Raw genomic sequence first — 57,671 nt, forward strand, 5'->3', positions numbered from 1 at the left:
ATCCCGCAGACCAGAGAGCCGGGCGATCAGATCATTGAAATAACGATCGGTGATTTCCGTCATCGGCTTTACCCCGCGATCTGCTTTTCACCCGAAAGCCACGTGGCTTTCGCAAACAACCCGTCGTCAAGATGGACCGCATCCATTCGCATGCCGGGGCGGAACGTACCGCGATCATCGAGACGCAGATAGCGTGCGGGGTAGTGGCTGGCCATGCGCAGTGCCTCGGCCAGCGTCAACTCCAGTTCGGCCACGCCAAAACGGATAGCCGACGCCATGTCGAGATCGGAACCGGCAATGGTGCCATCCGCCAGCACGAGCTTGGAGCAGATGCCGCCCGGCACGCGACGAACGGCACGCCCGTTGATCTCGAAGCTTTCAGAGTCCGAGCCGACCAGGGCCATCGCATCCGTTACGAAAAACAGATGCGCGTCGCCGCGCTTTGCCCTGAGCGCAAGCCGCAGCGCCATCGGATCGACATGGTGACCATCGGCAACGATACCGCACCAGATGTCGGGATGATCAAGCGCCGCGCCCGCAAGCCCCGGCGCTCGGTGGCCGATCTGGCTCATGGCATTGAAAAGATGGGTGACGCTGCGCGCACCCGCATCGAAGCGCTTGAACGCTTCCTCGGCGGTGGTGTCGCTGTGGCCGATGCTGACGATCACCCCCGCATCGCTCAACCGCCGCACCTGATCCGGCGTAACCTGCTCGGCTGCGAGCGTAACCAGCAAGGTGCCTACCTGCTTGGCCGTATGGCTATAGAGCGCAATATCGGCATCATTGACGGGGCGCATCAGCTCCGCCAGATGCGCTCCCTTCCGCGCCGGGGCCAGATGCGGCCCCTCAAGATGCAGGCCGGCAACGCCCTTGTCGGCCTTGACTGCTTCAATCGCCGCTTCGATGGCGCGGTCGCGCACCGGCATCGTATCGGTGATGAGGGTCGGCAGAAGGCTCGTCGTTCCATATTTGCGATGCCCCTTGGCAATCGTGAACATGGTTTCAGGCGTCGGCTCGTCGTTGAGCATGCGCCCGCCGCCGCCATTGACCTGCGCATCGATGAATCCGGGCGCAAGAACGCCGCCATTCAGACGCTCAACATCATGTGCCTCGCCCAGCGAGGCTTCCGGCACAACGGCTTCGATCCGGCCATCGCTGAACACCAGCGCGCTCTGGTCGTGAAAGCGCTCGCCGTCGAAGATGCGCGCCCCGGTTATTGCTGATTTTTTCGTCATACCGTCACCGTAACCTTGTTGAGATTGCGCGGCTTGTCGGGATCAAACCCCTTGCGGCGCGTGACCGCTTCGATAACGCGGTAGTAGTTGATGAGGGAAACCAGAGGATCGAGATGGGCATTGCCTGTGCTTGCCGACGGCAGGCGGTAGCCCGGCGTCTGCGCATCGGACAGCGACACGATACTCGCCCCGAATGAATGCAGCCGCTTCAGGGCCTGCATGTTGGTGTCGAAGGCTTCGTCTTGCGGCAGGAAGGAAACAATCGGGAACCCCTCTTCCACCAGCCGCATCGGGCCGTGCATCAGTTCGGCCAGAGAGAAGGCTTCGGCGTGGATATTCGCGGTTTCCTTTGCTTTCAGAGCAGCTTCGAGTGCAATCGCAAAGGCCGTGCCCCGGCCGCCGGTATAAAGCGAACGCGCATTGAACAGAAGGTTTTCAACCGCTTCGCGGCCATCGGGCTGTGTTGCAGCAAGCGCTTCCGGCAGGCGTTGCAGCCCAGCCTGCAGGTTTGTGTCACCGCTGGCCGACGCGACCACGCCCGACAGGGCTGCGACTGCGGCAATAAACGATTTGGTCGCAGCAACGCTTTTTTCTTCACCGGCATGGAGCGCCAACACGACGTCGGCAGCGTTACCAAGCGGGCTATCGACGACGTTCACGACGGCGATTGTCGTTGCACCACCTTTTTTGGCGGCTTCCTGCGCCGCAACAATATCGGGGCTGGCACCCGATTGCGAAACGGTGAAATGCAGGCCGTTCTTGAGCTTCAGCTTGGAGCCATAGACAGACGCCACCGAAGGTCCGATGGAAGCCACCGGAATACCCATCGTAATTTCCATCAGATATTTGAAGAATGTTGCCGCATGGTCGGACGAGCCGCGCGCGGCGGTAGTGATGACGGCAGGTTCGCTTTTCTGGAAAATGCGCGCGATTTCCGCGAATGTGCCTGCCTCCTTTTCAAGCAGACCGGCGACAACGGCTGGCGATTGTTCGGTTTCCTGCAGCATCAGGGAGGAAGGGCTGTTCATGGTCATTCTCCAATTTTCAGTTCCGCGACGAAGTCATAGGCATCGGCGCGATAATGCGAACGGGTATATTCGACGATCCGGTCGTCTTCGAGATGCGAGACGCGCTCGATCAAAAGTGCAGGCGCTCCGCGATGCACGCCAAGGAGGCGGGCTATGCCGGGATCGAGTGTAACGGCTGTCAGGCGCTGCAAGGCGCGAACCGGCTTGTGGCCGCGCCGTGCCAAAGCGCCATAAAGCGAGGTTTCATCGACGCGATCCTGATCCAGAAAATGGCGAGGAACCACCGCGCGCTCAAAAGCCATCGGCACACCATCGGCAAGACGCAGACGATCCAGCCGCACCACAGTCGTATCGACACCAATCCCCAGCCGGAAGGCTTCGTCTGGCGATGGCCTATCGATTTTATTGGTGACGACACGGGCACCCGGCTCCTTGCCGCGTGACAGCATGTCCTCTGAAAACGAGGTCAGGCGCCACAAATGCTGGCTGATGCGTGCCGGTCGCTCCGCGACGAAGGTGCCGCTGCCGCGCCGCGCTTCCACCACACCCTGGGTCAGCAATTCCTTATAGGCATTGCGAACGGTGATACGGCCGACGCCAAGCTGCTCTGCCAGATCGCGCTCCGGCGGGAGTCCCACAGCGGGCGCAAGCTGTCCTTCCTCGATCAGTTCACCGAGAATCCGCGCAAGGTTCCGGTAAAGCGGCCCTGTCAGCTGCGGATCGTGCAAACCGCGCTCTTCAATGGCCGTGATCAATGTGGTTCTATTCATGACTGACATAATAGAACCTATATAGAACCAATAGCAAGTGACAATCTCATGAAAAAAGCCCGGTCGGAACCGGGCTTTTCGTCAGTGCGATTGCGGAGCTGCATGCGCCTCGGCTGGCGGCGCATCCTCGTTGTGCTCCGGCTCCTTGATCCGGAACCAGGCGACATAAAGCGCTGGCAGGAAGAGGAGCGTGATTGCCGTACCCGCAATGATACCCCCCATCATGGCATAGGCCATCGGGCCCCAGAATACTTCGCGCGCGATGGGGATGAGCGCCAGGCTTGCCGCTGCCGCCGTCAGCGCGATGGGGCGCATTCGGTGCTGGCTGGCCTGCGTCACCGCATCCCATGGGTGCATGCCCTCCGCGATATGTTCCTCAACCTGCACGATCAAGATGACCGAGTTGCGGATGAGAATGCCAACCAGCGCCAGCACGCCGAGGATCGCCACGAAACCGAGTGGTTTGCCGCTTGGCAGCAAGGCCGCCACAACGCCGATCAAGCCCAGCGGGGCCACGGCCACCACAAGGAACAGGCGTTGGAAGCTCTGGAGCTGAACCATCAGGACGGTCGCCATGACGAACAGCATCAGCGGAACCACCGCAGCAATCGGCCCCTGGCTCTTGCCGCTTTCCTCCACCGTACCTGCCGTCTGGATGGAATATCCTGCCGGTAGCTTATCGGCGAAGGTTTTGATGGCTGGCGTCAAATCCTTGACGATTGTGTCCGGCATCGTCTTGTCGATGATGCCCACAGCCACGGTAATCGTCGGAATACGCGAACGGCGATAGATGACCGGCTGTTCCAGCTCATACCGGAAATTGGCTATCGCCGCCAATGGCACCGACGTCCCGTTGCCGGTTGCGATCTGCAAGCTTTGCAGCGTGTCGATCGAGTCGCGTTCCTGTTTCTGCGCCCGCGCAATGACATTGATCAGATAGATCGAATCCCGCACCTGCGTAATCGTGATCCCGCCAACAATGCCATTGAGGGTGGTTGCAATGTCCTTGGAGGAAATACCGAGTTTTCTCGCCTTGTCCTGCATCACATCGACGCGAATGACACGGCCCGGCTCGTTCCAATTATAGTTGACGACTCCAAGTCGCTTGTCCGCACTCAATATGCCGGCGAAATCCTGCGCAACACCGCGCAGCGTCTGAATGTCCGGCCCCGAGATACGGTACTGGATCGGACGGCCGACAGGCGGTCCAAGCTCCAGATATTTCACATAGACATCGGTCCCGACGTAATCCTTGCGGAGCACCTCATTGAACTTCTGCTTGAGCCTGTCTCGCGCTTGCAGATCCTTCGCAACGACGACCATCTGCCCGAAATACGGATTTGCGGGCTGCACGTCGAAGGAGAGAATGAAGCGGATGGCACCCTGCCCGATATAGGTACTCCAATGATCGATATCCGGATTGCCTTCGAGCATTGTCGCCTCGAATTTCTCCATCTGGGCCTTGGTGTCGGTGATGGAACTGTTTTGCGGCAGCGTCCAGTCGAGCACCAGTTCGGGACGATCAGATTCCGGGAAGAACTGTCGTTCGATAAAGCCCATGCCAAAAACGGACACGAGGAAGAGCGCGATTGTCGTAGCGATCGTGATCCATTTGTGCCGCATAGATGCGAGCAGAACCTGCGAGAAGATCGTGAAGAACCGGCTGCGCTTTTCTTCATGCGCCTTCATCTTCTTGGGCAGGAAAGTAACACCCAGCAATGGCGCGAACAGAACCGCCACGATCCATGACACGATCAGGGAAACCGCAATCACCACGAACAGTGTGTAGGTGTACTCGCCGGCCTGACTGCTGTTCAATCCGATCGGGATGAAGCCAGCAATGGTCACGAGCGTACCCGTCAACATGGGAAAGGCAGTGCTCGTATAAACGTAAGTCGCCGCCTTGTGGATGGGATCGCCTGCCTCCAGCCGTGCCACCATCATTTCAACAGCAATCATCGCATCATCGACCAGAAGACCGAGCGCGATGATGAGCGCGCCCAATGACACGCGCTGCAAGGAAATATCCATCAACGACATGATCAGGAAGGTGATGGCCAACACCAGCGGTATCGACAGCGAGACAACAAAACCAGCCCGCACGCCCAGACTGACAAAGCTCACGGCCAGCACAATGATGACAGCCTCGAACAGCGCTTCCGTGAAACCAGAAACCGCATCCTTGACGACTTCAGGCTGGTCGGCAACCTTGAAAACCTTGATACCGAGCGGAAGTTCCGCCGTCACCTGGCTCATCATCTTGTCGAGTGCCGCGCCGAACTCGAGCAGGTTGCCGTTTGGCTTCATGCCTATGCCGAGGCCGATTGCATCCTGTCCCTTCACGCGGAAAATGGATGTCGGCGGGTCTATATAGCCACGTGTGATCGTTGCCACATCCGAAAGGCGGAAGAAACGGTCATTCACGCGCAGGTTTACCGCCCGCAGATCGGCTTCCGAGGTGAATTGCCCGCTGACGCGCACGCTGATGCGCTCCGGTCCGGCTTCCACGACACCGGAAGGCGTGATTGCGTTCTGATCCTGCAAGGCTTGCAGGATTGCCTGCTGATCCAGCCCGAGCGCCGCGACCTGGCGCGTGGAGAACTCCAGATAAATGGCTTCGTCCTGCGCGCCGATCAATTCAACCTTGCCCGCATTGGGCAGTGTCAGGATTTTCGTTCGCGTACTCTCGGCGTAGTCCCGCAACTGCCGCATGGAAAAACCATCCGACGTGAAGGCATAGACGTTACCGTAAACGTCACCAAACTGGTCGTTGAAATACGGTCCAAGAACGCCTTGCGGCAGCGTAGTCTGGATATCGTTCAGGAAGTGGCGCACTTCCGTCCACGACTTTTTGACCTGTTCGGCCCGCGTCGTATCTTTCAGGAATACGAACACGATCGACTTGCCTGCCGTGGTTATGCTGCGCGTATAGTCGAGCGTATCGAGTTCCTCGAGCTTCTTTTCCAGCCGATCGGTAACCTGATTCAGCGTTTCCTCAACAGACGCACCCGGCCAATTGGCCTGCACAACCATTGTCTTGATGGTGAATTCCGGGTCTTCCTCCCGTCCGAGATCGATATAGGAAATGAAGCCCGCGACAAGAAAGACGAGCATGAAGTACCAGACCAGGGACCGATGATTCAGAGCCCAGTCAGACAGATTGAATCCTTTTTTCACAGGCCCGTTCCTTTCGCGTCCAGGCGGACTTTCTGTCCCTCCTTCAACTCATTCACCCCGGCAATCGCAACATAACTGCCGATATCGACACCTCCGGCGACAAAACTGCCGCCGCGCCGTTCGATAACCTGCACATCGTGAAGGGAAACCGTCTGCTTGTGCGGGTCGATGACCCAGATGCCGGTCTTGCCGTTTTCCTCGCGCAAGGATTGGATCGGCATCGTCACAAGGTTTTGCTCAGGAGCCGCCATGGCGGCACGGATGGTCGCGCCGAGACGAAAGCCGTCAGGCGGATTGTCCAGAGCGATGCGCACGCGGCGGGTGCGCGTCTGCGCATCCGCCTGCGGAGCGACTTCACGCACTGTACCCTGCCCTGTTACGGTTGAGTCAGCCTGAAGCTGCACATTGAAGGGCGTGCCCTGCTCAAAATACTGCGTCATGCGGTCGGGAATATCGACGACTGCTTCGCGAATATCCGGGCGTGCCACCGTCATTACGGTCTGTCCGGCCGCCACCACCTGCCCCACTTCGGCATTCGTTGTGGAAATGACTCCATCATAATCCGGGCGCAGCACAGCATAGCTGCGCTGATCCTGCGCCTTCTTCAGTCCCGCCTGGGCTTTTTCAAGCCCCGCCTGAGCGCTGTCCCGCGCCTGCCTCGCCGCATCATAATCGGCCTGAGACACATTATTGCCTTTCAGCAGGATGCGCTGGCGCTCCTCGCTTGCCGAGGCATTGGCAAACTGTGCTTCGGCGCTTGCCAGATCCGCCCTTGCCGACTGAACGGCAAGGTCGAGATTCGAAGGATCGAGCATTGCAACCATCTCGTCCTTCTTCACAAGATCGCCCACCTGGACAGGCCGGTTGATGATGCGTCCGAGCACCCGGAACGCCAGATCGGTGGAGTAGCGCGGCTCGATCGTGCCGGCAAAGCCAGTCTGCGTGACGGGCTTGGGCTCGACCACCATGTAAAGAACCGGGCGCACCGCGTCCGCGTTCGCTTGCTTGTCTTCTTCCTTGCCGCAGGCAGTGAGCAGAACTGCCGCGCCGAACGCCGCGACATATCCTATCGACCGGATCGCGGGAAACTGGATTGCCGTCTTCATTGTGCAACGAGCCCTTCCTGTTCCTCGATAACCTCGGCCTCTTCGCCTGAACGCAACATCTGCGCGCCTTTCGTGACGATCAGCTCGCCTTCCTGTAGTCCGCCCTCAACGAGGACCCGGCCTTTCTCGTAAGCGAGGACGCTGATCGGAACCAGCGTTGCCACTCTGGAATCCTTCGATAGCCTCCAGACCGCGGTCCGCCCCGCATCCGAGGTAATCGCGCTCCATGGCAAAACGACAATTTTCACGCTGTCCATATGAACCGTGCCTGTCACAGTGGCGCCGAGAGCCATCTGGGGCGGCGTTTGCGCTATCGCGACCTTCACCCGTACGGTTCCTGTCTGCGCATCGACCACCGGCGAAATCTCGCGAATCTTGCCTTCCGCGCTGATCGAAGCGTCGGAAAGCAATGCAATCGTTACGCCCATGCCGATCTTGGCGTGATTGACCAGCGTCTCCTGAACGTCGAAGACCGCATCGCGTGGGCCGTCCTCGGCAATCGAGAATGCCGTCTGCGCGGCCTGCACGACCTGACCTGCCTCGACATTGCGCGCTGTAATCACGCCGGAAACAGGTGCCTGCAATTCAGTATAGGACAGCTGATCGCGAGCATCGTTCAACTGGCTTTCGGCGCTGGCAAGGGCGCTCTGCGCCGTTTGCAGGTTCTGGTTGGCCTGATCATAGGTGCTGCGTGTCGTGAAGCCTTGCGCCAGCAATGCCTTCTGTCGTGCAAAATTCGCTTGCGCCTGCACGAGCTGCGCGTGTGCAGCATCCATGGAGGCCTGCGCGACGCGCAGATTGGCCTGCTGTTCGACATCGTCGATGCTGGCCAGCGGCTGGCCTTTTTTCACGTGCTGGCCTATCTCGACCAGACGCTGCACAACCTGACCGTTCAAACGGAACGATACATTGACAAGCGATCGCGCCGCTATCGCACCGGATAAAGTCAGTTTCGGCTGATAGTCGCTCGCGACCGCTTTCACCGCCGCTACCGGGACAAGCGAACCCGCCAGAGCCGGAGATCCGGCGCCAGGCGCCAATAGCCCCAGACAAATGAATAATATGCCGTGCCTTCTGACATGGACAGCAGCGGGCTGGCTCGCAGCGCGCTTCCATCCATTTCGCAATCCGTAAATGAGTGATTTTACTGGCATCTACACGATTCTCACTGGTTACGTTCTATTGAGATGCGATTAAAGCCGCACAGAGAAAAACGACTTCGTAAAAGAAGTGAAATCATAGCTATCATGGGGTCAAAATCTTTTCGGAAACGCTTATTGAAATAGTTGGCGCTATTGGCCTGTTTACCGACGCATTGCTAAGAAGAAGTGTAATAAATGCTGAATTTTGCGGAAAACTCCAAGAATACGAACTATTATATTCGACCTTCTAACCCTTGGCCTCCTCGACAAATCTTAAACCTGCTGCATTCAATTCATAACGCGTGCGTTGCGTGCGTGAATCGCGCTGCCTGATCCGCACATAACCCTGATCCTGACCGAGCAGTGAAATCTCCCGAAGAACCAGCGCGTGAGCGACGCCAAGCAGCCGCGCGAAGGTTCGGCTGTCTGACGCGATATCCAGCGCCAGTGCTGCGATAATTCCCGCGCCAAGCCCCGAAAGACTGCTGGACGCGGTGAGGAGAGCATCGACCAACGCCATATATTCCGCCTCACCTTCATCCATCATGCGGCAACCGATTTCACGGGGCGGAACGAAACAATCACCGATTTGGAGGTCGGCGTATAGCTTTCATCACCGGAACTGGCGAGCGGCACCAGCACATTCATTTCCGGGTAATAGCCCGCGATACAACCGCGCGGAATGTCATAAGGCACAAAACGAAAATCCCGGGCGATCCGCTCCACACCATCGTCGAACTCGCCGACAATATCGGCCCGGTCGCCCGCTTCAACGCCAAGATCGGCCATGTCAGCCGCATTCATGAAGACGACCTGCCGTTCGCCATAGACCCCGCGATAGCGATCATCCATGCCATAAATGGTCGTATTGTACTGATCATGACTGCGGAAGGTCTGCAGCACATAACGCCCCGGCTTGCCGCGTGCCTGCTGATGCTCGACCGCTTCCGGCAAAGCGCCAGTCCAGAACGTCGCCTTGCCCTCTGTCGTATTCCATTCCAGTTCACGGGCAGAGTTACGCAAATGGAAACCGCGAGGAACCCGTACGCGCTTGTTGAAATCGTAGAAGTCCGGCAATACGCGAGCAATGCGGTCGCGAATGAGATCATAATCGTCGGCAAGTTCCAGCCAATTGACCGGCTGCGGTCCAAGCGTCGCCTGCGCCATGCCTGCAATGATCGCCACTTCCGAGCGCAGATGCGGGGACGCCGGCGCATTAATGCCGCCCGAACCATGCACCATGCTCATGGAATCCTCAACCGTCACGATCTGCGCAACGCCCTTGGAATTGAGGTCAATTTCAGTGCGCCCCAGGCACGGCAGAATGAAAGAATCCTGTCCGGGCACCAGATGCGAATGGTTGAGCTTGGTCGCGATATGAACCGTCAGGCGCTGGCTTGAAAGCGCTTTCGCGATAAGCGGGCTGTCGGGGGTAGCCCGCGCGAAATTGCCCCCGAGACCGATGAATGCCTGGGCCGACCCGTCGAGCATGGCGCCGATGGCACCCAGAACATTGTGCCCCGGCTCTCGTGGAACTTCGAAGCCAAACTCCTTTTCCAGCGCATCAAGAAATGCAACGGGAGGCCGTTCATTGATCCCGACGGTGCGATCACCCTGCACGTTGGAATGGCCGCGAACCGGACAAAGCCCGGCACCCGGCCTGCCGATATTGCCGCGTAGCAGCATGAAGTTTGTGATTTCGCGGATCGTAATGACCGAATGGCGGTGCTGGGTGATCCCCATCGCCCAGGTGCAGATGACCCGCTCCGATTGCATATATATCTGCGCCGCGCGTTCCAATGACTGCCGAGGCAGACCGGACTGATCCTCGATTTCTTCCCATGAGGTCGCATCGACTGCGGCGCGATAAGCCGCCAGCTCCGCCGTATGTGTTTGGAGAAAATCCCGGTCGAGGATCGATGGCTTGCCAGCGGCGATTGCCGCGTCATCCGCCGCAAAAACCGCCTTGGCCATGCCGCGGAAGGCGGCAAGATCGCCGCCAAGACGCGGCTGGAAATAGTCGCTTGCTATGGCTTCACTGCCGCCATGCAGCATTTCAAGCTTGTTCTGCGGATCGGCAAATCTTTCCAGCCCGCGCTCGCGGATCGGATTGAAAACGACGATCCGTGCGCCGCGCTCGGCTGCACGGCGCAAATCGCCCAGCATGCGCGGGTGGTTGGTGCCCGGATTCTGACCGACGACGAAAATGGCATCGGCCATTTCGAAATCTTCCAGCAGCACGGTCCCCTTGCCGACACCGACCGACTGTTTCAGTGCGACACCGCTTGCCTCGTGGCACATATTGGAACAATCGGGGAAGTTATTGGTCCCATAGGCACGCACAAACAACTGGTAGAGAAATGCGGCCTCGTTCGAAGCGCGACCTGAAGTATAGAATTCAACCCGGTTTGGACTGTCGAAACTCTTCAGAATACCGCCTATAGTTCTGAAAGCCTCGTCCCATTCGATGGCTTCATACTGATCAGTCGAAGCATTGTACCGCATGGGATGGGTCAGACGACCGGTGTTTTCCAGATCGTAATCCGTCCAGTTGCGCAGCTTCGAAACCGTATGCTCGCGGAAAAAAGCAGGCGTCGTGCGCCGGTCAGTCGCCTCCCAGGCGACCGCCTTCACACCATTCTCGCAAAATTCGAAGGAAGAACCATGTTCCGGATCACCCCAGGCGCAACCGGGACAATCAAACCCGTCGGGCTGGTTGGCCTTGAGAAGCGTGCGCGCGCCGGAGAGAGGAGCGCCGCTTGCGAGCAATTGCTTGCCGCAGCTTTTCAACGCGCCCCATCCGCCTGCTGCGGCAGATCGCTTGCCGATGAAACCGGTTTTGATGGCTTTGCTCATCCGTTACCCTCTGACCCAGTTGCAAGACCGCCTTCTTCAATTGGCACGAACTTGCCTGGGCGGGTGCCAATATCATAAGAGGAACTGCACGGTTCTTCAATTAACTGCGAGGCAATTGTTATCCGATACTTGTTCGTACTTGATTTCAGTCGCACGATCCGTCATGCGATTGGTCAAGAAAAATTACCACAAGGGGTGGGATAGATGCCCAACATCGTTGAAATCGCCGATCTGAAGCGGCTTGCCCGGCGCCGCGTCCCCAAGATGTTCTTTGATTACGCGGATTCTGGCGCCTGGACTGAGTCGACCTATCGCGCCAACGAAGACGACTTCAAGAAGATCAAATTGCGCCAGCGCGTTCTCGTCGACATGACGAACCGTTCGCTGGAAACGACGATGATCGGCGAAAAAGTGGCGATGCCGGTGGCTCTCGCCCCGACCGGCCTGACCGGCATGCAGCACGCTGACGGCGAAATGCTGGCGGCACAGGCAGCCGAAGCCTTCGGCGTTCCTTTCACCCTTTCGACCATGAGCATCTGCTCCATCGAAGACGTTGCTTCGGTCACCAAGAAGCCGTTCTGGTTCCAGCTTTACGTGATGAAAGACCGCGATTTCGTGAAGAACCTGATCGACCGCGCCAAGGCGGCGGGTTGCTCGGCGTTGGTGCTGACGCTTGATCTCCAGATTCTCGGCCAGCGCCACAAGGATATCCGCAACGGCCTTTCCGCCCCGCCGAAATTCACCCCGAAGCATATCTGGCAGATGGCGACGCGCCCCGGCTGGTGCCTTGGCATGATGGGCACCCAGCGCCGCACCTTCCGCAACATTGCCGGTCACGCAAAGAACGTCACCGACCTTTCGTCGCTTTCTTCCTGGACGGCGGAACAGTTCGACCCGCAGCTCAACTGGAACGACGTGGCCTGGATCAAGGAACAGTGGGGCGGCAAGCTTATCCTCAAGGGCATTCTCGATGTCGAGGACGCGAAGATGGCAGCCAAGTCAGGCGCCGACGCGATCATCGTGTCGAACCATGGCGGTCGCCAGCTTGACGGCGCGCCGTCTTCCATTTCCATGCTGCAGCCGATCGTTGAGGCTGTCGGCGACAAGATCGAAGTTCACGTCGACGGCGGCATTCGTTCAGGTCAGGACGTACTGAAAGCCCGCGCGCTCGGCGCGCAGGGCGTGTTCATCGGGCGCCCGTTCCTCTACGGTCTCGGCGCAATGGGCAAGGACGGCGTGACGCTGGCGCTTGAAATCATCCGCAAGGAACTGGATATCACCATGGCGCTCTGCGGCAAGCGCGATATCAACGATATCGACAAGTCGATCATCCATTCCATAAACTTTTGACGCTGTTTGGAGCCGGCCCCGTGTCGGCTCCTTACTTTAGCTATTACTTAAAAATTATCGCGCTATACGTGAGTTTCGACGGAAAACACACCGCAAAGTTACTTAATAATAACTAACTGTTAAACATATCTCTTTACCATATCCGGCAATACGGCTTTTGAGCCGTTTTTCTGTTCGGATTTGGAGTAGAAACCGATGAAGCGCATTTCCGCCATTGCCATCGTGGCTGTCAGTCTGATGGCGGGATCAAATGCGGCATTCGCCGCTGATATAATTGCAGACCCCGTCATTGAACCAATGCCGGAACCGGTCAATGCCTCCGGCTGGTATATTCGTGGCGACCTCGGTTACAATTTCAAATCCAGCACGGATGGTGAGTGGAATTTCTGGAACCAGTTCGATCCGCCTCATCGCGGCATTGACGACACACTGCGTTACAACGATTTCGACCTCAAGGCAGGCGCGACCTACGGCGTGGGTGTGGGTTACCGCTTCACCGACATGTTCCGCGCCGACGCCACGCTCGACTATTTCCGCGCGGGCATCAACGGACGCACCCCTTGTCCGAGCTATGTGAAGTCCGGGAAGGGTTTCAATCCGGTCGAAAACAACTGCAACTACGAGGATTCCTCCACCGCCAATATCTGGACAGCCATGGCCAACGCCTATGTCGACCTGCCGCGCACGGGGCCTGTGACGCCTTATCTCGGCGCCGGACTTGGCGCTGCCTATGTCAGATATGACGACTGGAAAAGCCACGAAGTCTGCGCTGGCTGCACCTATTCCAGCGAAAAGGGCGGACTGGACAGCTGGCGTTTTGCCATGGCTCTCATGGCCGGTGTCAGCTATGACCTGACCGAACAGCTCAAGCTCGATGTCGGTTATCGCTATATGCGCATCAATGGCGGCAAGGCCTATGGATATGATGCTGACGACCGCAGCACGAACCCTTACGGCAATGCCGAGGGACCGGGCGCGACCGGGACGCAGGCCAAGGACAATGGCTTCAACATGCATACGATCCGCGCCGGTCTTCGTTACGAATTCCGTTAGAGCGGTTCCTATTTGAACAGAAAAGCCCGACCGAGCCGGGCTTTTTTTCATTTCAGCCGCGTGAAGTCGGCGCTTTCGACAGCAGCACCGTCCGGATTGCGAAACTGGAGTGGATGCGCGCGACACCGGGCAGCCGCGACAGGATTTCCTTGTGGATGATTTCATAGGCCGCCGCATTTTCGGCCTCGACGCGGAGAATATAATCCGCATCACCCGTCATGAGATAGCATTCCTGCACTTCCGGGTGCCGCCGCACGGCTTCCTCGAAACGGTTCAGAAACTCCTCGGTCTGCCGGTCCAGCGTGATGCGCACGATGGCGACCAGCCGTTCATCGCCATCGGATGAACCGACAATGGCCGTATAGCCGCGGATAACGCCGCTCTCCTCCAATATCTGCACCCGCCGCAGGCAAGCGGACTGCGAAAGCCCCACTTCGCCGGCAAGTTGGCTGTTGGTCATGCGCCCATCACGGCGCAGGCAACGAATGATATTGCGGTCTATACTGTCGAGCGTTGACATGAATTATCTTCAATCCAAGAGCTAAAATATGCGCAAGATGTGCGAAAATTCGCACAATATACGACAAATAGCAAAAACATTCGAATAGTCTTCAATTAATATATGAGCAAGCTTTAGGGTGAGGAATAGCAAGGTTTCTCTCCCCGAATTTTATATGCTTCGGTCGGCAGCCAATCCACACGGACAGCGACCCTCCAAGCGTTCTCGCAGGATAGCGGCCAGTCTGGAAAGAACCGTATAAATGGTTGATATGTCGATGCAATTTTCACAAGGTGAACGCGACCTTGCTGCCGGTGGCATCCTGACCATCGATCTTTCAGCCTTGCGTCACAATTATTCGGCCATTGCCCGCCGCATCGCTCCCACCCGTGCCGCTGCCGTCGTCAAGGCGGATGCCTATGGGCTTGGCGCCTGCCGCGTCGCGCCTGCATTTTACGATGCCGGTTGCCGCGATTTCTTTGTTGCCCATCTCGGCGAAGCCGTTGCGCTCAAGCCTTTCCTGCAGCCCGATGCGACACTTTACGTTCTGAACGGTCTTCAGCCCGGAACGGAAGCTGCCTGCGCTCGCGAAGGCATTTTGCCAGTGCTCAATTCACTCGAACAGGTTGAAAACTGGGCGGCGCTCGCCGCCAGACAAGGCAGGAAGCTGCCTGCCCTGCTCCAGCTTGATACCGGCATGTCGCGTCTTGGCCTTTCGGCCAGTGAATTCGACCGCTTGACGGCCAATCCTGCGCTACTTGACGGCATTGACGTGAAATTCGTCATCAGCCATCTGGCCAGCGGCGACGAGCCGGAAAATGCGGCAAACGCGCGCCAGCTTGCCAACATGACGGCCCTGCTGGCGCGACTGCCGAAACTTCCGGTTGCCTTTGCCAATTCCGGCGGCAGCTTCCTCGACAAGACCTATCACTTCGACCTGGCCCGCCCCGGCATCGCGCTCTATGGCGTTGGTCCAGAGACTGGAGAAAACCCGATACTTCCGGTTCTCACCCTTTCGGCACGTGTCATCCAGGTACGTGACATCGATAAGGGTGCGGCGGTCGGCTATGGCGGCACCTATATCGCCAAAGGCCCGATGCGGGTCGCGACGATTGCTGTCGGTTATGCCGATGGCTGGTTCCGTTCCCTCAGCAACAAGGGGTCTGCCTTCTTCGGCGAGACGCGCCTGCCGATCATCGGACGCGTATCGATGGACTCGATCACGCTCGACGTCAGCGCATTGCCGGCGGGCACGCTGAAGCTCGGCAGCCTTGTGGAGCTGATCGGTCAGCACCAGCGTCTTGAAGACGTGGCACGCGACTGCGACACCATTCCCTATGAAATCCTGACTGCGCTCGGCAACCGTTATGCCCGTGTCTACGTGGACAGCGGCGCGGGCGACATAAAAGCATAAGACAAGAGGCGAACATGCAGATCACCATCCTCGGCAGCGGCGTCATCGGCGTTACGACCGCTTACTACCTCGCCAAGCTCGGTCATGAGGTAACCGTTGTCGACCGTGAAGAAGGCCCGGCGCTGGAAACGAGCTTCGCCAATGCGGGTCAGGTCTCGCCGGGCTATGCATCGCCCTGGGCAGCACCCGGCATTCCGTTCAAGGCCGCAAAATGGCTGTTCCAGAAGCATGCCCCGCTTGTTTTGCGCCCCACCTGCGACCCGGTTCAGTATAGCTGGCTCCTGCAGATGCTCGCCAACTGCACCGACAGCCGCTACAAGGTCAACAAGACCCGCATGGTGCGCGTGGCCGAATATGCGCGCGATTGCCTTGTCGACCTGCGCAAGGAAACCGGTATTGAATACGACCAGCGCATGCAGGGCACGCTCCAGCTGTTCCGCGAGCAGTATCAGCTTGACGGCATCGGCAAGGACATCGAGGTGCTGCGTCAGGACGGCGTGCCGTTTGAAGTGCTTGACCGCGACGGCTGCGTGAAGGTGGAGCCGGCCCTTGCCCATGCGAAGGACAAGTTCGTCGGTGGCCTGCGCCTGCCACATGACGAAACCGGCGATTGCTTTAAGTTCACCAATGCGCTTGCGAAAATCGCCGAAGGACTTGGCGTGAAATTCCGTTTCGGCGTCAACATCAAGTCGCTGCTGATGTCCGGCGGCAAGGTTTCCGGCGTCGAGACGTCCGAAGGCGTTCTGACCGCCGACCGCTATGTCGTTGCGCTTGGCAGCTATACGCCCGCGCTCGTCAAATCGCTCGGCCTCAACGCGCCGATCTATCCGGTGAAAGGCTATTCCATCACCGCGCCGATCATCGATGAAAGCCGCGCGCCGGTTTCAACCGTTCTCGATGAGAGCTACAAGATCGCCATCACCCGTCTTGGCGACCGCATCCGCGTTGGCGGCATGGCGGAAGTGTCGGGCTTCACCAAGGATCTGCCTGCCGCACGCCGCGCAACGCTCGACCTCTCGGTCACCGACCTGTTCCCCGGCGGCGACCTCAAGGCAGCGACCTTCTGGTCGGGCCTGCGTCCGATGACACCGGATTCCACCCCGATCATCGGTGCAACGCGCTACGACAACGTGTTCATCAATGCCGGTCACGGAACGCTTGGCTGGACCATGTCCTGCGGTTCCGGCAAACTGCTCGCAGACCTTATTTCCGGCAACAAGCCGGATATTCGTGCCGACGATCTTGGCATTTCCCGTTACGAATAAGAGAATGCCTGTACGCCGTCAAAAACTTGGCGGCGTACAGGCGCTGACGATTTCGCAGGGCACCGGCCCGACACAACGGAACCGGTGCGGCAGCTTGCTCGAAAAGTAATAGGCATCGCCCGGCCCCAATATGCGGCGCTCGGCTCCAACCGTCACTTCAATGCGGCCTGAAATGACGATACCTCCCTCTTCGCCCTCGTGCATCAGCAGCACTTTGCCCGTGTCTGAGCCCGGCTCGTACCGCTCCTTCAGCATCTGCAAAGCGCGCGAAAACAGGTGGTCGCCCACCTGCCGATAGGATATCGGCCCCTTGCCGATTTCCACCAGCTCCTCCGCCTGATAGAATACCTTGTGCGGCGCATCCGGTTCGAGCGCGAAAAACTCGGCCATGCCGATGGGAATACCGTCGAGAATGCGCTTCAATGCGCCGACGGACGGATTGGACTGATTGGCTTCGATAAGGGAAATGGTCGAATTGGTCACGCCTGCCCTTTTGGCAAGCTCGCGCTGCGACAGATTCTGCCGCATGCGCACATAACGAAGCCTCCCGCCGATATCGATGCTCATCAAACCTTCCCTTCCTGTTTATGATGTTCGATATAGCACAAACTTGACGATTACCCTACATGAAAACAATGACTTAATATTTTGAAGAAAAGGACTTGTTGCCCTTCGCAAAGCGTGTCCTGCTACCCCCAAATAGGAGGACACAATGCTCACCAAAACCAACGCGCCAAGCCTTGAGAATTTCTGGATGCCGTTCACCGCGAACCGGCAGTTCAAGGCGGCGCCTCGTCTGCTCGCAAGTGCTTCGGGCATGTATTACACCGACACTGACGGCAATCAGGTTCTGGACGGCACGGCAGGTCTTTGGTGCTGCAACGCCGGTCATGGCCGCAAGCGCATTACCGAAGCTGTCGAGCGCCAGATTTCCACCATGGATTTCGCGCCCACCTTCCAGATGGGCCACAATGTGGCTTTCGACTTTGCCGAAAAGCTCGCGGCCATTGCGCCCGGCGGGCCGGACGCGAAGCTCGACCGCGTGTTTTTCACCAATTCCGGCTCGGAATCGGTCGACACCGCACTGAAGATCGCCATCGCCTATCAGCGCGCCATCGGCCAGGGCACCCGCACGATGGTTCTGGGCCGCGAGAAGGGCTATCACGGCGTCGGTTTCGGCGGCATTTCTGTCGGTGGCCTTGTCAATAATCGCCGCGTCTTCCCGCAGATCCCCGCCGATCATATGCGTCATACGCTCGACATTGAAAAGAACGCCTTCTCCAAGGGCCTGCCCGCACATGGCATTGAGCTTGCCGACGATCTGGAACGCCTCGTCCAGCTGCATGGCGCAGAAAAGATCGCCGCCGTCATCGTTGAACCCATGTCCGGTTCGGCTGGCGTCGTTCTGCCGCCGAAGGGCTATCTGGAGCGCCTCCGCGCCACGGCAGACAAGCACGGCATCCTCCTGATCTTCGACGAAGTCATCACCGGTTTCGGCCGTCTCGGTACGCCGTTCGCGGTTGATTATTTCGGCGTCGTTCCTGACCTCGTGACCACCGCCAAGGGCCTGACCAACGGCGCCATCCCGATGGGCGCGGTCTTCGCCAGCCGCAAGGTGCATGACGGCCTGATGACCGGTCCGGAAAATGCCATCGAGCTGTTCCACGGCTATACCTATTCCGGCCATCCGGTTGCCTCCGCCGCCGGTCTCGCCACGCTGGAAATCTACGCCGAAGAAGGTCTCCTGACCCGCGGCGCGGGTCTTGCTGATCATTGGCAGGAGGCGTTGCACTCGCTCAAGGGCGTTTCGAACGTCATCGACATCCGCAACCTCGGTCTGGTTGGTGCCATCGAACTGTCGTCGCGCAAGGATGCACCGGGCGCCCGCGCCTATGACGTCTTCGTGGATTGCTTCAAGAAGGGCCTGCTCATCCGCGTCACCGGCGACGTGATCGCACTGTCGCCGCCGCTGATCGTGGAAAAGGAACAGATCGACACGATCGTTTCAGTCCTCGGCGACGCCATCAAACGCGCAGCCTGACCAGCACCCGGGTCACGCTGCTTTTAGGGGCAGGACCTATAATTTGACGGAAATGGCACCTTAGTAGGTCCTGACCCCAGCCGCCGCTGTTCCCCTGCGGCGGCTTTTTTCTGATGCAATTCACCCACGGCTATCGGGAAATACGAAACCGCGATAATATTCAAATCGCATATTGTTTTGTTCGGGAACCTTTTGCCCTCGCATACATCCAATGGACTCCACAGGAGTTTGAACCATGCGTGCAAGAACCGCCGTACCAACCATCTCCGCGATATTTCAGGGTGATCTTGCCCTCGCGCAATGCGCAAAAATGCACGATCTGGAAGCGTTGCGCAAAATCATGCAAACCAACAACCGGCGGCTCTATCGTTTGGCCCGCGGCATTCTGCGTAATGATGCCGAAGCGGAAGATGTGGTTCAGGAGACCTATCTCCTCGCCTTCAGAAGCCTTGACCGCTTTCGCGGCCAGTCCAGCCTGACCACGTGGCTGTCGCGCATCGCAATTCACGAAGCACTCGGTCGCCTGCGCAAGACCCGGAAGGCCGAGAAACTTCTCGACACATTACCCGACACATCGTCAGACAACATCATCCCGTTCCCCTCCGCCATAAGCACGGACGATCCCGAACGCGGTTTTGCACAGCGCCAGATATTGCAACTGGTCGAACAGGCGACGGACAATCTGCCGGAAATTTTCCGCCTCGTATTCGTCGCACGGGTCATCGAAGGCCTGAGCGTGGAAGAAACCGCCGAATTATTGAACCTGCGCCCACAGACGGTGAAGACACGGCTTCACCGCGCCCGATATTTGCTGCGCAAACAACTGGACGAACAGATCGGCCCTGTCTTGCTGGATGCCTTTCCCTTCGCAGGCAAGCGCTGCGAACGGATCATAACCGGCGTTCTGGCGAGATTGGGCAAACAGGCATAATGTCAGGAACCTTTTGAATTCTCCCGCATCCAATGATCGTAGCCAGAGCATTTCCAGCAAAAGCGTGAAGCGGTTTTGCGTTGGAAAATTTGGCGGAACAAATAGTTAGAAGGAGAGTTCCATGTCTGTTCGTTCAGTTGTATCCGTTGCCGCAATTTGCATTTGCGGCAGTCTGTCTCTGGCAATCGCCCAGGACGGAAAATTAAGCGATCCGGCGATTGCCCATATTGCTTACACGACAGGCGCCATCGACGTCGCAGCTGCCAAGCAGGCGCTTGAAAAATCCAAGAACAAAACTGTGCTTGAGTTTGCCCAGACCATGATGCGCGATCATGAAGCCGTCAATCAGCAGGCGCTCGCCCTGGTCAAGAAGCTGAAGGTCACGCCCGAGGATAATGACACAAGCAAAGCCTTGTCCAAAGCGGCTACGGACGAGCTGGCCAAACTCAGCAAGCTCGATGGCGCAGCTTTCGACAAATCCTATGTCGATAACGAGGTTGCCTATCATAAGGAAGTCAACAAGGCGCTGAAAACCACGCTCATCCCCGCCGCCAGCAATGCCGAGTTGAAGAGCCTGCTTGAGACCGGCCTCAAACTGTTCCAGAGCCATGAGCAACATGCCGAACACATCGCCGCGTCTTTGAAATAGGAGCAGTCCGATGAAATATGTTCAGGCGGTCACGATACTTGCCGGGCTTCTGGTTATCAGTGTCCCGGCACAGGCCAAAACGATCCAGGTGACGGTCGAGAAACTCGCTTTCTCGCCGTCCAATATCGAAGCGAATGTGGGCGATGTGATCGAATGGAATAACAAGGACCCGATGCAGCACACCGCGACCGTAAAGGGAGGATGGGAGATTCTGCTACCACCCAAAAAGGTGACGAAGCAGGTTCTCAATTCGCCGGAAGCCGTCAACTATTACTGTCGTTTCCATCCGGATATGGTCGGAAAACTGACGGTTAAACCATAACGAAAAGCCTGGCGGTGGTCCGCAGGCTTTTCATCCTCCCTGCGACGGCGTGAAGTTCGCCACCAGCGCATGGCTGTCGCCGGGATAGGTGAAGCGCACATGCGTTACCGGCTGGTCGGCGTTCCATGTCTGGCGTTCGATCACCAGACAGGGCGAGCCCACCGGGATACCGAGCATGCCCGCATTCTCCGGCGTGGCGGCGATTGCGCGTATCGAATGTTTTGCGCTGCTCCAAGGCACGCAGGCAACCAGCCATGGCCCCGGAGAGTTTTCGGCAAAATCCGTCTGACCCGCCGCCGGAACAGCATCCAGACTGATGATGCGCTCTTCCAGGGCGAAGACGCGCTTGCCCGCAAAGTGACGGCAGACGAGTTCGACCAGCGGCGTGTGGCGCGGCATATCAATATGTCTTGCATCGGCAGGCCCGCTCAATCGTTCGCGCCGACTTGTCAGTTCGAACCGATAGGCGACGCCAAGCGCGGCCACCTCATCGCGAATATCGTGGATTTCAAGGATCGCCGCCTGCGATTGCGGAAAGGAAACAAAGCTGCCCGACCGGCGCTTGCGCTCGATCAGGCCTGCCTTGGCAAGCTGGGTCAGCGCCTTGTTCACGGTCATACGCGAACAGCCGTACTGTTCCGTCAGTTCGTGCTCGAACGGAATGCGATGACCGGGCAGCCATTCTCCTGACAGGATGCGCGATTCTATATCGTCCAGAATACGCTGATGCAGCGAAAGCACCGGTGCGTCCTTTGCGATCGAATCTTCGCCAGCCATGCCGTCTCCTGTCAGGCGAGTAATTCGCCGATCGTTTTCTGGAAAGCACGCTCGGCTTCATCGCGCAAGCGGTGACGCCCGCCTTCCACCTGTTTAACACCGCGCACCCACACATCACTCACGCGGGCGCGACCGCCGAAAATCCAGCCGTCCAGCACCGCGTCGCCTTTTGCATGCGGCAGACGCGCCGCATCAAGCGCAACAAAATCGGCTGATGCGCCAACTTTCAAGCCATCGCCTGCGCGTCCCATGGCGATATTGCCGCCCGTAACCGCGCCGTCGAACAGTGCACGTCCGGTCGATCCTTCGTTTTCGGCCAGCACATTGCGGGCGCGGTGGTGAAGACGCTGCGAATATTCGAGCTGGCGCAACTCATCGCCAATGCCGATCAGCACATTCGAATCGGAGCCCACGCCAAACTTGCCGCCAGCGGCGGCAAACACCGTCGCATTGAAAGTACCGTCGCCAAGATTGGCTTCCGTCACCGGGCAGAGACCGGCAATTGCGCCCGCCCCGGCCATGCGTTTCGTTTCGTCATCGGTCATGTGGGTTGCATGAATGAGGCACCAGCGCGAAGACAGGTCCTGATTATCCAGAAGCCATTCAACCGGGCGCTTGTCTGACCAGGCAATGCAGTCTTCCACTTCCTTTACCTGCTCGGCCACATGAATATGCACCGGCGCATCGGGCAGCAACTGCGCTACAACGGCAAGCTCATCCGGCGTCACGGCGCGCAAACTGTGCGGGGCTACTCCCAGAACCGCGCCATCAAAACCGGCCAGCGCTTTTTTGCAGCCTTCGAGCAGCAGTGCGAAGCGCTCGGGATCATTGATGAACCGGCGCTGACCGTCATTGGGAGCGGCACCGCCAAAAGTCGAATGCGCATAAAAGACCGGCAGCAGTGTCAGGCCTATGCCCGCTGCCCTCGCAGCTGCAACAATGCGGTCCGCCATTTCGGAGAGGTTGGCGTAGGGCGCGCCATCGCGGTCATGATGCAGATAATGGAACTCGCCGACACGGGTGAAACCGGCCTCCAGCATGTCGACATAGAGCCGCAGCGCCACGGCTTCCGCCTGTTCCGGCGACATGGTGAGCGCGAATTTGTACATGATCTCGCGCCAGCTCCAGAACGAGTCAGCGGACGGTCCGCGCCGCTCGGCAAGACCAGCCATCCCATATTGAAAAGCGTGGCTGTGCAGGTTCGGCATGCCCGCGACAATGACCGCATGGCGCTCGTCGTCAGGCTTCGCCGAAGCACCGGCTTCAAGCGACATGATCTTTCCAGCAGCAATGCCGATCCGCACGTTGTCGGCCCAGCCGCTCTCAAGGAGTGCCTGACCGGCATGGACAAAACGTGTTTTGAGCGGGGCATCTGACATGGATAGGCTCTCCTCGACTTTGTTCTCATGCATTTCGATACAAAGCAGTTTCCGCATTTGGATCGAAAATGCTCCGGCGCATTTTTTTCTTTGCTGTTCCGTTAATATGTATATACATTATCTCAAAACAGGGGAAGCGAGAAAACGCTCATGCTCAAGAATTCAAGCACCGTTTTCACCAACGCGCGCATCGCGACGCTGGAGGAAAATGCCGTAAATCTCGGATTGATCGAACAGGCGGCGCTCGCTGTCAAAGACGGCAGGATCGTCTATGTCGGGCCTGAAAAGGCGCTGCCGGGTGAATATGCTTCCTTCGACAGAATAGATTGCGGCAACCGGCTCATCACGCCGGGCCTGGTCGATTGCCACACGCATCTTGTCCATGCGGGCAATCGCGCACACGAGTTTGAACTGCGTCTCAACGGCGCAACCTATGAGGAAGTCGCCCGGGCCGGTGGCGGCATTGTTTCCTCGGTGAAAAACCTGCGCGCTGCCAGCGAAGACGATCTGGTGCGCCAAACCCTGCCGCGTCTCGACGCGCTGATTGCGGAGGGTGTCACCACTGTCGAAGTCAAATCCGGTTACGGTCTCGACCGCGACAGCGAAATCAAGTCGCTCAAAGCTGCCCGCCGTCTTGGCGAAGAACGCGACGTGGCAATCCGCACGACCTTCCTTGGTGCGCACGCCCTGCCGCCGGAAATGAACGGCGACAAGGCCGCCTATATCAACCGCATCATCAATGACATGCTCCCCGCCATTGCCGCTGAGGGACTGGCCGATGCGGTTGATGGTTTCTGCGAAGGCATTGCCTTCCTGCCCGATGAAATCGCCCGCGTGTTCGATGCGGCCAAGACGCATAATATCCCGGTCAAGCTTCACGCCGATCAGTTGTCCAACCTGCACGGCGCAGCACTTGCCGCTTCCTATGGCGCGCTTTCAGCCGACCATCTGGAATATACGGATGCCGATGGCGCTGCCGCCATGGCCAAGGCCGGAACTGTGGCTGTGCTGCTGCCCGGTGCCTATTACTTCATCCGCGAAACGCAAAAGCCGCCGGTCGAAGCCTTCCGCGCGGCAGGCACCAAGATGGCGCTGGCCACCGACAACAATCCCGGCACTTCGCCGCTGACTTCGCTGCTGCTGACCATGAACATGGGCGCAACGCTTTTCCGTATGACGGTAGACGAGTGCATCGCAGGCGTCACCCGCGAGGCGGCACGCGCTCTCGGTCTTCTCGATCAAACTGGCACGCTCGAAATCGGCAAGGATGCCGACCTTGCCATATGGGACGTCGAACGCCCCGCTGAACTTGTCTACCGCATCGGCTTCAATCCGCTGTGGAAGCGGGTTTTCAAGGGCCGGATCTAATTCGTCTGCAACGGAGCATTTTCATGACCATCATTCTCAAGCCCGGTTCTGTCCCGCTCGAAACGCTGGAGACTATCTATCGTAAGGCCGTTCCGGTGCGCATCGACCCGACCTTTCACGCCGGTGTCGAAAAAGCGGCAGCGCGCATTGCAGAAATTGCGGCAGGCGACGAGCCGGTCTACGGCATCAATACCGGCTTCGGAAAACTCGCCTCGATCCGCATTGCGGCAGGCGATGTCGCCACGCTCCAGCGCAATCTGATCCTGTCGCATTGCTGCGGCGTCGGCGAACCGCTGTCGGAAGACATCGTGCGTCTCATCATGGCGCTGAAACTGATCTCGCTCGGTCGCGGTGCATCCGGCGTACGGCTTGAAGTCATCACTCTCATCGAAGACATGCTGGAAAAAGGCGTGATCCCGATGATCCCGGAAAAGGGCTCTGTCGGTGCTTCGGGCGACCTTGCGCCGCTCGCCCACATGACCGCCGCCATGATCGGCGAAGGCGAAGCCTTTTATAAGGGTGAACGACTGTCCAGCGCGAAGGCGCTGGAAAAGGCCGGACTGAAACCGGTCGTGCTTGCCGCCAAGGAAGGGCTGGCGCTGATCAACGGCACCCAGACCTCCACCGCCTTGGCGCTGGCCGGTCTCTTCCGTGCCCATCGTGCGGCGCAGACGGCGCTCATCACTGGCGCGCTCTCGACCGATGCCGCCATGGGATCGGATGCGCCTTTCCACGAGGAAATCCACACTCTCCGCGGCCATAAGGGCCAGATCGATGCGGGTCGCGCACTGCGCGCCCTGCTCGAAGGTTCCGTCATCCGCCAGAGCCATCTTGAAGGCGACCAGCGCGTGCAGGACCCCTATTGCATCCGCTGCCAGCCGCAAGTCGATGGCGCTTGCCTCGATATTCTGCGGCAAGCGGCGCGCACGCTGGAAATCGAAGCCAATGCCGTCACCGACAACCCGCTCGTGCTTTCGGACGGCCGCGCCGTATCGGGCGGCAATTTCCATGCCGAACCTGTCGCCTTCGCTGCCGATCAGATCGCGCTTGCCGTCTGCGAAATCGGCGCAATCTCACAGCGCCGCATCGCGCTTCTGGTCGACCCGGCTTTGTCGTTTGGCCTTCCGGCATTCCTCGCGCGCAAGCCGGGGCTCAATTCCGGCCTGATGATCGCGGAAGTCACGTCCGCCGCGCTGATGAGCGAAAACAAGCAGATGGCGCATCCGGCTTCCGTCGATTCCACCCCCACCTCGGCCAATCAGGAAGACCATGTGTCCATGGCCTGCCATGGCGCACGCCGTCTTCTCCAGATGACCGCCAATCTCAACGCCATCATCGGCATCGAGGCACTGACCGGCGCGCTCGGCGTGGAACTGCGCGAGCCGCTGACCACCAGCCCGGAACTTGGCAAGGTCATCGCCGCGCTGCGCGGCCGCGTGCCGACGCTGGAAGAAGATCGCTACATGGCCGACGATCTCAAGGCCGCTGCCGAACTGGTAGCCGATGGCACGCTTTCAAGCGTTGTTTCCGCTGGCATCCTGCCCGATCTGGAGGCGTGAAATGAGCGCCTTTGAAATCCGTCAGGGCACGTCGCCCGTCATTCTCGGCCTCCCGCACACCGGAACCGATGTGCCGGACGACATTCTTGCGCGCCTCAACGATAACGGCAAAATCCTTGCCGATACTGACTGGCACATTCACCGGCTCTACGATGGCCTGCTTGACGATGCAACGACGGTGCGCGCCACCTTCCATCGCTATTGCATTGACGCCAATCGCGATCCGGCAGGCGTCAGTCTCTATCCCGGCCAGAACACCACGACGCTGATCCCCGAAACCGACTTTGATGGCGTTGCCATCTGGAAGGACGGTGAAGCGCCGACCGAAGCCGATATTGCCGACCGCATCGCCCGTTTCCACAAGCCCTATCACGACGCGCTTGCCGCCGAAATCGAGCGCGTCAAGGCGATCCATGGCGTCGCCATTCTCTATGACTGCCATTCGATCCGGTCCCACATCCCGTTTCTGTTCGAAGGCAAGCTGCCGGATTTCAACATCGGAACGGATATGGGCAAGACCTGCGCGCCCGCCATCGAAGCCGCCGCTGTCGAGACAACGGGACGGGCTGAAGGCTATACGTCGATCCTCAATGGCCGTTTCAAGGGCGGCTGGACCACGCGCCATTACGGCAAGCCGGGGAGCGGCGTCCACGCCATCCAGATGGAGCTTGCCCAGTCCACGCATCTGGCCACCGAAGCGGTTCCCTTCGCCTATGACGAGGCCAAGGCCGACAAGCTTCGCGTACATCTCAAATCCCTTTTGCAGCAGCTGGAACAGCTGGCACCCAAATTAATTTCCTGAGGAGAACATCATGTCCAATCCACGCCATAACGAGCGCGAAGTGCGCGCTCCACGCGGCAACGAACTCAATGCAAAAAGCTGGCTGACCGAAGCGCCGCTTCGCATGTTGATGAACAACCTCGACCCCGATGTGGCCGAGCGCCCGCATGAGCTGGTCGTTTATGGCGGCATCGGTCGCGCGGCCCGCACCTGGGATGATTTCGACCGCATCGTCGCGACCCTCAAGACGCTCAATGAAGACGAAACCCTGCTGGTGCAGTCGGGCAAGCCCGTCGGCGTGTTCCGCACCCACAAGGATGCGCCCCGTGTCCTGATCGCCAATTCCAACCTCGTGCCGCATTGGGCGACCTGGGACCACTTCAACGAACTGGATAAGAAGGGTCTTGCCATGTATGGCCAGATGACCGCCGGTTCGTGGATCTATATCGGCGCGCAGGGCATCGTTCAGGGCACATACGAGACCTTCGTGGAAGCCGGTCGCCAGCATTATGACGGCAACCTCAAGGGCAAGTGGATTTTGACCGGCGGTCTTGGGGGCATGGGCGGCGCGCAGCCTCTCGCAGCCGTCATGGCCGGTGCCTGCTGCCTTGCGGTAGAATGCGACGAAACCCGCGCCGATTTCCGCCTCCGCACCCGTTATGTCGATGAAAAGACCCACAGCCTCGACGAAGCGCTGGCAAAGATCGATGAGTGGACCAAGGCAGGCGAGGCAAAGTCCATTGCGCTCATCGGCAATGCGGCTGAAATATTTCCGGAACTCGTCAAGCGCGGCGTGCGTCCCGACATCGTCACCGACCAGACTTCCGCTCACGATCCGGTGCACGGCTATCTGCCGATCGGCTGGACGGTCGCCGAATGGCGCGCCAAGCAGGAAAGCGATCCGAAGGCTGTCGCCAAGGCCGCCCGCGCCTCGATGAAGGTGCAGGTTCAGGCGATGCTCGATTTCTGGAATGCAGGCATTCCGACCGTCGATTACGGCAATAATATCCGCCAGATGGCGCTGGAAGAAGGTCTGGAAAACGCCTTCGACTTCCCCGGCTTCGTTCCCGCCTATATCCGCCCGCTCTTCTGCCGCGGCATCGGGCCTTTCCGTTGGGCTGCCCTTTCCGGCGATCCGGAAGATATTGCAAAGACCGACGCCAAGGTGAAGGAACTGCTGCCGGACAACAAGCATCTGCACAACTGGCTCGACATGGCGAAGGAACGCATCGAGTTCCAGGGCCTGCCCGCACGCATCTGCTGGGTCGGCCTCGGCGACCGTCACCGCCTCGGCCTCGCCTTCAACGAAATGGTCAGGAATGGCGAACTGAAAGCGCCGGTCGTGATCGGTCGCGACCATCTCGACAGCGGCTCCGTCGCCTCGCCCAACCGCGAAACCGAGGCGATGAAGGACGGCTCGGATGCCGTTTCCGACTGGCCGCTGCTCAATGCGTTGCTCAACACGGCTTCGGGCGCGACATGGGTTTCGCTGCATCACGGCGGCGGTGTCGGCATGGGCTTCAGCCAGCATTCGGGCATGGTCATCTGCTGCGACGGCACCGAAGATGCCGACCAGCGCATCGGTCGCGTGTTGTGGAACGACCCTGCAACGGGGGTCATGCGTCATGCCGATGCGGGCTACGACATAGCGCTCGACTGGGCAAAGCAGCAAGGTCTGCGCCTGCCCGGCATCCTCGGCAACTAACGCCCAATACCAAAGGCGACCCTCTCGCGGGGGTCGCCTTTTTCATTGAAAAACCATGCATACAGGGGAATAACATGACAGATACCACACTTGGCCGCAATGAGAGCTCTCGCGGCCCTGCTGCCTTGAAACTGGTGCTATACAGTTTCATAGGTATCTTCTTCTTTTTCGTGCCCGTTACCATCGGCGGCAAATCCACCATTCTGCTCGACCATGCAGCCACCGCCGTAGCGACCCAGCTTCGCCCATTTGCGCTGGCCTTTGTGTGCCTGCTGATCGCCTATGGCGCATTTGCGCCCTTCATCACCGGAAAGTGGAAAGCCAACCTCACCGAGACGATCTTCTCGGTCCTGCGCGTCGTCGGCTTCGTGCTGGCCTGCATGTATCTGGCCGGTGTGGGCCCTGCCGCCCTCTTCACGCCCGACATGCTGCCGTTCCTGTTCGACAAGCTCGTCCTGTCGGTCGGGCTCATCGTCCCTATCGGTGCGCTGGCGCTTGCCTTTCTCATCGGCTACGGCCTGCTGGAATTTACCGGCGTCATCGTCCAGCCAATCATGCGCCCGATCTGGCGCACGCCGGGCTGGTCGGCCATCGACGCCGTCGCTTCTTTCGTCGGCAGCTATTCGCTTGCGCTCCTGATTACCGACCGCGTTTATAAGGAAGGCAAATATACCGCTCGGGAAGCGGCTATCATCGCCACCGGCTTTTCCACGGTTTCCGCCACGTTCATGATCATCGTCGCCAAGACGCTTGGCCTGATGGATGCCTGGAACCTTTATTTCTGGTCCACTTTCTTCGTCACGTTCATCGTGTCGGCCATCACCGCCCGCCTGTGGCCGCTGAGCCGCATGGATCATCCGGGCGACCGCGATACCCCGCTGCCCGCTGGCAAGGGTCGCATTCAAACGGCAATCGAAACCGGCATCCAGCAGGCACAGAGCGCGCCGAAGCTTCTTCCGCTTCTGTGGGCTACTTTCCTTGATGGCCTGCGCATGGCGGCGATGATCCTGCCAAGCATCATGGCCGTTGGCCTTCTCGGCCTGCTTGCCTCCAAATACACGCCGATCTTCGACGTTCTGGGCCTCGCCCTCTACCCGTTCACCTGGATCGCGCAACTGGCAGACCCGATGCTCGCGGCGAAATCCATGGCCTCCGGCCTTGCCGAAATGTTCCTGCCCGCCATCCTGCTGAAAGACGCCGATGTCGTCCTTAAATTCGTGGCCGCAGTGGTTTCGGTCAGCCAGGTCCTGTTCCTGTCGGCTTCGATCCCTTGCGTGCTGGCAACATCGATCCCGTTGAAGTTCCGCGACCTGATCGTGATCTGGTATATCCGCACCGCGCTCAGCATCCTGTTCACGGCGCCGATTGCGTTCTGGGCAGCGTCCAAGGGGTGGCTCGGCTGATGCCCTCTCTCCTGAAGGCAGACAACCACCGCCGCATGCCGTGGAAAAACGGCGGCGGCGTCACGGTCGAAATCGCCATTCACCCGCAAGGCGCGTCAGTCGATGATTTCGACTGGCGCATCTCCACGGCAACAGTGGCCAGCGATGGCCCCTTTTCCATCTTTCCCGGCATCGACCGCACATTGTCGGTGCTGGAGGGGGACGGCATCGTGCTTGATGTCGAGGGGGAGGAAACGAAACTCACCCGCGAAAGCGCACCGCTGGCTTTCGCCGCCGACGCCCGTTCCAGCGCGCGCCTGACCGGATCGGCAATTACCGACCTCAATGTCATGACACGGCGCGGCCGTTTTACCCATAGGGTCAGCCGCCTGCCTGTCGATGACACCACATTGGTTGTGGCCGATGGCAATCCGGCGCTTCTTTTCTGCGCCGAAGGCCAACTCGACCTGACTTGGGATAGCGAGGCAATTCGTCTGGAGAAACTGGACTGCGCGGTTTTCGCAAACTGCAATGCCATCCCCCTGACGATCAAGGGCAAGGGAACGGCATTTCTGATCTCGATCATTGCAGCCTGATCAGAGTCCGTCGCAGCGGCCAGACGGCCGCACGAAAAATATTCCCTTAAAACATTGTGTGGCATATGAAAGGGTCGCGACTTGTGTCGCGGCCCTTTCACGTCAGGACTCATCCCACATGGCCGTTTCAGCAGAAGAACTTGAAAACCGCATCGTTTATGTCAACGGCGAATATGTCACCGTCCGCGATGCCCGCATTTCCATTTTCGACCGTGGCTTTCTCTTCGGCGACGGCATTTACGAAGTCACCGCCGTTCTGGAAGGCAAGCTCATCGACAGCGAACCGCATATGACACGCCTGCGCCGCTCGACCGGCGAGATCGGCATTCCCATGCCGATGAGCGTGGATGAGATCGTCGCTGTTGAGCGCGAATTGATCCGCCGCAACAATCTGACCGAAGGTCTGGTCTATCTGCAAGTGACGCGCGGCGACGGACGCGACCGGGATTTTGTGCCTGCAAAGGACATGAAGCCATCGGTTGTCCTGTTCACACAGGAAACCGGCCTGCTCGACAAGCCGGTGCTGAAGACCGGCGCGCGTGTGCTTTCGCTCGAAGATCTGCGCTGGAAGCGCCGCGACATCAAGACTGTCTGCCTGCTGCCGCAGGCGCTCGCCAAGGAAATCGCCAAGAATGCCGGTTGCGATGAAGCATGGATGATCGAGGACGGCTACGTGACCGAAGGCGCATCGTCCACCGCCTATATCGTGACCAGGGATGATGTCGTCGTCACGCGCCCTAACAGCAATTCCATCCTGCCCGGCTGCACGCGGCGCTCGCTTCTGCAACTGATCGCAGAGACCGGCATGAAGCTGGAAGAGCGCCTCTTCACCATTGATGAAGCCTATGCTGCAAAGGAAGCTTTCCTCACCAGCGCAGGCACATTCGTTACGCCGATCACTGTCATCGATGAAAAGACCATCGGCGATGGAAAGCCCGGCCCGATCGCCCAACGCCTGCGCGAAATCTATCTCGACCACGCACGCCGTACGGCAATCTGAAGCAAGATGCGCCTTTTCCCTCGCTCCTCATCCTGAGCTTGTCGAAGGATCGAAGGAGAGAGGGAAAACCTACCGGGGCCTGCCCTCGTCCTTCGACAAGCTCAGGATGAGGGACAAGCGCCGAAGTGCCTCAGCGTTTTTGATTGTAGACGTCGATACACACCGCTCCGAGAAGAACAATTCCCTTGATGACCTGCTGGTAATCGATGCCGATGCCGAGGATCGACATGCCGTTGTTCATCACGCCCATGATCAGCGCGCCGATCACCGCACCCGTCACGCGACCGACGCCGCCATAGGCCGAGGCACCGCCGATGAAGCAGGCCGCGATCACGTCCAGCTCAAAGCCGATACCGGCCTTGGGCGTCGCCGTGTTGAGGCGAGCTGCAAAGACCAGACCGGCGAGTGCTGCCAGCACGCCCATATTGACGAATGCGAGGAAGGTCAGCCGCTCGGTCTTCACGCCGGAAAGCTTGGCGGCATGGCGGTTTCCGCCCACTGCATAAATCTGCCGTCCAAGGACGGTGCGATTGGTCAGAAACGCATAGGCCGCAATCAGAACCGCCATGATGATGAGCACGTTCGGCAAGCCGCGATGCATGGAAATCAACAGCGACAGATAGGCAATCGCGGCAAAGAACAGGATGTTCTTGATGACGAACAGTCCAAAGGGTTCCGTTTCCACCTCATGGGCGATATGGCGCTGCCGGGATTTCACATTCTGCCAGATCATGAAACCTGCAAGCAGCACGCCGATGATGAGGGATGTCAGATAGACACCGCCGGTCGTACCGATGATTTCGGGAATGAAGCCGGACGAAAGTTTCTGGAACACCACCGGAAACGGCCCGACCGATTGTCCGCCCAGCACGGCCAGCATCAGGCCCTTGAAGACCAGCATGCCCGCCAACGTGACGATGAAGGACGGAATATTGAAATAGGCGACCCAGAAGCCCTGTATCGCGCCGATGAGCCCGCCCACCAGCAGGCAGAGAATTGCCGCGATGGGAAAAGGCACGCCGAGCCTCACCATCATCACCGCAGCAAGTGCACCGATAAAGCCGCAGACCGAGCCGACGGAAAGATCGATATGGCCGGTGACGATGATGAGCAGCATCCCCAATGCCATGATGACGATATAGCTGTTCTGTAGCACCAGATTGGTGAGGTTCAGCGGCTTCATCAGCACGCCGCCCGTCACGATCTGGAAAAAGATCATGATCGCGACCAGCGAGAGCAGCATGCCGGATTCGCGCAGATTGTTCTTGAGATAGCGCCCCACGCTGCTCGCCGGAGCCTTCGACTCGCTGCTTCCGATGATGTTCTCGCTCATTGCCGTTTTCCCTTGTTCCGCATGATGGCGCGCATGATATTTTCCTGCGTTGCTTCCTCTCCGGCGACTTCGCCGACGAAAGCGCCTTCATGCATGACGACGATGCGGTCGCAGATGCCGATCAGTTCCGGCATTTCCGAAGAAATGACGACCACGCCCTTGCCGCTGTCAGCCAGTGAATTGATGATTGTGTAAATGTCGTATTTCGCGCCGACATCGATGCCGCGTGTCGGCTCGTCGAGGATCAGCACGTCCGGGCCGGTGAAGAGCCATTTCGACAGCACCACCTTCTGCTGGTTGCCGCCCGAAAGCGTGCCGGTTTCCTGATAGACGTTGTGGCAGCGAATGCTCATCTGCTCGCGATAGGAATTCGCGATCTTCATTTCGCGAATATCGTCGATGACGCCTTTCGGGCTGACGCCGCGCAAGTGCGCGAGCGAGATGTTGCGCGAAATGTTCTCGCCCAGAACGAGGCCAAGCTTCTTGCGGTCCTCGGTCACATAGGCAAGCCCAGCCTTGATCGCCCGCGCCACGGTGGAAATATCCGCCTGCTTGCCGTTGATGCGCGCCTCGCCGCTGATATTCGTGCCCCAAGAACGCCCGAAAAGGCTCATGGCGAATTCCGTGCGGCCCGCGCCCATCAATCCGGCAATGCCGACGATCTCGCCCGCGCGCACCTTGAACGAGACGTTCTTGACCGAGTGCCGCTCCGGATGCAGCGGATGATAGACCGACCAGTTATCGACTTCAAAGATTACGTCACCGATCTTGGGATCGCGCTTCGGGTAGCGGCTCTCCAGATCGCGATCCACCATCTTTCGAATAATGTCGTCTTCCTCGACCTCTCCCGCATGACAATCGAGTGTTGCCACCGCCTTGCCATCGCGCAGCACCGTGATCTTGTCGGCGACTTCGCGGATTTCGTTGAGCTTGTGCGAAATGAGGATCGACGTGATGCCCTGTGCGCGAAACTCCCGCAGAAGCGCCAGCAATGCCGCGCTGTCGGTCTCGTTGAGGCTCGCGGTCGGTTCGTCGAGGATCAGAAGCCGCACGCGCTTCGACAATGCCTTGGCGATTTCGACAAGCTGCTGCTTGCCGACGCCAATATCCGTGACGAGCGTATCTGGCTGTTCCGACAGGCCGACCTTCTGCAAAAGCTCGCGGGTGCGCTTGTGCACCGTGCTGCGGTCGATGACACCATAGCTCGCAGGCGGATTGACGAGGAAAATGTTCTCGGCAATCGTCATCAGCGGTATGAGCGCCAGCTCCTGATGAATGATGACGATGCCGAGCGCTTCGGAATCGTTGATGTCGCGAAACTGCCGTTCCTCGCCGTCAAAGAAGATCGATCCTTCGTAGCTGCCATGCGGATAGACACCCGACAGCACCTTCATCAAGGTCGACTTGCCCGCTCCGTTCTCACCCACAAAGGCGTGAATCTCGCCCGGCATCACGGTGAAGTTGACATCGCTCAGCGCTTTGACAACCCCGAAAGACTTGCTGATGCCGCGCATTTCCAGAAGCGGCTTGCCGGTGATTTCCGGCTCGCCGTCAGGCTGCTCGCGCAGGACAGGATTGGCTAGGTTCATCGCTCGCTCCCATTACAAATTCTGCAACCATTGCCCGCGCAAGAAAGACAACGCTGTCAACCGCCAAGCCTACCCCAGCCGAAAGGCTGGGGAGTTTGGGGCAATGGCTTGCAGAAGGCGCCGGGCATATCCTCCGATGCGCCCGGAACAGAAATTACTGGATCTGGTCTTCCTTGTAGTAACCGCTATCGACCAGAACCTGTTTCCAGTTCGACTTGTCGACGATCACCGGCTTGAGCAGATAGGACGGCACGACCTTGACGCCATTGTCATAGGTCTTGGTGTCGTTGACTTCCGGCTCCTTGCCGCTCATCAGCGCATCGACCATGTCGACCGTGACCTTGGCGAGTTCACGGGTATCCTTGAAGATGGTCGAATTCTGCTCACCGGCAAGGATCGACTTCACCGAAGGCACTTCCGCGTCCTGACCGGAGACAACCGGCATCGGCATGTCGCCGCTGCCATAGCCTACACCCTTGAGCGACGACAGGATACCGATGGAAATGCCGTCATAGGGCGAGAGGACCGCATCGAGCTTCTTGTCGGCATAATAGGCGGAAAGGATCGAATCCATGCGAGCCTGGGCGGTTGCACCGTCCCAGCGCAGGGTCGCCACCTTGTCCATGCCGGTCTGGCCGCTGGCGATCACCACCTTGCCGCTATCGATATAGGGCTGCAGCACCGACATCGCGCCGTTGTAGAAGAAATATGCGTTGTTATCGTCCGGCGAGCCGCCGAAAAGCTCGATATTGAACGGGCCCGGCTTGTTCTTCAGGTCCAGAGCCTTCTCGATGGACTGTGCCTGCAGCACGCCCACCTGAAAATTGTCGAAGGTCGCATAGTAATCGACATTCGGCGTATCGCGGATCAGGCGATCATAGGCGATGACCTTGATGCCTGCGTCATGTGCCTTGGCCAGAACATCGGAAAGCGTCGTGCCGTCGATGGATGCAACGACGAGAACCTTGGCGCCCTTGGTCACCATGTTCTCGATCTGCGCAAGCTGGTTCGGCACATCGTCTTCGGCATATTGAAGATCGGTCTGGTAGCCGCGTTCCTTCAACACCTTGACCATGTTGTCGCCATCGGCAATCCAGCGCGCCGAAGACTTCGTCGGCATGGCGACGGCGACAAGACCCTTGTCTTCCGCATGCGCCAGACCGCTAAAGGCAAGCGCGGCCATCGCGACTGCCAGTGTTAGAGATTTCATGCCTGCCATTGTCTCACTCCCAAATTGGGACAGGTTTGCGCCTGTCGTTCTCCCAAATTTTTCGCCCCCAACCTTCCGGCCACGCGGAATTCCTCCAAAAAACAAGATGCTTTAAGCTTTCGTTTTTACGCATGTCTTTGTCCCAAAACCGGTTCCCACTTTTGGGAGACATGCTCTAGCCCGCGATCTTGTCCCATGCCGCAACCGCGCGCTCAGCGCGTTCACGCACGTCAGCGACCGTCAAACCAGCTTTGTACAGACTGGAACCAAGTCCGAAACAGCTCACGCCCGCTGCCCGATAGGTCGCAAAATCCGCTTCGGAAACGCCACCAACGGCCCCGACCGGAATATCCTTTGGCAAGACGGCGCATACCGCCTTGATGCCGTCAGCACCCAGCACACTTGCCGGGAAGAACTTCAGCGCCGATGCGCCCGCGCGGATCGCCGAAAAGGCTTCCGTCGGCGTGAACACGCCCGGCATAGTCACCATGCCGTGCTGGCTTGCGCGGCGAATGACATCCGGCTCGACATTCGGGCTGACCAAAAGCCTGCCGCCAACATCATTGAGACGGTCCACATCTTCAACGCTCAGCACCGTTCCCGCACCAATCAGCACATTGGCAGGCGCGAGCTTCGCGGCCTTCTCGATCGACACGAACGGTTCCGGCGAATTGAGCGGGATTTCAATGGCCTCGAAACCCGTCTCGATCAGGGCGCTGATAATCGCCTCGGTTTCCTGCCAGCGAATGCCGCGCAGGATCGCGACCAGCGGATAGCGCAATTTTGGCCATGCGATGCGGTCGCTCATTGCGCAGTTCCTCCGAAAGCGTGCCGTGCCGCCATGAACAGCCCATCACGCACCAGTTCATCTGCCGCCACGCGCCGGACCGTCAAGCCGCCGATTTCAAGCGCGCTCCCGTAGAGCGCGCCCATCGTGTCGTCCGAGAGGAGCAGCACTTCTCCGGGGCCGCCGTAAAGCGTGCGCCCGCCCGCGACTTCCAGCCCGATCAGCAGGCCGGACAAACGGGCAAGCTGGTCGGTCGGCTTGCGATCATGCACGAGCCAGCCTGCGCGAATGGAGAAAAGCGCGTTGGAAATCAGCGCCGGATTTTCGAGCGACGCCCTGACACCCGCTGCGAAAGCCGCGCCATGCGGATCGACCCCGCCCGCACCTTCCAGCGCACCGGCCAGCACAGACTTGTCCTTCAAAAGAGCGAACATTTCGCCGGTCATGAAGGTTCGGTAATCGGCAAGACCGCCATCGGCAATCCGCACCCATTTGGCATGAGTGCCGGGCATGACGACAACGGCATCATGCGTTCCGCGATGCACGAGGCCGAGCAGTTTTGTCTCCTCGCCGCGCATCACATCGGGCGATGCCTCGTCCTGCCGGGCGACGCCCGGCAGCATGATGACGTTGCGGCGCGCAGGCACGCGCACCGCAGCCTTCACAATGCCGTCCAGCCCGGCAGGAAGGCTCATATAGGGCGCCTCGATCCAGCCGGTCCGCGAACCGGCCATGCCGCAGATCACCACTGGCAGATCATCCGGCGCATCCACGGAGGAAAGATGCCGTTCGAGCGTCGGCTCAAAACCGGCTTCCTTTGCCTGCAACAGCCCATCATCGCCGCGGCTTTCGCCCAGCACATTGCCATCGGCATCCAGCGTCCAGAGGCGGAACCGGGTGGTGCCCCAGTCCGCTACGGCTGCAAATGGCTTTTTATCGATAGCCATCCGGGTCGGCCTTAGTGGTTGTCTCGCGGCAGGCCGCGCGTATGGGCGATGTCCTGATACTTGACCGCATTTTCCAGAACCGCGCCGGTTTCCATCTGGCCGACAACCGCACGCTGGATTTCCTGCCACGGCGTCTGGCTTTCCGGATATTTATAGCCGCCAGCCGCTTCCAAAGCCTTGCGGCGCTCGGCCAGTTCCTCATCGGAAATCAGGATATCCGCCGTGCCGCGACCGAGATCGATGCGCACGCGGTCGCCGGTCTTGAGAATGGCCAGACCGCCGCCCGCCGCCGCTTCCGGCGAAGCATTGAGAATGGAAGGCGAACCCGAAGTGCCCGACTGGCGACCATCGCCAATGCAAGGCAGCGACGTAACGCCCTTCTTCAAGAGATAATCCGGCGCGCGCATGTTGACGACTTCCGCCGCGCCGGGATAGCCGATGGGACCGGCACCGCGCATGAACAGCACCGTATGCTCGTCGATTTCCAGCGACGGATCGTCGATGCGGTGATGGTAATCCTCCGGTCCGTCGAACACGACCGCCTTGCCTTCAAAAGCGTTCGGGTCCTTGTCGTCGGACAGGTAGCGATTGCGGAACTCGTCCGAAATGACGCTCAGTTTCATGATCGCCGACGAGAACAGATTGCCGCGCAGCACGCGGAAACCGGCATGCTTCTTCAATGGCTGGTCGTAGGTCTTGATGACATTGCCGTCTTCGATGGTGGCGTTCTTGCAGTTCTCGCCGATGGTCTTGCCGTTGACGGTCAGCGCGTCCTCATTGATGAGGCCCTGCCCCATCAGCTGATTGACGACAGCCGGTACACCGCCCGCATGGTAATAGTCCTCGCCGAGATATTCACCGGCAGGCTGGAGATTGACCAGAAGCGGGATTTCCTCGCCATATTTCTGCCAGTCATCAACCGTCAGCTCCACGCCGACATGACGGGCAAGCGCGTTCAGATGGATCGGCGCATTGGTCGAGCCGCCAATGGCGGAATTGACGCGGATCGCATTGATGAAGGCATCCTTGGTCAGAATGTCCGACGGCTTCAAATCTTCATGCACCATGTCAACGATGCGGCGTCCGGTAAGATATGCCACTTCCTGACGGTCGCGGTACGGCGCCGGAATAGCGGCGGAACCGGGAAGCTGCATGCCGAGCGCTTCGGCGAGCGAGTTCATCGTCGTGGCCGTACCCATCGTGTTGCAATAGCCGGTGGACGGAGCCGAGGACGCAACGAGCTTGACAAAGCCCTGATAGTCGATCTCGCCCTTGGCGAGCAATTCGCGCGCCTTCCAGACGATGGTGCCCGAACCCGTGCGTTCGCCACGGAACCAGCCATTGAGCATCGGGCCGACCGAAAGCGCAATCGCCGGAATATTGACGGTTGCCGCTGCCATCAGGCAGGCAGGCGTGGTCTTGTCACAGCCGATTGTCAGCACGACGCCATCCAGCGGGTAGCCGTAGAGCACTTCCACGAGGCCGAGATAGGCCAGATTGCGGTCGAGGCCCGCCGTCGGGCGCTTGCCGGTTTCCTGAATTGGATGCACCGGAAATTCGATGACGATGCCGCCAGCCTCGCGCACGCCTTCACGCACGCGCTTGGCCAGTTCCAGATGATGACGGTTGCAAGGCGAGAGATCGGAACCCGTCTGCGCAATGCCGATGATCGGGCGACCGGACTGCAACTCTTCCTGGCTCAGGCCGTAATTCATGTAGCGCTCCAGATAGAGCGCGGTCATGTCGACATTATCGGGATTGTCGAACCAGGCGCGCGAGCGGAGCTTCGGTGTTTTCGGAGAGACGGGCTTGTTCATTTCATTGTCCTGCATGGGTAAGAGACCAGAAAGCGGTCTCGATTCCTTCGACGCCGATCCTTAAAATCAGATCGATATTCCAAATGTTTGGTTCATCGCGCATCTTGTCCGAAAACCGTTTCACGCTTTTCGGGATGCGCTTTAATCTTCAAAAGCTTCGACGACATGCCGCTTTCCGAGCAGAAACGCATCGGCCACATGGGTCAGCGGAGCGAGATCGACATCCGAACGCCCCACGTCGATCAATTGCACGAAACGCTTGTAAAGTCGTTGATACTCACGGTCCGGCTCGGCCATCTTCTCGGCCCCGGCAATGGTCAGGCGGCTGCCGCCATGGCTGAGCAGAACCGTGCCCTTGTCGGTCTCAATACGAATATCCCAGGTCTGCGGGCCGGTTTGCCGCCAGTCCAGCTCAAACGAAACCGGTATGCCGCTTTCCGTCTGGAACTTGAGGTCAGCGGCAATGGGCGCCGCCCGATTTTCTGGAAAGTACAGATCGGATTGGGTCAGAAAAAAGCGTTCCGGCAGAATATGCGTCACGATGGAAAGCGCATTGATGCCCGGATCGAATACACCAAGCCCGCCCGGCTCCCATATCCATTGCTGGCCGGGGTGCCAGTGGCGCACATCTTCCTTCCATATGACCGATACCGAGCGGATTTCCGCATCTTTCAGGAATTCCCGCGCCGGTTCGACCGCTGCCGCTTCCCGCGAATGCCATGTCGCATAGAGCGTAACGCCTTCCGCTTGCGCAAGGCGCTCCAGCGCCTGCACTTCGGAAATGGTCGCGCCGGGAGGCTTTTCCAGCATCACATGCTTGCGCGCTTTCAAAGCGGCATAGGCTTGGGCGAAGCGGCCTTGCGGCGGCGTGCAGAGCGACACCGCGTCAATTGCGATGTCGCTGTCTAACAGCGCATCGATATCGTGAAAGGACGGCATTCCGTCCAGCCCGGCATTGCGGCTGGCGATGGCTTTCAGCTCGATGCCATCGACGGCCTCGATGGACGGCAGATGCTGGTCGCGCGCGATCTTGCCGAGACCGACGATTGCAAGCGCGATGTTGGATTGTGTGGCCATTTCAGAGCGCCTTCACGACAACGTCTTCGGCGGCTGCCTGCGCCAGCCTGTTGACCAGCGGATAGCGGAACGGCTTGGCGGAAATCTCGAACTGGTCGCCAGTTTGCGTCTTCACGCCTTCCGAGAAGGACAAGGTTGCCGTGCCGAAGAAGTGCACGTGAATATCGCCGGGACGACGAAACAGTTCATATTTGAAATGATGGTGTTCCAGATTGGCAATCGTGTGCGACATGTTCGCTTCGCCCGACAGGAACGGCTTTTCAAAAATGATCTCATTGCCGCGACGAATGCGCGACACGCCTTCCACATGATCCGGCAGCGCGCCCACATAAAGTTCCGGCCCGAGCGCCGCCTGCCGCAGCTTGGAATGGGCAAGCCAGAGATAGTTCTGCTTTTCGGTCACATGGTCGGAAAACTCGTTGGCAAGGCAGAAGCCGAGCCGGAACGGCGTACCATCCGGGCCGATCAGGTAGATGCCCGCCAGTTCTGGTTCCTCGCCGCCATCTTCGGCGAAGGAAGGCGAAACCAGTTCGCCGCCGGTTGCCACCAGCGCCGACCCGTCGCCCTTGTAGAACCATTCGGGCTGCACGCCGGTCTCGCCCGGCTTCGGCTTGCCGCCCTCGACGCCCATCAGGAACATGCGCATGGAATCGGTCGGCTTTTCAGCCGCCTGCGCGGCCTTGTGCATCTTGTCGCGACCGTCTGCGGAACCCAGATGCGTCAGGCCCGTACCGGCAACAATCAGATGGGCCGGATCCTCATGGGTGATCGGCAAGCCGACGCGACCCGCAGCAAGCGCGGCTTCTATATCGACGGCTTCGCCCTTGCCGCTCTGCGCCACCTGTTCTTCAAGGCTGATGCCAGCGGCAATTGCCGCCGAGGCCAGTTCATAGGTCGTTGCCACGCCCGTGACGACATGCGCCGCTCCCTCGTCATTGCAGGCAGCCACACGCATTTCTCCGCTTTCATCGCGGAACTGGACCAGACGTAACATCAAACCTCCCATTTTCCGCATTACCCTTTGCGGAACTCACCCCGACCGCTTGAAAACACCCGAAGGCGCCTATTCACGGTTCGCGTTATTAATATGACTATTTTGCTGAGACCTGCTTTGTCAAGCAAGCAGACGCCCCCACATGCAAGGTTCAGAAAAACGACTCGACCAGCCCTACGGCAAGCCTTTGTTTTATATTCATAAATTTAGATATTGCCCGTTTGTCGCACCGGCATTTTATTGGGAAATATCGAAAGGCGCTTGCCATAAAGTAATATTATATGCTTCATAAATACGAAGGCCGGGAGGGCCTTTTATTGGGAGGAACGATCATGAAACGCAGTCTGGCGGCCCTGACGGCCGCACTATCGCTTGCCCTGATTTCGAGCGCATCCGCCGCATCACTGACGGTCGGCTTTTCGCAGATCGGTTCGGAATCGGGCTGGCGCGCCGCAGAAACGGCCCTGACCAAGCAGGAAGCCGAAAAGCGCGGCTATACGCTGAAATTCGCCGACGCCCAGCAGAAGCAGGAAAACCAGATCAAGGCCGTTCGCGGCTTCATCGCCCAAGGGGTTGATGCAATCCTGATCGCGCCGGTCGTCTCCACCGGCTGGGACGCCGTCTTGAAGGAAGCCAAGGAAGCGGAAATTCCGGTCGTCCTGCTCGACCGCCAGATCGATTCCCCGGAAGACCTTTACCTCACCGCCGTCACCTCCGATCAGGTGCATGAAGGCAAGGTCGCCGGGGACTGGCTGGTGAAGGATGTGGGCGACAAGCCGTGCAACGTGGTCGAGCTTCAGGGCACCACCGGCTCCTCGCCCGCCATCAACCGCAAGAAGGGTTTCGAGGACGCAATCAAGGGCCACGACAACATCAAGATCACCCGTTCGCAGACCGGTGACTTCACCCGCACCAAGGGCAAGGAAGTCATGGAAAGCTTCATCAAGGCCGAAGGCGGCGGCAAGAATATCTGCGCCGTCTATGCCCATAATGACGACATGGCCGTCGGCGCCATTCAGGCCATCAAGGAAGCCGGGCTGAAGCCTGGTACCGAGATCAAGATCGTGTCGATCGACTCCGTGCCGGATATCTTCCAGGCCATGGCCAATGGCGAAGCCAATGCGTCGGTCGAACTGACGCCGAACATGGCAGGCCCGGCCTTCGACGCCATTGAAGCCTTCAAGGAAAAGGGCACCGTTCCCCCGAAATGGATCCAGACGGAATCGAAGCTCTATACGCAGGCTGACGATCCCAAAGCCGTCTACGAAGCCAAGAAGGGCCTCGGCTACTGATCCGCGTCATCCGGGCCGTTCTCGGCCCGGATATCCCATTTGCCCAAATATCCCATTTGCAACGTGCAAACGGAAGAATGCCATGGCTGCAACACCGCTTCTTGAAGCCCGCTCGATCACGAAATCCTTTCTGGGCGTGACCGCGCTCGATCATGTCGATTTCACGCTCAACCGTGGGGAAATTCACGCGCTGCTCGGCGAAAACGGCGCGGGCAAATCCACGCTCATCAAGATATTGACTGGCGCCTATCACGGCTTCGACGGTTCGATCCTGCTTGAGGGCCAGCCGATTGCGCCCGCATCCGTCGCGGAAGCGCAGGCGCTCGGCATCGGCACGGTCTATCAGGAAGTCAATCTTCTCGAAAACCTGACGGTTGCGGAAAACCTGTTTCTCGGCCGCCAGCCGAAGCGCTTCGGGCTGGTCGATCGTGGCCGGATGGAAAAGGATGCGGCGAAACTCCTTTCGCGCTACGGCCTCGCCATTGATGTCGGCGCGCCCCTGTCCGCCTACTCGGTGGCCATCCGCCAGATCATCGCCATTGCCCGCGCCGTCGATCTTTCCGGCAAGGTGCTGGTGCTTGATGAGCCTACCGCCAGTCTCGACGCGCGTGAGGTCGACATGCTGTTCGGCGTGCTGCGGCAATTGAAGGCTGATGACCTCGGCATTGTCGTCATCACCCATTTTCTCGATCAGGTCTACGCCATTGCCGATTGCGCCACCGTGCTGCGCAACGGGCGGCTGGTCGGCAGCCGCAACCTGTCGGACCTGCCGCGAACCGACCTGATTTCCATGATGCTCGGCCATCAGTTGCAGGAAACCGTGCGCCGCCAGTTGACTGAAGAAGTCAGCGACGACACGGTCGCGCCGATCCGCTTTTCCGGTTTCGGCAAAAAGGGCAGCGTCGCGCCCTTCGATCTCTCGATCAAGCCTGGCGAAGCCGTGGGCATTGCCGGTCTTCTCGGTTCGGGCCGCACGGAAACCGCGCTCCTGCTGTTCGGGGTCGATCAGGCTGACAGCGGAACTCTTGCCGTCGACGGAAAGGAAACCCGGCTGCCCACACCCGTTGCGGCGATTGCCGAGCGCTTCGCCTTTTGCCCCGAAGAGCGCAAGACCGATGGCATCATCGGCGATTTTTCGGTTGCCGAAAACATCGCGCTTGCCGTCCAGGCAAAGCGCGGCTGGTCGAGACCGATCTCATCACGCGAGAGGACGGCGCTTGCCCAGCGCTATATCAAGGCGCTTGATATCCGCCCGCCCGATCCCGACAAGCCGATCAAGTTTCTGTCCGGCGGCAACCAGCAGAAGGCTATCTTGGCCCGCTGGCTTGCCACCGATCCGCGCCTCCTGATCCTCGATGAGCCGACGCGCGGCATCGATATCGGCGCCCATGCCGAAATCCTCAAGCTGATCGGCGAGCTTTGCGCCGAAGGCATGTCGCTCGTCATCATCTCGTCGGAATTCGAGGAGCTTGCCGCCGTCGCCAACCGTGTCGTCGTTCTCTCGGACCGCCGCCATGTCGCGGAACTGAAAGGCGAGGAAATCACAGCCGACAATATCGTGCGCGCAATCGCAGAGACCGGAAGCGAAAAGGAAGCGGCAGCATGATTGCCCGCATCACCAGAAAACTCAAAAGACTGGCGCCCCAGCTCGCTGCCCTCGTGCTCATTCTGGCGGCGAACACCATCATCGCGCCCGGCTTTCTCGACATTTCCTTCCAGAACGGGCGGCTCTATGGCAGCCTCATCGATATTCTGGTGCGCGCCGCCCCCGTTGCCATTCTGGCCGTCGGCATGACGCTGGTGATCGCAACGCGCGGCATCGATCTGTCGGTCGGCGCGGTGATGGCGATCAGCGGCGCTTTTGCCGCGTCGCTCATCGTGGCGGGCTATCCGCTTGCAATCGTCATTCCGGCAGCGCTCGGCGTCGGGCTGCTGTGCGGCTTGTGGAACGGCTTTCTGGTCGCCGTTTTCGATATCCAGCCCATCATCGCGACGCTTATCCTCATGGTGGCAGGGCGCGGCATCGCACAGCTTATCACCGAAGGCGCAATCCTCACCTTCAACAACGATTCCTTTGCAGCCCTTGGTTCCGGCTCCTTTCTTGGCGTGCCCGTTCCGGTTCTGATCTGGATTCTGGCGGGTCTTGCCGTCGGTCTTGCAGTGCGCACAAGCGCGCTCGGTTTCCTGATTGAAGCAACCGGCATCAACCGTCGCGCAGCGATGCTGGCAGGCGTCAAGGCCCGCTTCCTGCTGTTCAGCGTCTATGCCGTTTCCGGTGTCGGCGCGGCACTGGCCGGGCTGATCGCGGCGGCGGATATTCGCGGCGCGGATGCCAACAATGCCGGGCTATGGCTCGAACTCGACGCCATTCTGGCAGTCGTCATCGGCGGCACCTCGCTCAATGGCGGCCGGTTCTCGATCATGGCCTCGCTGCTCGGCGCGCTCATCATCCAGGCGATCAATACCGGCATTCTGATGGCGGGCTTTCCCCCGGAGTTCAACCTCATCATCAAGGCGATCATTATCGTAATCGTACTCACCTTCCAGTCTCCGGCCATTGTCCAGCTGATCGCCTTCCTGCGCTCCGAGCGCAAGGGCGACGGAGCCAAGCCGGTCCGCCAAAGCCAGCAGGGAGCCCAGCAATGAGAGCGCTTCGCAATCTGCCTTTCCTGACAACCGTGGCGATCTTCCTGTTCGCCTATGCGATCTGCATTATCCAGTTTCCCAACATGCTGTCGACGCGGGTGATCGGCAATCTTCTGACCGACAATGCCTTTCTGGGCATCGCCGCCGTCGGCATGACATTCGTGATCCTTTCCGGCGGCATTGACCTGTCGGTCGGCTCGGTCATCGCCTTCACCAGCGTCTTCGTCGCCGTGCTGGTCGGACAGCTCGGCGTGCATCCGCTTGTGGCTTTCGCGCTCATTTTGGTGATAGCGGCATTGTTCGGGGCTTGGATGGGCGTGATGATCCATTTCTTGCAGATTCCGCCCTTCGTGGCCACGCTTGCCGGCATGTTTCTGGCCCGCGGCGCGGCCTTTCTCATCTCGACCCAATCCGTGCCTATAGCCCATCCGTTTCTCGATACGTTGCAGGGGCTTTATTTCCGGCTTCCGGGCGGCGGCAGGCTGACATTCATCGCCATGCTGATGCTCGCGGTCTTCATCATCGGCGGCATCATCGCCCATCGCACGCGGTTCGGCGCCAATATCTATGCGCTTGGCGGCAACCAGCAATCGGCGGAACTGATGGGCGTTCCGATTGCTCGCACCACAATCGGCATCTATACGATGTCAGGCGTGCTTTCCGGTCTCGCCGGGATCGTCTATACGCTTTACACCTCGTCCGGCTATTCGCTGGCGACGGTGGGGGTGGAGCTGGACGCCATCGCTTCGGTGGTAATCGGCGGAACGCTTTTGACGGGCGGCGCGGGCCTTGTGGCAGGCACATTCGTCGGCATTCTCATACAGGGGCTGATCCAGACCTACATTGTTTTCGACGGAACGCTGTCTTCATGGTGGACGAAAATTGCAATCGGTATATTGCTGTTTCTGTTCATTGCCCTGCAACGAGGACTCTTGTGGTTTTCCAATATAAAACACGCGCGGCAACGCTTGGAGGAGGCCTGAATTGGGATTGCTGGAAACGGCCATAACCGGACGCAAGCGCCATAACAGCCACGCTGTTGTCGTGGGGGAACTGGGCCGCGGTATCGTCGCGGGCACCATTCCCGAAGGTTCTATCCTGCCGGGCGATCATGAATTGTCGCTGCGCTTTGGCGTGTCACGCACCGTTCTGCGCGAGGCGATGAAGACGCTTGCCGCCAAGCGCCTGATCGAACCCAAGGCCAAGGTCGGCACCCGTGTTCTGGGCCATGCCAGCTGGAATTTCTTCGATCCCGATGTGCTGACCTGGCGCTTCGAGGCGGGCTTCGATGAAGTCTTCGTCGACCATCTGGCGGAAATGCGCATGGCGCTGGAACCGGCAGCAGCGGCGGCGGCGGCAGAACGCGCCTCCAGCGACGAGATCGTGGAGCTTTATGCGCTCGCGGCCAAATTCGACAATCCCGACCACACGCCGGAATCCATCGCCAAGGTCGATCTGGAATTTCATCTTGCCATTGCCCGCATGTCCGGCAACCCGTTCATGCGCTCGGTCAGCGGCTTGATCGAGGCGGCGCTGGCAATCTCGTTCCAGCTTTCCTCCCCGGCAGCATCGCGGGAAGGCATTGCCGAATGCGCGGCCAATCACCTGCGCATTGCCCACGCCATTGCATCGCGCGATCCACAGAAAGCGCGGCTGACCATGGAAAGTGTCATCCAGCTTGGCGTCGAGCGTATTCGGGACGTGATCTGACTGCTACGACACAGCCAGTGTGAATTGAGGATCGCCGCGCAGCGTGTTGCTGACGGTGCAGATTTCCTCGGCCATTTCGGCGAGACGATGCTTTTCATCGTCGGTCAGGTCACCATCGAAATGAAAGGTGACGTTGAACCGCTCGATACGCGACGGTCCTTCATGCGCCTTGTCGCCCCTCACCTCCACCCGAACATCCGTCAGCTTTTCCTTCAGATCGAGCTTGCCGGCGGCTATACGAGCGCTCAACGCCATGCAGGCCGCAACCGACGAATAGATAAGGTCGAGCGGATTGAACCCGGCCTGGCTGACGCTGGTGACGATCTCGACCACGCCGCCTGTCGGCGTGGTGATGACGGGCAGCTTCCCATGCGGCATTTCTGCGACGGCGCCCGTCTCGCGGGTTCTGACTTTCAGTTCGCTCATTCCTGAATTCTCCTGTAGTCCACATGCCGCGCCAGCCAGCAGCCGACGGTCATGCCTGTTATCCCGCCTTTTGCGTCGCGATGGAAGGCAAGTTTCCATTCGCCGGGTGACGGTGCATCCATCGAGCGCTGCACCGGCAAAAGCCACACATCCGGCCCAGCTTCATAGAGCGGATACATATCGCTCTTGCCGAGAAATCCTTCAAAAGCGCCATAGAACGCACCACCCTGATTGACGATCAGAAGATCGGCCTCCAGTTCGTCGCTGCGGTAGCGCCCTGCAATGTCCTGCTGTGCTGCACCTTTCAGGCGCTGCATCGTCAGGCTCAGATTTTCATCCTCGCGCGCAAGCTGGATCGTGTCGCCGTCGCGACGGATCGTGGTCATCGAAGACCGCGCTTCGTTCTCGCTCACCACGTCCATGATTTCCGGCCCGGTGCCGAAACGCGCCTTCATGCGTCCGCGCCCGGCATCTTCGAGGCTCAGCACGAGGCCGGTTTCATGGTCTAGCCATGAGCCGAACCATGCGGCATCGGCTTCGACCCGAGCCGGTTCGGTCGTGGAAACGCCAAGCGCGATATTCATCAGCTTGAAGGCGACATCCGATGCGCCGCCCTCAAAATTGAACATGGCGATGGTCGAAAGGCGTTCGTCGGCGCTATGCCAACGCTGGCAGCGCCAGCCGCGCAGCGCACCGCCATGGCCGGTGAGCCGTCTGCCGCCCGCTTCCTCGAATTTGAGGCCGAGGCCATAAGGAGCCGCGTTACCGTCGCTGAATGTCTGCGGGCCGCTCAGGCGGCGATAAATCCCGTTTTCGTCATCGCGGGTCGCGTCGATGAACTGCTCCCAGGCGATCATGTCGTCGAGAGATGCGCAAATACCTGCATCGCCCATCCAGTGGATGCGATTGACGGCAGGCAGGAACCCGCGCACCGTGTCGCCTTCATAGCCGGTGCATTCGTCAAACAGCGCCGTATCGGGGATAAGCTCTGCGGTCTTCATGCCCGCAGGCTTGAAAATGCGCTCCGACAGCAGCTCGATCAGCGATCGGCCTGTATGGCTTTCGATCAAATCAGCCAGAATGCGGAAATTGCCGTTGCAATAGGAATAATGCGTGCCCGGCGCGAAATGCGTGGTCTTCAGGCGGCGCAGCAGGCTTTGCGCCTGCTCCGGCAGAAAGACGCCTTCCGGCTCGGCCCCGCACAGAACGCTCAGCGCCCAGTAATCGCGCAGGCCCGACTGGTTGTTGCACAGGTCGCGCACGCTTGGCCGCTTTTCCGCAAACTTGTCGAGATAGGCGGCAAGCGCATCGTCAAGAACTTCCGGCTCGCCAACGCTGTCGAGAAGCACGGCGCAGGTAAACTGCTTGCTGACCGAACAGATCGGCATGCGCGTCTCTGGCGTCATTGCCTTGCGCGCGCCAAGATCGGCAAAGCCCCAGGCGTGGCGCAGTACGACCTTGCCATCCTTCACCACCGCGACCGCACCGCCCGGTCCCTTATAATGCTGCGGAATGGTGCGAACGAAGGCTTCAAGCGCGGAAAGATCGAATTTTGACATGATGGCTCAGGCGACTCAGATGAAATCAGGAGCCGCCACGAGGCATCATTTTGTCCGTTCGATCAAGGCCATGGCCGCATGCGGATTATGCGCCTTATAGCCGCTGATGACATAGAGATAGACATCGCGGCCAATGTAATCGGCAACGGGCGGCGTAACGGTTTTCAACCCTTCGGCAAGCTCTCCGGCGGCAATCGCCTCAGCCCGCGCCGCCCATTGATCCAGTTCATCCTTGCTGTAGCCGCCCGGTTGGCTTTCCTTCGTCCCCATGATGCGGAAATAGGCGAAGGGCGCGGTCATATCGGCAAATTGCGGAAAGTCGCTGTCGCCCGCGATCACCACCGCAACCCCATATTCGCGCAAGAGCGCGATGAACTCCGGCGAGTTGAAACTGTCGTGGCGCACTTCCACCGCGTGGCGCACATCGCGCCCGTCGACGCGCTTGGGCAGAAGCTTCAAGAACGCCTCGAAATCAACCGGGTCGAACTTCTTTGTCCCCATGAACTGCCAGTTGACCACGCCGAGCTTGTCTTTCAGCTCCATCATGCCGCCGGTCATGAACCGCTCGATGCTCTCGCCTGCTTCAGCCAGCACGCGGCGATTGGTGGAAAAACGCGGCGCCTTCAGCGAAAACACGAAGCCGTCCGGCGTCTCGTCATGCCATTTGGCGAAGGTCGTTGGCTTCTGCGGACCGTAATAGGTGCTGTTGATCTCGATGGATGTGAGCTTGCTCGACGCATATTCAAGCTGGCGCTTCTTCGGCAGTTTTTCGGGGTAGAAGCTCTCGTCCCACGGTTCATAGGCCCAGCCGCCAATGCCGATGCGGATCTTGCCCGTCTTTTCCTTGGCCATCGCCTTTCCTCCATACCGGTGCATCATGAGTTCATACTGTTTGGTCATGATGTTTAATCTGTATTCGCACCGCTGGCTATGTTCATATCAGCCACGGTTGGCTGGGAGGAAAAAGGGGCGGCAAAAGAACCGTCCCAACCAAGCCAGTTTGGTGAGAGCTTGAATCAAAAGGCAGCACGCCGACATGGCGACTTTTGGAACAGGCTCCAAGATTGAGGAAATGCATAGAATGACGAGCAAACCCAATGCCCGTACCGGAGGCCAGATTTTGGTGGATGCGCTGCGTATCCATGGCACTGACCGGGTCTTCTGCGTGCCCGGCGAGAGCTATCTCGCGGCACTTGACGCCTTTCATGATGCCAGCGACGCGATCGATCTGGTCGTGTGCCGGCAGGAGGGCGGCGCGGCCTATATGGCGGAAGCCTATGGCAAGCTGACCGGCAAGCCCGGCATCTGCTTCGTCACACGTGGCCCCGGCGCGACCAATGCCTCGGTTGGCGTGCACACGGCCTTTCAGGATTCCACGCCGATGCTGCTCTTCATCGGTCAGGTAGCCAGCGATCAGGTCGAGCGCGAGGCGTTTCAGGAAATCGACTATCGCCGCATGTTCGGCCAGATGGCCAAATGGGTCGTGCAGATCGACGATGCCGCCCGCATACCGGAACTCGTCAGCCAGGCTTTCCATCGCGCCGTCAACGGGCGTCCCGGCCCGGTGGTGATCGCGCTCCCGGAAGACATGCTGACCTCCCATGCCGCCGTCAGCGACGCACCGGCTTACAAGCAGGTGCAGATGCATCCGGGCGCGGACCAGTTGCAGGACATGCAGGCGCTGCTTGCAAAGGCCGAGCGCCCACTGGTCATCGTCGGCGGTGGCGGCTGGAATGCACAAGCTGTCAGCGATCTGCGGAAATTTGCCGAGAACATGCATCTGCCGGTCGCGGCTTCCTTCCGCTGCCAGGACATGTTCGACAACACCCACCCGCTCTATGCGGGCGAAATGGGAACCTCGATCAGCCCGAAGCTGGCACAGCGTGTGCGCGATGCCGACCTGCTGATCGTCATCGGCGCTCGCCTCGGCGAAATGACGACGCAGGGCTACGAACTGGTCTCCATTCCAGTACCTCAGCAGAAGCTCGTGCATATCCATCCGGGCGCCGAAGAACTTGGCCGCGTCTATCATGCGGACGTTCCGGTCAATGCCTCGATGCCTGCCTTCTGTGCGGCAGCGGCAAAGCTTGCGCTGGTTGCCGATCCGCGCTGGAAGGCATGGACCGACAGCGCCAATGCCGATTACCGCGACAATATCAAATCGCCGGTCATCCCCGGCGATGTGCAGATGGGCGAAGTGATGGAATGGCTGCGCGCGCATCTGCCAGCCGATGCTATCATCACCAATGGCGCGGGCAATTATTCCGCCTGGCCGCATCGCTTCTACCAGTACCGCACCTATCGCAGCCAGCTTGCGCCCACCAACGGCTCGATGGGCTATGGCGTGCCGGCAGCGGTCGCGGCCAAGCTCACCGCACCGGAACGCACCGTCGTTGCCTTTGCAGGCGACGGCTGTTTCCTCATGAACGGACAGGAACTGGCAACGGCGGCGCAATATGGCGCCAATGCCATTTTCATCGTCGTGAACAACGGCATGTACGGCACGATCCGCATGCATCAGGAACGTACCTATCCGGGCCGCGTTTCGGGCACCGGCCTTGCCAATCCTGACTTCGCGGCATTGGCGCGCGCCTATGGCCTGCATGGCGAAGTGGTCGAAAAGACCGCTGACTTCGCGCCAGCCTTTGAGGCTTGTGAAAAATCCGGCAAGCCGGGCCTCATCGAAATCCGCATCGATCCCGAGGCGCTTTCTCCAAAGATGAGCCTCAGCCAGATGCGCGAGCAGGGTCTCGCCAAACAGAAGTAAAAACAAAAGAGCCCCGGTTTTCCGGGGCTCTTTCATCATTGGTCCGGCTCTATTTTACAGGCGGCGCATACATCAGCCCGCCCTTGTTCCACAGCGCATTGAGGCCTCGGTCGATCTTGAGCAGGCTGTCCTTGCCGACGGTACGCTCGAACATTTCACCGTAATTACCGATCTTGGAAACGACATTATAGGCCCATTTCGGCTCAAGGCCGAGCTGCTGGCCGCTATCGCCTTCCGAGCCAAGGAAACGGCGCACGTCGGGCTTCTTGGAATTGAGGTCCGCCTCAGCCGAGGCTTGCGTAACGCCCAGTTCCTCTGCCTCAAGCATTGCAAACAGGGTCCAGCGGACGATGTTGAACCATTTGTCGTCGCCCTGACGGACGGCAGGTCCAAGCGGCTCCTTGGATATCACTTCCGGCAAGACGGTAAAGGCGTCCGGCTCAGCAAGCTTGAGGCGCTGCGCGTAGAGCGCGGAAGCATCGGTCGTGTAAACATCGCAGCGACCCGTTTCGAACGCCTTGAGAATACCGTCGGCGGAATCGATCACCACCGGCTCATATTTGATGTTGTTGGCGCTGAAATAATCGGCGGCGTTCTGTTCGGTGGTGGTGCCCTGTTCGGTACAGACAGATGCGCCGTCAAGCTTCAAGGCGCTGTCGACGCCCAGATCCTTGCGGATCATGAAACCCTGACCGTCATAATAGGCCGTGCCGACAAAAAGAATGCCCATGCCCGCATCGCGTGAAAGCGTCCAGGTGGTCTGGCGCGAAAGCAGGTCAACCGTGCCGGATTGCAGTGCGGTAAAACGCTCCTTGGTCGAAAGCGGAATGAAGCTCACCTTGTCGGGATCGCCGAAGACCGCAGCCGAAACCGCCCGACAGAAATCAATGTCGAAGCCGGTCCATTTGCCCTGATCGTCCGGCGACGAAAAGCCCGCCACGCCCTGGCTGACGCCGCAATTGATCTTGCCGCGTTCCTTCACGGTCGAAAGCGTATCCGCCTGCGCTCCGGTTTGAGCGGACAGGGCAAAGCCAGCCGCCAGCAACGAACCCAAAACTATCTTTTTCATTGTTCCTCCTCCCAGAGTTTCGGCACAAGCCGATCCATTGCCCGGCGCCATGCCGCCGGGCTTGTTGTTTGTTCAGTTATCCGACGACGAACTACTTCAGCGCAGCCGCGAAGCTATCCTCCAGAACGCTTAAGAGATGATCCGCATTGGCGCGGCTGAAGATCATCGGCGGGCGCATTTTCAGCACATTGTCGAACGGACCTTCGGTCCCCATCAGGATGCCGCGTTCGCGCGCGCCATCATTGATCTTCTTGGCCAGCGCCGTCGCCGGTTCCTTGGTCTTGCGATCCGTCACCAGTTCGATACCGAGGAACAGCCCCTGCCCGCGCACATCGCCGATAATATCGAAGCGCTTCTGCATCGAACGGAAACCGTCGAGGAGATAAGTGCCGATCTCCAGCGCATTGCGGCGCAGATCGTTGCGCTCGATCACATCCAGCACTGCCAGACCCGCCGCGCAGGAAACCGGATTGCCGCCGAATGTGTTGAAATATTCCATGCCGTTGTTGAAGCTGTCGGCCACTTCGCGGGTGGTGACAACCGCCGACATGGGATGGCCGTTGCCGATCGGCTTGCCCATGGTGACGATATCCGGCACCACGTCCTGCATTTCAAACGCCCACCAATGGCTGCCGACCCGGCCGAAACCGACCTGCACCTCATCCGCGATGCAAACGCCGCCAGCCGCCCGCACCATCCTGTAGACTTCCTGCAGATAGCCTTCCGGCAGGAAGACCTGACCGGCAACGCTCGGGATCGACTCGGCGATGAAATAGGCAGGGCCGCGTCCAAGGCTTTTGATGGCCTCAATCTGTTCGGCAATGCTTTCGGCAAAGCGCTTGCCATGCTCTGCAAGCGGCCAGTCTTCCGGCGCACGATAGCTGTCGGGGATGGTCGCCTCGAACACATGGTCCGGGCGTCCCTTGCCGCCTTTGCGCTTGTATTTGTAGGGGCTGAGATCGATCAGCTCCTGCGTCGTGCCGTGATAGGCCCAGTCCAGCACCAGCGCATCGCGCTGGCCCGAATGCGCGCGCGCCATGCGCAGCGCCAGGCTGTTCGCCTCGCTGCCCGAGCAGGCAAACGAGGCCACCGTCAAGCCTTCCGGCAAGGTCGCCGTCAGGCGCTCGGCATAGGAAACGATATTGTCATGCAGATAGCGCGTATTGGTGTTGAGGATCGCCGCCTGCTTGGCAATTGCCTCCACCACTTGCGGATGGGCGTGACCGAGATGGCAGACATTGTTGAAGCAGTCGAGATAGGCGCGTCCCCGATTGTCGATCAGCCATGCGCCCTCGCCGCGCACAAACTTGATCGGCTCGGAATAGGAAATGGAGAGGTTCGGCAGCAATATATCCTTGCGGGCGCTGACGATCTCGGCGCGGGTGCGCCCGCTCTGATGAAAGGCTTCCGCCGGAATATCGGCAAGGGCTGCCGCATCCGGGAAAATATCGGCCCAGACATCGAGATAGGCATTTTCGCCGACGCCCAGAATTTCCGCCGCCGTCAGTCCGGTATCGGTCGAAATCTGGAAATGGAGATGCGGCGTCCAGCCGCCATTCTCATGCATGTCGCCCATATAGCCGACCAGTTCGCCAGCGGCGAGCGTCTGGCCGGGTTTCAGCCGTGACATCGCTTCATGCGCCATATGGCCCCAGAGCGTGATGAAGGGTGGGCAACCTTCCGGCTGATGTTCCAGCGCGATCAACCCGCCATAGCCGAGCGGCGCGGTCTCGATCTCGACGCTTTTCACAATGGCTGCAAGCGGCGTGTAGACAGGCGTGCCTGCAGGCATAAACAGATCAAGCCCCAGATGATGGACACGCCGCTCGCCTTCGACAAAGCGCGAACGGAACGCTTCGTCGGTATAAACGGTGCGCCTTTCGCCCCATGGGCCGATGCCGAGTTCGATATGGTTGCGGGCGCAGAAATCGTCCCACCAGGCGGTTGCCTCCTTCGGGCGCTGTCCGGCGGAATCGACCGTCATCACATGAGCCGGATCGCCATAAGGCACCAGCGCCTTGGTCATCGTGGCGGGATGCGGGCGCACCACAGGCGCGAAAGCCTTGCTGTTCGCTGCGATCCAGCGGCGCACCGCACCGGCTCCCTCCACCGCATCGAAACCGCAGGCTTTCCGCAGGATCGCGGTGGCAAAGCGCGGGTTCATGGCGTCCAGCTTGTGCAGAAGCCGCCACGCAGGCGCTTCGCTGATCGCCAGATAAGGGTTGTCATCGGTCTTTTCGCGGCGCGAAGCCGACAGCGTGACGCTTGTCACAAGACGCATCGCGATCAGGTCGAACAGAAGGTCGATTTCCTGCGGCAGGAGCGGATATTTCGCATGGAACCCGGCGGCAAGGGCTGCGGCTGCGCCAATCGGGTCGTCCATATCCAGGATGGAATAGGCACAGGCAATCGCGACCTCGGCGATCAGCACCGTATGGACGGAATCGCCGAAATCGATCATCCCGGCAATGCGTTCATTATCCTGAGGGTCGACCAGCACGTTCCAGTCATTGGCGTCATTGTGGATCACCTGCGCGCGCAGAAGCGGCAGTTTCGGCGCCACATCGCGCTCGAAACGGGCAAGGAAACGCTCCACGACGGCGCGATCTTCCGCCTTGTCGATAAAATGCAGCCGGTTGCGGGCACGACCGGCATGACGCAGGTCCCAGTCGAAATCGCGCAGCGCACCTGGATGGATGAAGCCTTGCAGGGCACGGTCAAGCTCGCCCAGCGCAGCGCCCAGATTTCTCATAAGCGCTTTGGTGCGCTTTACCTCGGCCAGCGGCGTGCCGGGAAGCCAGCTTGCCACCCGCAGCGCATGCGGCTTGCCCCCATCCTTATCGACAGAAGCCAGCACCTCGCCCGACAGGCTTGATTTCAGGCGCGGCACGGCCAGCGCCGGATCGGCCTTGGCCAGATGTTGCAGCAGCGCGGTCTGGAACTCGCTTTCGACCCGCGGCTCGCTGGCATTGACGATTTTCAAGATCCAGTCCGCCGACCCGTTGCCCGTTTTCAGGCGGAAATTGCGGTCACGCTCGCTGTCCAGCGGCGAGGCGCTGGCCGTCACCCCGAAATGAAGCCGGGCCAGAACTTCGGCCTCGTGCGCAGAAAAATCGGGGGCGGGATGCGAAAGATCGGTCATAGGAAGCGCTTCACGGGTTGAATGCAAATGGGACGTCTCAAGATGAAAGCTTGGCACGTCGACAAATTTCAGGCATCAGACAAGTGGTCGGTCGGACCGGCACTTTGCCGGAATGGACCGGCACATTTACGGCAGCACGAAAGAACCGACCATGCGGGAACTGGATGCGAAGGATCGCGAGATACTGGCCATTCTCTCCAAGGAAGCACGCATACCGCTGAAGACGCTGGCGGGCCGCATCGGGCTTTCGCGCAGTGCTACCGGCGAGCGCGTCGCCAATCTGGAGAAAAGCGGCGTCATTCGCGGCTATCGCGCAGATATTGGCCAGATCGACAGCAACATCATCCGCGCCATGATCCTGGTCAGCCTCAAGCGCACCCCGGCCCTCGGCCTGCTTGATGAACTGGCACGGCACGCCGAAGTGCGCCGGGTTTCCTCGGTAAGCGGCCAGCTCGATTTGATCGTGGAGGTTGAAGTTCCTTCCATCGATCGCCTCAATCGCCTGCGCGATCTGATGGCCACCCACGAGACGGTAGAGGATCTCACTACGGCAATCGTTCTTCGCCGGGATATCGAGCGTGAAAACGGCTGAAGAGCAGCTCTACCACTTTAGTCTGGATAGTTGCAATTTGCGGTAGACATTCCACCGCAAGTCGAACATAACGCCCCTGGGTTGAAAGGGAGGGGTCATGAAAACACTTAACCTGTTCATTATCGGGTTCGGTTTTACCGCACTCGTCGTCACCTGCATTGTCGCCATTGGCGGCGGCACGATCTGAACGGCAATCGGCCATATATCATGCCCGCAGCAGGGGTTCCCCAAGGAAGATTGCTGACGACTCGCGCACGGCGCGGATCATGAAATCGCTCAACACCCGGATTCGCGGTGCGGCGACCACGTCGACGTGACAGCTCATCCAGTATTCACGCACCAGATGCATCTCGCGCGGCAGAACCGGAACCAGTTCCGGGTGCCGGCTGGCGATGAAATAAGGCAGCACGCACAGGCCATAACCGATCTGTGTGGCGATCAGCTGCGCATGGATGCTTGAGCTCTGATAGGTACAGCGCTGCCCCGGCAGGATCTCGCGCATGTAATCGAGGCCGGGCGTGAAAACCATGTCGTCAATATAGCCGATGAACGGATGCCGGGCCATATCCTCGCGTGTCCTGATCGGCGGATGCCGTTCCAGATAATCGCGATGACCATAGATGAAGAGACGATAGGGCGTCAGCTTCTCGCTGTGATAGGGGCCGGTGCGCGGCATGTGCAGCGTGATCGACAGTTCCGCCTCGCGGCGTGACAGCGACATGATCTGCTGGATCGTCACCACTTCCACAAACAGGCTCGGATAGGATTGCGCCAGCACCGGCAGACGGTCGGCGAGAAAGAAATTGCCGAAACCTTCCAGCGTCGAAAGGCGCACAACGCCCGAAAGTGCGGCCAGATTGCCCGTGGCTTCCGTCTGGAACTTCATCGCCTCGCGTTCCATGACCTCGGCAGACGTCACCAGCCGCTCGCCGATGGGCGTCAGCAGATAGCCGCGCGGATTGCGCTCGAAAAGCTTGGTCGCAAGAGCCTGTTCCAGCCGATCAATCCGCCGCAGCACGGTGACATGGCTGGTGCGCAACTGACGCGCCGCCGTGGAGAGCTGGCCGGTGCGCGCAACCGCCAGAAAATATTGCAGATCATCCCATGTGAACTGCCGCATGTACCCCTCCCAAACAATTGCAGTGGCTTCCGCCACTGCATCTGTACATTTTTGAACAGACAATGTTCAAAAATTGTTGTTCGTGTACGCATTTGTCAATGCTACCGTTTCAATCCAGGGCCGGATGGAGGAACAAGCCGGGCGCAAGCAAAGGGACGAACGGTAAAGAGGACAGGCCGTTTTCCCGTCTGAAAGGACTGCTTGGAGGA

Annotated in this window: 49 protein-coding genes (1 of these 49 only partly in view); 22 read left to right on the forward strand and 27 right to left on the reverse strand. The window is 59.4% G+C overall.

The genetic code is table 11. The annotated features are described in order from the left end of the window. The 9 genes from AC0TOF_RS21415 to AC0TOF_RS21455 all read right to left on the reverse strand — a co-directional run. Positions 1 to 63, reverse strand: partial view of an SIS domain-containing protein gene (locus AC0TOF_RS21415; protein WP_473769720.1) — the start only. Its footprint begins 666 nt before the window's first position; the window shows 63 of its 729 coding nt (coding positions 1–63); its start codon is at positions 61 to 63; the stop codon falls past the left edge of the window. 5 nt (positions 64 to 68) lie between these two features. Continuing rightward, positions 69 to 1,235 carry an N-acetylglucosamine-6-phosphate deacetylase gene (nagA, locus tag AC0TOF_RS21420; RefSeq protein WP_473769721.1) on the reverse strand — a complete coding sequence of 389 codons (1,167 nt, stop codon included), beginning with the start codon at positions 1,233 to 1,235 and terminating at the stop codon, positions 69 to 71. Then, on the reverse strand, positions 1,232 to 2,263 hold the full coding sequence (locus AC0TOF_RS21425) for an SIS domain-containing protein (protein ID WP_473769722.1): 1,032 nt from the start codon (positions 2,261 to 2,263) through the stop codon (positions 1,232 to 1,234). The genes nagA and AC0TOF_RS21425 overlap by 4 nt, the downstream gene beginning before the upstream one ends. A gap of 2 nt (positions 2,264 to 2,265) precedes the next feature. Next, on the reverse strand, positions 2,266 to 3,033 hold the full coding sequence (locus tag AC0TOF_RS21430) for a GntR family transcriptional regulator (protein ID WP_122001512.1): 768 nt from the start codon (positions 3,031 to 3,033) through the stop codon (positions 2,266 to 2,268). A gap of 81 nt (positions 3,034 to 3,114) precedes the next feature. Next, the gene (locus tag AC0TOF_RS21435; protein ID WP_473769723.1) at positions 3,115 to 6,210 is read right to left on the reverse strand and encodes an efflux RND transporter permease subunit; all 3,096 of its coding nucleotides are present in this window, start codon (positions 6,208 to 6,210) and stop codon (positions 3,115 to 3,117) included. Continuing rightward, a complete protein-coding gene (locus AC0TOF_RS21440) occupies positions 6,207 to 7,316 on the reverse strand; it encodes an efflux RND transporter periplasmic adaptor subunit (protein ID WP_473769724.1) in 1,110 nt (369 codons plus the stop codon). The genes AC0TOF_RS21435 and AC0TOF_RS21440 overlap by 4 nt, the downstream gene beginning before the upstream one ends. Further along, complete coding sequence (locus AC0TOF_RS21445; protein ID WP_473769848.1) at positions 7,313 to 8,380, reverse strand: efflux RND transporter periplasmic adaptor subunit; 1,068 nt, start codon at positions 8,378 to 8,380, stop codon at positions 7,313 to 7,315. The genes AC0TOF_RS21440 and AC0TOF_RS21445 overlap by 4 nt, the downstream gene beginning before the upstream one ends. 325 nt (positions 8,381 to 8,705) lie before the next feature. Continuing rightward, the gene (locus AC0TOF_RS21450; protein WP_122001364.1) at positions 8,706 to 9,005 is read right to left on the reverse strand and encodes a hypothetical protein; all 300 of its coding nucleotides are present in this window, start codon (positions 9,003 to 9,005) and stop codon (positions 8,706 to 8,708) included. Then, positions 9,002 to 11,314, reverse strand: coding sequence for an FdhF/YdeP family oxidoreductase (locus AC0TOF_RS21455; protein WP_473769725.1), 2,313 nt, complete (start codon positions 11,312 to 11,314; stop codon positions 9,002 to 9,004). Before AC0TOF_RS21455 ends, AC0TOF_RS21450 begins: the two co-directional genes overlap by 4 nt. 204 nt (positions 11,315 to 11,518) lie before the next feature. Here AC0TOF_RS21455 and AC0TOF_RS21460 point away from each other — a divergent pair, with 204 nt between their 5' ends. After that, a complete protein-coding gene (locus tag AC0TOF_RS21460; RefSeq protein WP_473769726.1) occupies positions 11,519 to 12,664 on the forward strand; it encodes an alpha-hydroxy acid oxidase in 1,146 nt (381 codons plus the stop codon). 195 nt (positions 12,665 to 12,859) lie between these two features. Then, positions 12,860 to 13,717, forward strand: coding sequence for an outer membrane protein (locus AC0TOF_RS21465; RefSeq protein ID WP_122001367.1), 858 nt, complete (start codon positions 12,860 to 12,862; stop codon positions 13,715 to 13,717). A gap of 52 nt (positions 13,718 to 13,769) precedes the next feature. Here the strand turns inward: AC0TOF_RS21465 and AC0TOF_RS21470 are convergent, their stop codons facing one another. Further along, a complete protein-coding gene (locus AC0TOF_RS21470) occupies positions 13,770 to 14,237 on the reverse strand; it encodes an Lrp/AsnC family transcriptional regulator (RefSeq protein WP_122001368.1) in 468 nt (155 codons plus the stop codon). A 241-nt stretch (positions 14,238 to 14,478) separates the two neighbouring features. Here AC0TOF_RS21470 and alr point away from each other — a divergent pair, with 241 nt between their 5' ends. Both alr and AC0TOF_RS21480 read left to right on the forward strand, forming a co-directional pair. Further along, a complete protein-coding gene (gene alr, locus AC0TOF_RS21475; protein ID WP_473769727.1) occupies positions 14,479 to 15,630 on the forward strand; it encodes an alanine racemase in 1,152 nt (383 codons plus the stop codon). A gap of 14 nt (positions 15,631 to 15,644) precedes the next feature. Next, complete coding sequence (locus AC0TOF_RS21480) at positions 15,645 to 16,895, forward strand: D-amino acid dehydrogenase (protein ID WP_122001370.1); 1,251 nt, start codon at positions 15,645 to 15,647, stop codon at positions 16,893 to 16,895. A gap of 18 nt (positions 16,896 to 16,913) precedes the next feature. On the opposite strand, the gene AC0TOF_RS21485 is transcribed toward AC0TOF_RS21480, so the two are convergent. After that, positions 16,914 to 17,462 carry a cupin domain-containing protein gene (locus AC0TOF_RS21485; protein ID WP_121985900.1) on the reverse strand — a complete coding sequence of 183 codons (549 nt, stop codon included), beginning with the start codon at positions 17,460 to 17,462 and terminating at the stop codon, positions 16,914 to 16,916. A gap of 145 nt (positions 17,463 to 17,607) precedes the next feature. On the opposite strand from AC0TOF_RS21485, the gene aptA reads away from it, so the two are divergent. The 4 genes from aptA to AC0TOF_RS21505 all read left to right on the forward strand — a co-directional run bounded on the left by aptA (position 17,608) and on the right by AC0TOF_RS21505 (position 20,838). Continuing rightward, the gene (gene aptA, locus AC0TOF_RS21490) at positions 17,608 to 18,936 is read left to right on the forward strand and encodes an omega-aminotransferase AptA (RefSeq protein WP_122001371.1); all 1,329 of its coding nucleotides are present in this window, start codon (positions 17,608 to 17,610) and stop codon (positions 18,934 to 18,936) included. A 235-nt stretch (positions 18,937 to 19,171) separates the two neighbouring features. After that, positions 19,172 to 19,867, forward strand: a complete 696-nt coding sequence (locus AC0TOF_RS21495) for an RNA polymerase sigma factor (RefSeq protein WP_473769728.1) — start codon at positions 19,172 to 19,174, stop codon at positions 19,865 to 19,867. A gap of 121 nt (positions 19,868 to 19,988) precedes the next feature. After that, positions 19,989 to 20,516 (forward strand): DUF4142 domain-containing protein, encoded by a 528-nt coding sequence (locus tag AC0TOF_RS21500; protein WP_473769729.1) that lies wholly within the window; start codon positions 19,989 to 19,991, stop codon positions 20,514 to 20,516. Between the two features lie 10 nt (positions 20,517 to 20,526). Next, positions 20,527 to 20,838, forward strand: a complete 312-nt coding sequence (locus AC0TOF_RS21505) for a cupredoxin domain-containing protein (RefSeq protein ID WP_473769730.1) — start codon at positions 20,527 to 20,529, stop codon at positions 20,836 to 20,838. A gap of 30 nt (positions 20,839 to 20,868) precedes the next feature. On the opposite strand, the gene hutC is transcribed toward AC0TOF_RS21505, so the two are convergent. Continuing rightward, entirely contained in the window at positions 20,869 to 21,615 is a 747-nt protein-coding gene (gene hutC, locus AC0TOF_RS21510) for a histidine utilization repressor (protein ID WP_473769731.1), read from the reverse strand. Between the two features lie 11 nt (positions 21,616 to 21,626). Continuing rightward, positions 21,627 to 22,994 carry a formimidoylglutamate deiminase gene (locus tag AC0TOF_RS21515; protein WP_473769732.1) on the reverse strand — a complete coding sequence of 456 codons (1,368 nt, stop codon included), beginning with the start codon at positions 22,992 to 22,994 and terminating at the stop codon, positions 21,627 to 21,629. Positions 22,995 to 23,144: 150 nt separating this feature from the next. On the opposite strand from AC0TOF_RS21515, the gene hutI reads away from it, so the two are divergent. The 7 genes from hutI (at position 23,145) to AC0TOF_RS21550 (ending at position 31,385) form a co-directional block, all read left to right on the forward strand. Then, positions 23,145 to 24,362 carry an imidazolonepropionase gene (gene hutI / locus AC0TOF_RS21520; protein ID WP_473769733.1) on the forward strand — a complete coding sequence of 406 codons (1,218 nt, stop codon included), beginning with the start codon at positions 23,145 to 23,147 and terminating at the stop codon, positions 24,360 to 24,362. A gap of 23 nt (positions 24,363 to 24,385) precedes the next feature. Further along, positions 24,386 to 25,921 (forward strand): histidine ammonia-lyase, encoded by a 1,536-nt coding sequence (hutH, locus tag AC0TOF_RS21525; RefSeq protein WP_473769734.1) that lies wholly within the window; start codon positions 24,386 to 24,388, stop codon positions 25,919 to 25,921. Position 25,922: 1 nt separating this feature from the next. Next, on the forward strand, positions 25,923 to 26,723 hold the full coding sequence (gene hutG, locus AC0TOF_RS21530) for an N-formylglutamate deformylase (protein ID WP_473769735.1): 801 nt from the start codon (positions 25,923 to 25,925) through the stop codon (positions 26,721 to 26,723). Between the two features lie 10 nt (positions 26,724 to 26,733). Then, complete coding sequence (gene hutU / locus AC0TOF_RS21535; protein ID WP_473769736.1) at positions 26,734 to 28,407, forward strand: urocanate hydratase; 1,674 nt, start codon at positions 26,734 to 26,736, stop codon at positions 28,405 to 28,407. A gap of 74 nt (positions 28,408 to 28,481) precedes the next feature. Then, the gene (locus AC0TOF_RS21540) at positions 28,482 to 29,810 is read left to right on the forward strand and encodes a YjiH family protein (protein ID WP_122001381.1); all 1,329 of its coding nucleotides are present in this window, start codon (positions 28,482 to 28,484) and stop codon (positions 29,808 to 29,810) included. Continuing rightward, positions 29,810 to 30,385 carry a HutD/Ves family protein gene (locus AC0TOF_RS21545; protein WP_473769737.1) on the forward strand — a complete coding sequence of 192 codons (576 nt, stop codon included), beginning with the start codon at positions 29,810 to 29,812 and terminating at the stop codon, positions 30,383 to 30,385. The genes AC0TOF_RS21540 and AC0TOF_RS21545 overlap by 1 nt, the downstream gene beginning before the upstream one ends. Positions 30,386 to 30,503: 118 nt before the next feature. After that, positions 30,504 to 31,385, forward strand: coding sequence for a D-amino-acid transaminase (locus AC0TOF_RS21550; RefSeq protein ID WP_473769738.1), 882 nt, complete (start codon positions 30,504 to 30,506; stop codon positions 31,383 to 31,385). Between the two features lie 130 nt (positions 31,386 to 31,515). Here AC0TOF_RS21550 and mmsB read toward each other — a convergent pair whose 3' ends face one another. The 8 genes from mmsB to araD1 form a co-directional block, all read right to left on the reverse strand. Then, positions 31,516 to 32,718, reverse strand: coding sequence for a multiple monosaccharide ABC transporter permease (gene mmsB, locus AC0TOF_RS21555; protein WP_473769739.1), 1,203 nt, complete (start codon positions 32,716 to 32,718; stop codon positions 31,516 to 31,518). Beyond that, positions 32,715 to 34,307 (reverse strand): multiple monosaccharide ABC transporter ATP-binding protein, encoded by a 1,593-nt coding sequence (mmsA, locus tag AC0TOF_RS21560; RefSeq protein WP_473769740.1) that lies wholly within the window; start codon positions 34,305 to 34,307, stop codon positions 32,715 to 32,717. Before mmsA ends, mmsB begins: the two co-directional genes overlap by 4 nt. Positions 34,308 to 34,461: 154 nt before the next feature. Beyond that, positions 34,462 to 35,526 carry a multiple monosaccharide ABC transporter substrate-binding protein gene (chvE, locus tag AC0TOF_RS21565; protein ID WP_122001385.1) on the reverse strand — a complete coding sequence of 355 codons (1,065 nt, stop codon included), beginning with the start codon at positions 35,524 to 35,526 and terminating at the stop codon, positions 34,462 to 34,464. A gap of 166 nt (positions 35,527 to 35,692) precedes the next feature. Next, entirely contained in the window at positions 35,693 to 36,325 is a 633-nt protein-coding gene (locus AC0TOF_RS21570) for a 2-dehydro-3-deoxy-6-phosphogalactonate aldolase (RefSeq protein ID WP_473769741.1), read from the reverse strand. Next, positions 36,322 to 37,251: a 2-dehydro-3-deoxygalactonokinase gene (locus tag AC0TOF_RS21575; protein ID WP_473769742.1), complete on the reverse strand. Its 930-nt coding sequence runs from the start codon at positions 37,249 to 37,251 to the stop codon at positions 36,322 to 36,324. The genes AC0TOF_RS21570 and AC0TOF_RS21575 overlap by 4 nt, the downstream gene beginning before the upstream one ends. A gap of 11 nt (positions 37,252 to 37,262) precedes the next feature. Further along, positions 37,263 to 39,068, reverse strand: a complete 1,806-nt coding sequence (locus AC0TOF_RS21580) for an IlvD/Edd family dehydratase (RefSeq protein WP_473769743.1) — start codon at positions 39,066 to 39,068, stop codon at positions 37,263 to 37,265. A 141-nt stretch (positions 39,069 to 39,209) separates the two neighbouring features. Then, a complete protein-coding gene (locus AC0TOF_RS21585; protein WP_473769744.1) occupies positions 39,210 to 40,145 on the reverse strand; it encodes a Gfo/Idh/MocA family protein in 936 nt (311 codons plus the stop codon). A gap of 1 nt (position 40,146) precedes the next feature. Continuing rightward, positions 40,147 to 41,139 (reverse strand): AraD1 family protein, encoded by a 993-nt coding sequence (gene araD1, locus AC0TOF_RS21590; RefSeq protein WP_473769745.1) that lies wholly within the window; start codon positions 41,137 to 41,139, stop codon positions 40,147 to 40,149. Positions 41,140 to 41,471: 332 nt separating this feature from the next. On the opposite strand from araD1, the gene ytfQ reads away from it, so the two are divergent. From ytfQ to AC0TOF_RS21615, 5 genes are all read left to right on the forward strand, one after another. Then, positions 41,472 to 42,431 carry a galactofuranose ABC transporter, galactofuranose-binding protein YtfQ gene (gene ytfQ / locus AC0TOF_RS21595; protein ID WP_122001391.1) on the forward strand — a complete coding sequence of 320 codons (960 nt, stop codon included), beginning with the start codon at positions 41,472 to 41,474 and terminating at the stop codon, positions 42,429 to 42,431. An 82-nt stretch (positions 42,432 to 42,513) separates the two neighbouring features. Continuing rightward, on the forward strand, positions 42,514 to 44,037 hold the full coding sequence (locus AC0TOF_RS21600; RefSeq protein ID WP_473769746.1) for a sugar ABC transporter ATP-binding protein: 1,524 nt from the start codon (positions 42,514 to 42,516) through the stop codon (positions 44,035 to 44,037). Next, positions 44,034 to 45,077 (forward strand): ABC transporter permease, encoded by a 1,044-nt coding sequence (locus tag AC0TOF_RS21605; RefSeq protein ID WP_473769747.1) that lies wholly within the window; start codon positions 44,034 to 44,036, stop codon positions 45,075 to 45,077. The genes AC0TOF_RS21600 and AC0TOF_RS21605 overlap by 4 nt, the downstream gene beginning before the upstream one ends. Then, entirely contained in the window at positions 45,074 to 46,060 is a 987-nt protein-coding gene (gene yjfF, locus AC0TOF_RS21610; protein ID WP_473769748.1) for a galactofuranose ABC transporter, permease protein YjfF, read from the forward strand. The genes AC0TOF_RS21605 and yjfF overlap by 4 nt, the downstream gene beginning before the upstream one ends. A gap of 1 nt (position 46,061) precedes the next feature. After that, positions 46,062 to 46,787 carry a FadR/GntR family transcriptional regulator gene (locus tag AC0TOF_RS21615; RefSeq protein WP_122001395.1) on the forward strand — a complete coding sequence of 242 codons (726 nt, stop codon included), beginning with the start codon at positions 46,062 to 46,064 and terminating at the stop codon, positions 46,785 to 46,787. A 3-nt stretch (positions 46,788 to 46,790) separates the two neighbouring features. Here the strand turns inward: AC0TOF_RS21615 and AC0TOF_RS21620 are convergent, their stop codons facing one another. The 3 genes from AC0TOF_RS21620 to AC0TOF_RS21630 are packed head-to-tail and all read right to left on the reverse strand — an operon-like array spanning position 46,791 to position 49,624. After that, positions 46,791 to 47,213, reverse strand: coding sequence for an OsmC family protein (locus AC0TOF_RS21620; RefSeq protein ID WP_122001396.1), 423 nt, complete (start codon positions 47,211 to 47,213; stop codon positions 46,791 to 46,793). Further along, entirely contained in the window at positions 47,210 to 48,772 is a 1,563-nt protein-coding gene (locus AC0TOF_RS21625; RefSeq protein WP_473769749.1) for a D-aminopeptidase, read from the reverse strand. Before AC0TOF_RS21625 ends, AC0TOF_RS21620 begins: the two co-directional genes overlap by 4 nt. A gap of 45 nt (positions 48,773 to 48,817) precedes the next feature. Further along, the gene (locus AC0TOF_RS21630) at positions 48,818 to 49,624 is read right to left on the reverse strand and encodes a DUF72 domain-containing protein (RefSeq protein ID WP_473769750.1); all 807 of its coding nucleotides are present in this window, start codon (positions 49,622 to 49,624) and stop codon (positions 48,818 to 48,820) included. 229 nt (positions 49,625 to 49,853) lie between these two features. On the opposite strand from AC0TOF_RS21630, the gene AC0TOF_RS21635 reads away from it, so the two are divergent. After that, a complete protein-coding gene (locus AC0TOF_RS21635) occupies positions 49,854 to 51,539 on the forward strand; it encodes a thiamine pyrophosphate-binding protein (RefSeq protein ID WP_473769751.1) in 1,686 nt (561 codons plus the stop codon). 49 nt (positions 51,540 to 51,588) lie between these two features. On the opposite strand, the gene AC0TOF_RS21640 is transcribed toward AC0TOF_RS21635, so the two are convergent. Together AC0TOF_RS21640 and AC0TOF_RS21645 are read right to left on the reverse strand one after the other, a co-directional pair. Then, positions 51,589 to 52,608, reverse strand: a complete 1,020-nt coding sequence (locus tag AC0TOF_RS21640) for an amino acid ABC transporter substrate-binding protein (protein WP_122001400.1) — start codon at positions 52,606 to 52,608, stop codon at positions 51,589 to 51,591. 91 nt (positions 52,609 to 52,699) lie between these two features. Further along, positions 52,700 to 55,750 carry an aminotransferase class III-fold pyridoxal phosphate-dependent enzyme gene (locus AC0TOF_RS21645; RefSeq protein WP_473769752.1) on the reverse strand — a complete coding sequence of 1,017 codons (3,051 nt, stop codon included), beginning with the start codon at positions 55,748 to 55,750 and terminating at the stop codon, positions 52,700 to 52,702. A gap of 151 nt (positions 55,751 to 55,901) precedes the next feature. Here AC0TOF_RS21645 and AC0TOF_RS21650 point away from each other — a divergent pair, with 151 nt between their 5' ends. After that, entirely contained in the window at positions 55,902 to 56,342 is a 441-nt protein-coding gene (locus AC0TOF_RS21650) for an Lrp/AsnC family transcriptional regulator (protein ID WP_121981789.1), read from the forward strand. A gap of 205 nt (positions 56,343 to 56,547) precedes the next feature. Here AC0TOF_RS21650 and AC0TOF_RS21655 read toward each other — a convergent pair whose 3' ends face one another. After that, positions 56,548 to 57,462 (reverse strand): LysR family transcriptional regulator, encoded by a 915-nt coding sequence (locus AC0TOF_RS21655; protein ID WP_122001401.1) that lies wholly within the window; start codon positions 57,460 to 57,462, stop codon positions 56,548 to 56,550. Between the last annotated feature and the right edge of the window lie 209 nt (positions 57,463 to 57,671).

This window comes from Ochrobactrum sp. PL_is501 (genome assembly GCF_055816895.1).

Excerpts from the sequence above, each read along its gene's own strand:
- AC0TOF_RS21630 (WP_473769750.1), bottom strand. The coding sequence starts at position 49,624 with ATGGCCAAGGAAAAGACGGGCAAGATCCGCATCGGCATTGGCGGCTGG.
- AC0TOF_RS21485 (WP_121985900.1), bottom strand. The coding sequence starts at position 17,462 with ATGAGCATCGATATCGGCGGGAGGCTTCGTTATGTGCGCATGCGGCAG.
- AC0TOF_RS21540 (WP_122001381.1), top strand. The coding sequence starts at position 28,482 with ATGACAGATACCACACTTGGCCGCAATGAGAGCTCTCGCGGCCCTGCT.
- AC0TOF_RS21465 (WP_122001367.1), top strand. The coding sequence starts at position 12,860 with ATGAAGCGCATTTCCGCCATTGCCATCGTGGCTGTCAGTCTGATGGCG.
- AC0TOF_RS21545 (WP_473769737.1), top strand. The coding sequence starts at position 29,810 with ATGCCCTCTCTCCTGAAGGCAGACAACCACCGCCGCATGCCGTGGAAA.
- hutI (WP_473769733.1), top strand. The coding sequence starts at position 23,145 with ATGCTCAAGAATTCAAGCACCGTTTTCACCAACGCGCGCATCGCGACG.
- AC0TOF_RS21460 (WP_473769726.1), top strand. The coding sequence starts at position 11,519 with ATGCCCAACATCGTTGAAATCGCCGATCTGAAGCGGCTTGCCCGGCGC.
- AC0TOF_RS21495 (WP_473769728.1), top strand. The coding sequence starts at position 19,172 with ATGCGTGCAAGAACCGCCGTACCAACCATCTCCGCGATATTTCAGGGT.
- chvE (WP_122001385.1), bottom strand. The coding sequence starts at position 35,526 with ATGGCAGGCATGAAATCTCTAACACTGGCAGTCGCGATGGCCGCGCTT.
- AC0TOF_RS21500 (WP_473769729.1), top strand. The coding sequence starts at position 19,989 with ATGTCTGTTCGTTCAGTTGTATCCGTTGCCGCAATTTGCATTTGCGGC.
- AC0TOF_RS21480 (WP_122001370.1), top strand. The coding sequence starts at position 15,645 with ATGCAGATCACCATCCTCGGCAGCGGCGTCATCGGCGTTACGACCGCT.
- AC0TOF_RS21430 (WP_122001512.1), bottom strand. The coding sequence starts at position 3,033 with ATGAATAGAACCACATTGATCACGGCCATTGAAGAGCGCGGTTTGCAC.
- AC0TOF_RS21645 (WP_473769752.1), bottom strand. The coding sequence starts at position 55,750 with ATGACCGATCTTTCGCATCCCGCCCCCGATTTTTCTGCGCACGAGGCC.
- AC0TOF_RS21470 (WP_122001368.1), bottom strand. The coding sequence starts at position 14,237 with ATGTCAACGCTCGACAGTATAGACCGCAATATCATTCGTTGCCTGCGC.
- AC0TOF_RS21450 (WP_122001364.1), bottom strand. The coding sequence starts at position 9,005 with ATGATGGATGAAGGTGAGGCGGAATATATGGCGTTGGTCGATGCTCTC.
- AC0TOF_RS21620 (WP_122001396.1), bottom strand. The coding sequence starts at position 47,213 with ATGAGCGAACTGAAAGTCAGAACCCGCGAGACGGGCGCCGTCGCAGAA.
- AC0TOF_RS21605 (WP_473769747.1), top strand. The coding sequence starts at position 44,034 with ATGATTGCCCGCATCACCAGAAAACTCAAAAGACTGGCGCCCCAGCTC.
- AC0TOF_RS21635 (WP_473769751.1), top strand. The coding sequence starts at position 49,854 with ATGACGAGCAAACCCAATGCCCGTACCGGAGGCCAGATTTTGGTGGAT.
- AC0TOF_RS21440 (WP_473769724.1), bottom strand. The coding sequence starts at position 7,316 with ATGAAGACGGCAATCCAGTTTCCCGCGATCCGGTCGATAGGATATGTC.
- AC0TOF_RS21600 (WP_473769746.1), top strand. The coding sequence starts at position 42,514 with ATGGCTGCAACACCGCTTCTTGAAGCCCGCTCGATCACGAAATCCTTT.
- hutC (WP_473769731.1), bottom strand. The coding sequence starts at position 21,615 with ATGGCTGGCGAAGATTCGATCGCAAAGGACGCACCGGTGCTTTCGCTG.
- AC0TOF_RS21655 (WP_122001401.1), bottom strand. The coding sequence starts at position 57,462 with ATGCGGCAGTTCACATGGGATGATCTGCAATATTTTCTGGCGGTTGCG.
- ytfQ (WP_122001391.1), top strand. The coding sequence starts at position 41,472 with ATGAAACGCAGTCTGGCGGCCCTGACGGCCGCACTATCGCTTGCCCTG.
- AC0TOF_RS21575 (WP_473769742.1), bottom strand. The coding sequence starts at position 37,251 with ATGGCTATCGATAAAAAGCCATTTGCAGCCGTAGCGGACTGGGGCACC.
- AC0TOF_RS21550 (WP_473769738.1), top strand. The coding sequence starts at position 30,504 with ATGGCCGTTTCAGCAGAAGAACTTGAAAACCGCATCGTTTATGTCAAC.
- AC0TOF_RS21570 (WP_473769741.1), bottom strand. The coding sequence starts at position 36,325 with ATGAGCGACCGCATCGCATGGCCAAAATTGCGCTATCCGCTGGTCGCG.
- AC0TOF_RS21625 (WP_473769749.1), bottom strand. The coding sequence starts at position 48,772 with ATGTCAAAATTCGATCTTTCCGCGCTTGAAGCCTTCGTTCGCACCATT.
- yjfF (WP_473769748.1), top strand. The coding sequence starts at position 45,074 with ATGAGAGCGCTTCGCAATCTGCCTTTCCTGACAACCGTGGCGATCTTC.
- mmsA (WP_473769740.1), bottom strand. The coding sequence starts at position 34,307 with ATGAACCTAGCCAATCCTGTCCTGCGCGAGCAGCCTGACGGCGAGCCG.
- mmsB (WP_473769739.1), bottom strand. The coding sequence starts at position 32,718 with ATGAGCGAGAACATCATCGGAAGCAGCGAGTCGAAGGCTCCGGCGAGC.
- AC0TOF_RS21580 (WP_473769743.1), bottom strand. The coding sequence starts at position 39,068 with ATGAACAAGCCCGTCTCTCCGAAAACACCGAAGCTCCGCTCGCGCGCC.
- hutH (WP_473769734.1), top strand. The coding sequence starts at position 24,386 with ATGACCATCATTCTCAAGCCCGGTTCTGTCCCGCTCGAAACGCTGGAG.
- AC0TOF_RS21640 (WP_122001400.1), bottom strand. The coding sequence starts at position 52,608 with ATGAAAAAGATAGTTTTGGGTTCGTTGCTGGCGGCTGGCTTTGCCCTG.
- AC0TOF_RS21585 (WP_473769744.1), bottom strand. The coding sequence starts at position 40,145 with ATGGCCACACAATCCAACATCGCGCTTGCAATCGTCGGTCTCGGCAAG.
- AC0TOF_RS21515 (WP_473769732.1), bottom strand. The coding sequence starts at position 22,994 with ATGTCAGATGCCCCGCTCAAAACACGTTTTGTCCATGCCGGTCAGGCA.
- araD1 (WP_473769745.1), bottom strand. The coding sequence starts at position 41,139 with ATGTTACGTCTGGTCCAGTTCCGCGATGAAAGCGGAGAAATGCGTGTG.
- alr (WP_473769727.1), top strand. The coding sequence starts at position 14,479 with ATGGTTGATATGTCGATGCAATTTTCACAAGGTGAACGCGACCTTGCT.
- AC0TOF_RS21505 (WP_473769730.1), top strand. The coding sequence starts at position 20,527 with ATGAAATATGTTCAGGCGGTCACGATACTTGCCGGGCTTCTGGTTATC.
- hutG (WP_473769735.1), top strand. The coding sequence starts at position 25,923 with ATGAGCGCCTTTGAAATCCGTCAGGGCACGTCGCCCGTCATTCTCGGC.
- AC0TOF_RS21425 (WP_473769722.1), bottom strand. The coding sequence starts at position 2,263 with ATGAACAGCCCTTCCTCCCTGATGCTGCAGGAAACCGAACAATCGCCA.
- hutU (WP_473769736.1), top strand. The coding sequence starts at position 26,734 with ATGTCCAATCCACGCCATAACGAGCGCGAAGTGCGCGCTCCACGCGGC.
- nagA (WP_473769721.1), bottom strand. The coding sequence starts at position 1,235 with ATGACGAAAAAATCAGCAATAACCGGGGCGCGCATCTTCGACGGCGAG.
- AC0TOF_RS21455 (WP_473769725.1), bottom strand. The coding sequence starts at position 11,314 with ATGAGCAAAGCCATCAAAACCGGTTTCATCGGCAAGCGATCTGCCGCA.
- aptA (WP_122001371.1), top strand. The coding sequence starts at position 17,608 with ATGCTCACCAAAACCAACGCGCCAAGCCTTGAGAATTTCTGGATGCCG.
- AC0TOF_RS21650 (WP_121981789.1), top strand. The coding sequence starts at position 55,902 with ATGCGGGAACTGGATGCGAAGGATCGCGAGATACTGGCCATTCTCTCC.